This is a genomic window from Neobacillus sp. Soil_C_43, assembly GCF_057656715.1.
In genome coordinates this window covers 1-57,671 of record NZ_JBDGJV010000024.1, presented here as the reverse complement: position 1 = coordinate 57,671, position 57,671 = coordinate 1, and the positions used below count along the sequence as shown (strand labels likewise).

The window sequence follows — 57,671 nt, the reverse complement described above, 5'->3', positions numbered from 1 at the left end:
CTACAGCTTCAGCTCATTGCTGAAATTGACGGAGTAAAAGTAATTTTACCAGAGAAGAAAAAAGAACATTTGGGTTTCCAGTGGATTTCACCTATACTAGGGAAATTCTTTTTTAATAAGACGGCAATGATTTTCTATGTTGGTTTATTCATTATTAATGTGTTCTTGTTAATAAACAATCCAAATCTTTTCCCACACTACAGGGATATCTTCATATTTGATTACATGGTATTAAATATCATAACGTGGCTTGTGGTGACATTTTGTACCGTGCTTATCCATGAATTTGGTCATATTCTAGCAATGAGGGCAAATAATCTCACTACTAGATTAGAAGTTGGCCACAGGTTAATATTGGTCGTCCTTGAGACAGATATGTCTTCAGTTTGGAAACTGCCATCTAAAGATCGAAATGTTTTATATCTGGCTGGTCTTTGTTTTGATATGGTTATTCTCTTCGCTGCCTTACTTAGTCAGGTGATTTTTACAAATGGATCAGGGATTTTCCTGAGTATCATGTCGCTCGTAGTATTAGATACCTTTATTCGTCTCGTATATCAATGCTGTATTTACATGAAAACCGATTTATATTACTTCTTTGAAAATGTAACTGGCTGTTATAACTTGATGGAAAATGCCCAACAGATGATTAAAAGATGGTATCCTTTTCTTAAATCCCAGAAAACGGAAGAAGTTGTTTTCGAAGGGGAAAGAAGGATGATCTTCACCTACTCCATTTTTTATTTCATTGGCGTAGTTCTAACGCTCAGCTTATATGTTGTTTTTTATGTTCCACAATTATTGTTTGCCGTGAAAAGGGTTATGCCAGGCTACTTGGAAGGGCCGACCTCTCTTCCATTTTGGGATGCAACTTTATTCACAGTGCAAATGTTATTTGGATTGATCTTGTTAATTTATTCTTGGAGGAAAAAATATCTTCTTCGAGAGCGATAATTCTTCTTTGTGACAGACTTTTGTCTAAAATTGAATAACTAGGGGTTTTTTCCCCCCATGATAGGGGAGTTCCCCTATATAGATAACACTGCTGTTTTTCTTACAATTAGAGTAAGAAAACGGAAGTGTTATTTTTTTTATAGGAGGAACTCCAAATGCAAGCGAATATCTCAACGACTAAAAACCAAGGACGTTCGGTCAATGATGCATTTGCATCACATTTTGCTAAATCAATGTTTTTAACGGTTGTCGGACTTGTGATTTTAACCTTTATCGGCACAAGAATGTTTACACATGTCGACTTAAATCTATATGGATATATGATTGGAACGATCGTATTTATCGGCGGTTTCTTCTACCGATTTATTGCTTGGGGCGAAAGACCACCAACTAAAATCTTTATTAAAAAGGGTTTGAAGCTCATTTTTAGAAAAAGCACACCTAAAACGGCTGTTAGCCATTTAGCGATTTATGATTTCATCCGCAACCGGGGAATTTACCGCTGGGTTCAGCATATTTTAATTGGATGGGGCTGTGTGCTTGCTTGCCTTGTCACTTTCCCACTCGTCTTTAGCTGGATGTACTTCACAATGGAAGACAATGGCTACTATACAATTGTGTTATTCGGAATGAATATTATGCAGGTTAAGGCAGATGGAATCATCGGCTGGTTATCCTATAATGCGTTAAATATTGCAGCGATTATGGTTACGGCCGGTGTTTGTATGGCTCTTTACCGCCGTATGAGAAATATGCAAGCAAGAGCGGAACAAAAGTTTATGTATGATTTCTTGCCCCTGTATCTATTATTGTTTATTTCCATTACTGGACTTTTATTAACAGTCCAAAACGTATTTCTACATGGCTGGATGCAGCCACAGATGTCAATCATTCACCAATTCTCAGTCATAGTTACTTTAATCTACCTGCCATTTGGAAAGCTTGCTCATATTCCTTTCCGTCCAATGAGCGTGTTTGCAAGAAACTACCGTGAACATTATGGAGAACAACATATGAAAGAATGTAAGGTATGCGGAGAGAAGTTTGTATCAGTTGAACAATCAAACGATGTAATCCAAGTATTGGGAGTCAATGAGATGGAATTCGATATGAAGGATGGCTTCAATCTTGCAGAATTATGTCTTCCATGTCGTAGAAAATATCGTATTTCAAGATTCTCAGGATTCGCAACGCACCAAGTGAAGGTCAAGGAGGCAAATCAGAATGCAAAGGGATAAGTTTTTTAAAGAAATAGAAAATGTACGTCATCCAAATGAAACGCTCGTAAAAACACACTGCAGCTATTGTGGAATGCAATGCGGGATGAATTTACGTGTAAATACAAAAACAAACAAGATTATTGGGGTTGAACCACGTTATGATTGGCCGGTAACGGTTGGAAAGATGTGTCCTAAAGGGGTAACGGCTTACCAACAAACAAATCATGATGATCGGATCTTAAAACCATTAATTAGAGACGATGCGTCTTTAAAGGGTACAAAAGAAGGTTTCCGGGAAGCAACTTGGGATGAAGCTTATGATTTAATTGCGAAAAAGTTCGGCGAGCTACAAGAAAACTACGGGAAAGATACATTATCTGTTTTCAGTGGTGTATCCATGACCAATGAAAAATGTTATTTAACCGGAAAATTTGCTCGTGTTGCTATGCAAACACGTTATATTGACTACAATGGCCGATTCTGTATGTCTAGTGCGGCAGGTGGCTTCCTTCGTTCTTTCGGAGTGGATCGTGGTTCGACACTACCATGGACAGATATCCACGAAACAGATTGCTTGTTTATTGCGGGAAGTAACACGGCTGAATGCCATCCGACTTCGATGTTCCGTGTTTGGCATGTACAAGAGAGAGGTGGTTACTTAATTGTAGCTGATCCTCGTGAAACACCAATTGCGAGAAGAGCAGATGTTCATTTGGACTTAAGACCAGGAACAGACTTAGCACTTGCGAACGGAATCTTAAATTTATTAATACAAAATGGTTTTGCAGATGAAGAATTTGTTAACAAACATACAAATGGTTTTGAAGAAACAAAAGAATTAGTGAAAGAATTCACTCCTGAATATACAAGTCAGATTACTGGTGTTGCTCCAGAGAAGATTATTCGTGCAGCTGAAATTTACGGTAAGGCACCAAATGCTGTTGTCATGTTTGCTCGTGGAATCGAGCAGCAGCATAAGGGTGTGGATAATGTATCAGCCTACACAAACATGGCGCTTGTCACTGGGAAAATTGGCCGTCCAAAATCAGGTGTCGCGACATTTACAGGTCAGGGGAATGGTCAAGGTGGACGTGAGCATGGACAGAAGTCAGATTTACTTCCTGGCTATCGTAAACTTACTAATCCAAAACACGTTGAAGAAGTGTGCCAGGTTTGGGGAATCACACCGGATGAAATGCCAAAACCAGGTGTTTCAGCATATGAAATGTTTGAATTAATGGAGCAAAAAACAATCCGAGGGTTGTATCTACTTTGTTCAAACCCAGCTGTATCTGCACCAAACTTAAACTTTGTTCGTAAAGCGATGAAAGGCTTGGACTTTATGGTTTGTGCAGATTTCTACCTTTCAGAATCAGCTGAATTCGCCGATGTTATTCTCCCAAGTGTGACTTGGTCTGAGGACGAAGGGACAGTAACAAATATTGAAGGCCGTATTATCAAGATTAATAAAGCACAAGAGCCAATTGGTGAATCAAAGCCAGACTGGCAGATGCAGGTAGAACTTGCGGAGCGCCTTGGAAGAGGAAAGTATTTCTCTCATTTAAAAACAGCAAGAGATGTAGCCGATGAGTTCCGCTTAGCATCAAAAGGTGGCTATGCAGATTATTATGGTGCCACATGGGATAAGATTGAAAAGCAAGATGGTGTATTTTGGCCTTGTAAAGATGAAAATGACAAAGGAACTCCACATATGTTCTTAGATAAGAAATTCTATCATCCAGATGGGAAAGCAAAAATTTGTGCCCTACCTTACCGTCCACCTGCTGAAGAGCCATGTGAAGAATATCCGCTTCGCTTAACAACAGGCCGTGTGGTGTATCATTATCTATCTGGAAATCAAACACGCCGAATTCAATTTTTACGTGATATGTGTCCAGAGCCATATGTAGAAGTACATCCAGAAACAGCAGCTAAATACAAGATCGAGCATGAAGAATATGTTCTTCTTTTTACTCGTAGAGGCAAAGCAGAATATAAAGTGAAAATTACGGAAGCCATTAGAAAAGATACGGTATTTGTTCCATACCATTTCGGTCACGATAAATCTATTAATCTCTTAACCATTGCGGCTCTTGATCCAATTTCTCGGATGCCGGAATTCAAAGCGTGTGCCGCACAGATTGAAAAACTAGAAATGAAGAAGGTGCAGTAAATGAAAAAGAGGCTATATTTAGAACTTGAAAACTGTATAGGATGCCGCTCCTGTTTGGCGGCTTGTACACAGTGCGGAGGACATGAGGAACGTAACCGTAACTATGTTTACGATGTGAACCCGCTTGTTAACCGTCAAACGATGCCTCTTATGTGCCTTCACTGTGTGAATCCAGCATGTGCAAGAAGCTGCCCGGCACAAGCCATTCAAATTCACGAAACAGGTGCCGTACTATCGGCTCTTGTGGAAAAGTGTATTGGCTGTCAAAACTGTACGATTGCCTGCCCATACGGTATACCGAAGTTTGATACCGAGCAGAATTTAATGTATAAGTGCGATCTATGTATTGACCGTACAAAGGATGGCATCCCGCCAATGTGTGCGAGTGTGTGTCCATCTAATACTCTTCAATGGTTAACCGATGAAGAAATTGAAGCAAAACAAAAGCAGTTTAATTTAGATAATGGTAAGTGGGTAACAAGCATGCCTTATTTAGAAGGCGAAACAAACGTAAAAGTGAATCTTCCTGGTATTTTACAGGGCGTCACTAAATTGTTTTAGGAGGGATTAACATGACTGATAAGAATAATAAAATCCCGTTCGAAGAAGATAACTATACTCATAATATAAACCGCAATAACGAAAGAAAATTAGACCGTCGTGGATTTATGAAAACATTGGTTGGAGCTGCAGGAGTATTTGCCGTTTCCTCTCTTCCATGGGGAGTGTTAGCAGCAAAAGAATTGAATGGGCTAGGAGACAAAAAATATCCAAAGCAGAAAATTGTTGATGTAAAGGCTTTACCAATTGGAGATGCGGTTGACTTTGCATTCCCAGGTGAACATGACAGCGCGATTTTAATCAGACTGTCTGAAAAAAAATACGTTGCCTACCAAAATGCTTGTACACATCTACGTTGTCCTGTGTTTTGGAAAAAGGATGAAGGCGAAATGCTATGTCCGTGCCACCATGGTAAATTTGACGTAGAAACGGGGGCGCCAATTGCCGGTCCGCCTAGACGTCCGCTTCCTGAAATTTATGTAAAAGTAGAAAACGGTGCCGTTTATGCCGTGGGGGTGAAGCGTTATGAAGCGTAGTTATATCCCTGTGGCATTTCTACTAGCCGTATTGATGCTCAATATTATTTTTACACAATATATGGTTCATCAATATTTCTACGAAAATTATACAAATACGATTATTGCTGCTGTCATTAACGTGGTCTTATTTCCAGTCGCAATCCTCATTTATAAAAAAGGTGTGAAGGTCAATGACTAGTGAAACATATATAGATTTTTGTTTCGTCCGTCCGGAAGCAGGCGATTTTATTACAGAAATTGATGAGTTATTGAAGAGTACCTTTGCAAAAAAACGGTTGAATTGGTTTTTGGAAGAAAAAAAGATAGATGGAGCAGAAATGGTTGTGGCTGAAATTAAAGGGATGAGTGATTGGTCATCCGAGGAGGAAACCATTCAGTACATCGAGGAAAATGCTGGCGAGAAATTTTGGGAGTATCTTCAGGGCTATAAGATGTTCATCTATCCTGTATTGAGAGGGTGTAATAGCTGTGGAACTCATTAAGTTAGAGGATGTAGAACGATTTGTGGGTGTACCTGTTGAAATTGCCATTCAAGACTCCGAGGGTGGAGATCAAGCTCCAACGGTCAAAAAAACAGTGAAAAAAGTGCAATACTGTCCAGATGGCACTCATATTCGTTACTATTTTGACGATTTCTATTTTCTCGCGGTGCCGTTAGCAAGTGAGGTAAGTCAGTCAGAGAATCAATGGTCTGCATTTGACCAGGAAAGCGGCTTAACATATACAGTAAAAAAGGTTCAGGTCTTTTAAAAAGAACCTGCCTTTTTTTATAAGGAAAAGTAGGAGGTGCAAAATGGATCAATTGAGATCAAAACAGCAGCAGATCAGCTCATATATTATTCAGTCACAAGAAGAAGAAATTAAACGAATCGCTTTGGAACTGCACGAAGGCGTCGGACAAAATCTGTATAGTATATTAACCGGGTTACAGTTTATTGAAACAGGTGCAAACGAACCGTTCATGAAAAATTATGTCCGCGAAATGTCGCAGTTGATAGAGAAGACAATCCAGGAAATAAGGCTGCTGTCTGTGGAATTGCATCCGCCTACCCTAACCACTCTCGGTTTACTTTCCGCAATGAAGAGCTATATTAAGTTATATACTTCCACCTTTGGAATTCTTGTAGACCTAGAATCCACAGGTGAAGAGAAAGACATTCCAGAGAAAACGAGTATTACAGTATTCCGTGTATGCCAAGAGGCGCTTGCGAATATTGCTAAATATGCAGATACCAGCAATGTGAAAATGAATTTTATTTGGTTTGAAAATATGTTAAAAATTACCATTAATGATTATGGCAAAGGATTTCGACCAGAGGAACAAGACGAAAATCATCCATCATCAGGGCTTGAAGCTATGAAAGAAAGAATGCTTCTAACTGGCGGACAGTGTAACATTTCCTCTAAAATAGGAGAAGGAACATGTATAGAACTATCTCTTCCGTTATTAAATAGGGAATAAAGGGGAGCTAAGAGTGATAAAAATCCTGCTGGTTGATGACCATGCCGTAGTTCGAATGGGCTTAAAAATGCTACTAAACACAAATCCAGAAATGGAAGTGATTGGTGAAGCATCGGAAGGCAATGAAGGGATCAAAAAAGCCTTGAAGCTTAATCCAGATGTGGTAGTCATGGATTTAAGTATGCCTCATGGAAAAGATGGGCTGTCGGCAACGACAGAATTAAAAAAGCAAAAGCCAGAGATCAACATTTTAATCTTAACGATGCACGATGATGAAGAGTACCTATTTCGTGCCATTCAAGGGGGAGCATCGGGCTGTATTCTAAAAAGCGCCCCACATGATGAGCTCATGTCAGCCATCGAATCTGTTGCAAAAGGGGATGCGTATCTTCATCCTTCTGCAACAAAGCGATTAATGGAAGAATATCTAAGTAGTATGAAACAAGATGGTAACGATACGTATAATCTTTTATCTGAGCGTGAGAAAGAAGTCTTAACCTTGACAGCAAAAGGGTACGCCAATAAAGAAATTGCGGAACAACTTGTCATCAGCGTGAAAACAGTGGAGACCCATAAAGGCAAATTAATGGAAAAACTTCAGATGAAAACGAGACCTGAACTGGTGGAATATGCAGTTAGAAAAGGGTTGTTAGGCTATGGCATATAAGGAGAATAACGTGAGATGAATGAGATAAAAGAAATTCCCGCGGTGATTGAGGTATGTAATCAGCTATTGACTGAGGTTAATTGCGATTTTGTTTCCTTGGCCCTACAAAATGAAGTGGGTCCTGATGTAAGATGGCATTATGCATCGGGCAATCTAAATGAGAAATACAAAAGAATAACCGTTCGTTTTGGAAAGGGTATCGCTGGAAAAATTATCTCAAGTGGCAGTCCAATGATGATGACTGATTTTCCAAACGGCATCCTTGGAAAAGTGACCGATCATCCCATTATGCTTGCTGAAAAACTTGTATCCGCCTACGCGGTCCCTTTATTTTTTAATTCTGTTCCAAAAGGGGTATTGCTGATCGGAAATAGAGAATCAACCGTATTTACTGAAGTTGAACAGCAAAAGGTATATGATTCCGCAATAACCTTGGAACAGATATTAAAGGACCAAATCCTATTATAGATGCAGGAGGTAGTTATGGAAAAAGAAATGGACCAGCCTGCAGACAAGCTAGCAGACCTTGAATTAGAGTTAAAAAAATCCATGCAGGAATTGGTAGATATAAAGTTTGCTCTTGATGAATCTTCGATCGTAGCCATCACGGATTCTCGGGGGACTATTACATATATAAACGATAAATTCTGCCATATCTCTAAATACTCTAGAGAAGAGTTAATGGGCAATGACCATCGAATCCTAAATTCTGGATATCATTCTAAGGAATTTTTCAGAGAGATGTGGAGAACTATCGGAAACGGAAACGTTTGGAAGGGTGAAATCTATAATAAGGCAAAAAATGGTGAGTATTATTGGGTAGATACGACCATCGTTCCTTTTTTAAACGAGCAGGGTAAGCCTTATCAATATTTAGCTATTCGCTATGAAGTAACGGCAAGGAAAAGGATAGAACAGGAACTTCAAAAGATGATGACAACGATTATTGATGTGCAGGAGGAAGAGAGAAAGCGGTTCTCCAGAAACTTGCACGATGGCATTGGACAAAACCTATACAGTCATCTAATTACAATTAATCGTTTAATGGCTGAACTCGACCATCCATTGCTTCAGCAAATGCAAAAAGAAGCGACCCAATTAATTGAAGAGATTCGTGAAATCTCGTGGGAGCTTCGGCCATCAGTCCTTGATGACCTTGGATTAGTGCCGGCGATTCGTTCTTTCCTTTCTCGGTTTTCTGATCATTACAATATCGATGTGTATTTTGATTGTGTCTTAAATCGCCGCCTCCATATTAATATTGAGCTGACGATTTATCGGATTATTCAGGAGGCATTAACAAATATCAGAAAGTATGCTGAAGTTTCAGAGGCAAAGGTGACAATTAGAGAAATGGATGACCATATCAGGGTGATGATTGAAGATCAAGGTGTAGGCTTTGATAGGAATAACCAGTCCTCTGGTGTGGGACATTTTAGTATGGATGAGCGCGCCCGGTCGGTAAACGGTGAGCTAACCATCGTTTCATCAATTGGAAAGGGAACAAAGATTATTTTAGAAGTTCCAATTTTAATAAGCAAATAGAAAAGGCTGACTCCTTACATCTTGGAGTCAGCCTTTATATTATATTTTAAATGAACTCTTCAACGAAACAATTCTGTTAAACACAAGCTTATCTACTGTCGTATGTTTCGGATCCACGTTAAAGTAACCATGTCTAAAGAATTGGAACTTTTCCTGTGGTCGGCTTTCCTTCATGTTTGGCTCAACGAAGCCTTGTAACACCTCAAGGGAATTTGGATTGACATGATCTAGGAAAGTTTTTCCTTCATCACTTTCATCCTTATCTGCATCTAAAATGAGTGGCTCATACAGGCGGAATTCAGCAGGAACAGCATGAGTAGATTCTACCCAATGAATCGTTCCTTTTACCTTTCTTCCAGTAAATCCTGTTCCACTCTTTGTTTCAGGATCGTACGTGCATCGTAGTTCGACTACTTCACCATTCTCATCCTTAATGACTTCCTGACAGGTAATAAAATATGCATTTTTGAGGCGGACCTCATTGCCAGGGAACAGACGGAAGTATTTCTTTGGAGGCTCCTCCATAAAATCGTCTTTTTCAATATAAATTTCACGAGAGAATGGGATTTTCCGCATACCCATTTCAGGATTCTCAGGGTTAATTTCCGCATCCAGCAATTCAATTTGACCTTCTGGATAATTGGTGATAACCACCTTCAACGGATTAATGACACCCATCGTACGTGGTACCTTTAATTTTAAATCCTCACGAACAAAATGCTCGAGCATTTGCGAATCAACCGCACCAGAACCCTTATGAACGCCAGTTTCACGAACAAACGCACGAATCGATTCAGGTGTGAAACCTTTGCGTCTCATCCCAGAAATAGTTGGCATACGTGGGTCATCCCAGCCATCAACAAACCCTTCCTCGACCAATTGCTTCAGTTTACGTTTACTCATAACTGTATTCGTTACATTCAAACGGCCAAACTCAATTTGCTGTGGTGTGCTTTCCATTTCGCATTGTTCAACCACCCAGTTATAAAGAGGGCGTTGATCCTCAAATTCGATCGTACAAATGGAGTGAGTAACCCCTTCAATCGCATCTTCAAGTGGGTGAGCAAATGCGTACATCGGGTAAATACACCACTTATCACCTGTGTTATGATGGGTCGCATGCGCAATACGGTAAATAACAGGGTCACGTAAATTGATATTTGGTGATGACATATCAATTTTCGCACGAAGAACCTTTTGACCATTATCATATTCACCCGCACGCATCTTTTCAAATAACTCCAGGTTTTCCTCAATAGTACGGGTACGGTAAGGACTGTCTTTCCCTGGCTCTGTCAATGTTCCACGGTATTCACGAATTTCATCTGCAGACAAGTCATCCACATAGGCTAGTCCTTTTTTAATTAAAAGAACGGCACGATTATACATCTCTTCGAAATAATTGGATGCAAATAATAAGTTATCCCATTCGAATCCAAGCCATTTAACATCTTCCTTAATGGAGTTTACATATTCGATATCCTCTTTTAACGGATTGGTATCGTCAAAACGTAAATTAGTCAGCCCGTTAAACTCATCAGCCAAGCTAAAGTTAATGAATATAGATTTAGCATGGCCAATATGTAAATAACCGTTCGGTTCTGGCGGGAAACGAGTGACGATTTTATTGTGCTTTCCGGATTCTAAATCTTTTATCATGATATCCTTAATAAAATTTGATGTGTGATTGTCCACCCTTTTCAACCTCTTTCATCTTATCTATTATCTATTATCTATAAATACCATAAATACTGATATTTTTCCATTGTTCCCAACTATTCTTGCACAAAACTAATTGGTAATAAAAAAATATTTTCTTAAAATTAGTAAGCAGGTCTTTAATGCGTTAAAATGATAAGTTGAAAAGTACATAATTGAAAGAGGTAATAAGATGATTAACTTTGCTACAGTTGGTACAGGATGGATTACGGACTCTTTTATCCAAGCAGCAAAACTCAGTGGGGAGTTCCTGTTAGTAGGGGTTCATTCACGCACAGAAGAGAAAGCGAAGCAGATGGCCGACAAGCATCAGGCTGCTTATTTTTATACAAATCTAGAGGAGATGGCCAAAAGTGAAGAAATTCAAGCAGTCTATATTGCCTCTCCTAATTCACTTCACTACGAACAAGCACTAACTTTCTTAAAAAATAAAAAGCATGTTATCTGTGAAAAACCTATTTTTTCAAATTCGGCTGAATTGGAAATGGCGTACAAGACGGCAGAGGAAAATGGCGTTTACTTAGTAGAAGCTATCCGTAATATTCATACACCTAATTTCCATATCCTTAAGGAAAAATTGGCAATGGCGGGGCCACTGCGAAGTGCGATGTTACCATATATCAGTTATTCATCTCGTTATGATTTACTCTTACAAGGAGAAGAACCGAATATTTTCTCAGCTGCCTATTCTGGAGGAGCACTTGTTGATTTAGGTGTGTACCCACTTTATTTAGCAGTCTGCTTATTTGGTGAGCCTAAGAACGTCACCTATCAAGCCGTGTTACTCAGAACTGGAGTGGATGGCAGCGGGACACTTGTATTAGAATATGAAGGTTTTGTATGTACCATCCTTTGCTCTAAAATATCCCATTCAGAGCTTCCATGTGAAATTCATGGCGAAAAGGGAAGCTTCTTACTCGAAGATGCGGCACCGATTTCAGAAATTAAATTTATCGATAGCCATTCGAAGGACAGTCAGATTTTGAGTGTGGACCAAGAAGAACAAAACATGGTTTATGAATGTTTAAGTTTTGCCAAGATCATTGAAACGAAGAATGATGAGGAATATACTCGGTTGAAAAATTGGAGTCAGATGGTCCTTAGTATCACTGAAGAAGCACGTAAACAGAATAATATTATTTTTTCTACAGAAAAGTAAAAAATGCCAGTGGAGCTGTTAAATCCACTGGCATTTTCTTATGCAGCTTTCCCTAAATCACGTGCTTTGCTAGGTGATGAAGTGCGATGAATCTTTTCCCAAACCAATCCAGCTAATGCGCCGACGAGCGCAGGAACAACCCAGCTTAAGCCCACAGAAGCAAATGGTAAACTGCTCATAAATGTTTCTAAAAAACTCATCTTTACTCCAAACATTTTTAAACCATCATACAAACTAACCAATCCAGTAAAAAGCATGGACAGGGCATACACCTTTTGTGAACCGCCGAAGAAACGATGAAAAAAGGCAAGTGTAACTAGAACAATGGTTAACGGATAAGCCATAACTAAGAATGGAACAGAGATCGTAATGATCTGGTTTAATCCAAGATTGGCAATTAAAAAGCTTGCTACTGTAACTAAGGTAACCACTAATCGATAACTAAGCTTCGGTGCCACCTTTGAAAAATACTGACCACATGCAATAGTTAAGCCGACACAGGTGGTAAAGCAAGCAAGTGTAAAAATGACCCCAAGAAGGACTTTTCCGCTGTTGCCTAACAATAGGGTGGATGCGGAGGAAAGAATAGCCGTTCCATTATCAAATGTACCGTAACCCGCCATTTTTGCACCCAATAAACCAATGGCGACATAAACAAGAGCAAGAGCTGTACCGGCAACCAAGCCAGCTTTAACTGTATAAGAAGTTAGTTCTTTTTTGCTAGATACACCTTTTTGTTTAAGTGTAGTTAAAACAACAATCCCAAAGGCAAGGGCGGCTAAGGCGTCCATTGTTGAATAGCCATCGATAAAGCCTTTGAAAAGGGATGCAGATTGATAATTTTCTACCGGTGCTTGAAATGGTTTATCTAACTTTAAAAAACCAGTGACACACAGGACAACAATGGATAATAACAGGGTTGGTGTAATAAAGCGGCCCATGTAATCAACGACTTTAGATGGATTTAAGCTTAGTAAGTAAACCAGCAAGAAGAAAACTGCTGTAAAACCTAATAATAGCATGGATTGACTAGCAGAAACATGACCGAGAAAAGGTTTGAATCCCATTTCAAATGCAACATTCGCATTTCTAGGTACACCGAAGAACGGTCCGATGGATAAATAAACGACAACGGTAAAAATAGGACCAAACCATGGGTGCACCCGGCTGCCTAGTGTGTTTACGCCGTCTTTTACTAGTGCAATAGCCATTAGAACTAACAGTGGAAGTCCCACAGCGGTAATAATAAATCCAGTGATGGCCGGCCAGAAAGATGTTCCAGAGCCCATTCCTAAAAAGGGTGGGAAGATTAAGTTCCCTGCACCAAAAAACATTGAAAATAGCATTAAACCAACAAATAACGTATCCTTCTTCTTCATCTTTCTCTCTCCTTTTTCTGAAACAATTTTTATCCAAAACAAAAAGCCCGCCCCTATGGATAGGGACGAGCTAGCTCGCGTTACCACCCTACTTCCGCAATAAATAAAAGCAATTGCGGCTCTCGATCAACGTACCATCATACGTGTCCCATGTTAACGGCGGGCAGGTCGGCAAAGGCTTACTACAATTTTGGGCCTTGCATCTCGGAGATGATTTTCACTTAGTTCCTGACACCGGCTTCCACCAACCGCCGGCTCTCTGAGGTACAAGAAATTTAAGCTACTCTTCTCGTCATCGATTTTAATAATTTTAAAAGATTCTAATAAATATGAATAAAGCAATTATATTATTTTTAAATAATTTTGCAACCCTTTTTTTAAAAAAAATAAAGGTAATCGTTTACATAGTGAAAATCATTTTTGACAGAATTAAGTTGCTAATGTGACATCTTTATGAAATGAAACAGTTCGATGATTAATATCACATACCCTGTTTTTACCGTTCTTTATAGTAAAAGTAATGGAAGAATGGAGGAAATGTGATGAAATCAAAAGCATGGTATAAAAAACAGTTGAAGCGAAAGCCCATTACCATCACAAGATATGTGGTTCAGTCTGTTTTTTTATTATTTTTACTATATGTAGGTGTGCAGTTCTACCGCTTTTATATGTACTTTGAAACGCTTGGAGAAACCACCTTTGTTGAAAGACCTGCTGCGGTTGAAGGCTTTTTGCCAATCAGTGCACTAGTTGCATTAAAGGTTTGGATTAATAATGGGGAATTCGATCAGATTCACCCGGCAGGTCTAGTCCTATTTACCTTTTTTGTAGGAGCAGGAATCATCTTCCGTAAATCCTTTTGTAGCTGGTTCTGTCCTGTTGGGACGATTAGTGAGTGGACGGCAAGGCTAGGAAAAAAGATATTTAAAAGGAATTTTGAAATTCCCACGTGGCTAGCATGGCTTTTATCACCTATCAAATATTTATTGCTCTTGTTCTTCTTGAGTATGGTCATACAAATGTCCACCTATAGTGCAAAAGCTTTCCTAGAGTTGGATTATAATAAAGTTTCTGATGTAAAGATGTTGCAATTCTTTTTAACTATTGGCGGAACAGGTTTAACCGTTATTGCAGTGATTTTTATTCTGTCGTTATTCTTTAAAAACTTCTGGTGTCGTTTCCTTTGCCCGTATGGAGCATTAATTGGTCTTGGTTCCATATTTAGAATTACAAAGATTCGTAGAAATGAAGAGACCTGCACGAATTGCGAAATGTGTACAAAGGTATGCCCGCAGAGGTTAAAGGTCCACAAGGTGGAAGTAGTTAATTCACTTAACTGCACGGCGTGTATGTCCTGCGTGGAAGCTTGTCCTGTTAAGGATACGTTAAATATGACGGTTGTAAATAAAAAGGTCAACAAATGGTTTATTCCTGTCGCTTTCCTAGTGATGTTTATTTTAGTCGTAGGTATTGCAAAACTTACCGGTCATTGGGATACCATTATTTCTTATGAAGAGTGGAAGCAACTGATTCCCGATGCTAATTATGTAGGCCATTAAACTTAAAGAAATGAGCAACCTGTTATGGGTTGCTTATTTTTATGGTTAATAAGTCTGAAAATTTAGAAATAAAGGTTGCGGAATGGAAGTAGCTACCATTATTATGAAACTATATTTGAAAATTAAGGAGGGGCTTAAACAAGCTATGGCCAAAGCAATTGAGGGGTATTCTTTGCCTGAATTAATGAAGCTGATTGAAACAGTGTTAAATGAAAATCCGACTCCGATTGAGGGCGTCTCAGCAAGCTATCAATTTACGATTGAAGGTGAAGAAGAGGGAGCTTATCAGCTGCAAATCGATTCTGGAAAGGCACTTGTAAAAGAACAGAGCGAACCACCAGCTGATTGTACCTTATTGATGTCATTAGCTGATTTTCAGAAATTTTTGTTGGGGAAATTAAATGGTACCATGGCATTTATGACGGGAAAATTAAAAATCAAAGGGGATCTTAGTAAGGCAATCAAAATCGAAAGCCTTCTCCGACAATATGACCTAAAAGAGCATTTATAAAGTCTCTAGATAAACACCCAGTTTACTTTTTTCATATACATATAGAAAAGTAAACTGGGTGTGTTGTTATGTTTGAAAGTAATCTTCAACTAGTGAAATGGATTCAATCCTGCCTTCCCACTGGATCAGAATTACAGAATGTCCTTCGATCTGATGATTTGGATGGTGATGGAATAAATGAAGTGTTTGGAATGTACCGTTACCATCAACAGCTTTATTTATATGTATTAAAAAACTATGCGGGCCAGTATTGGTTCTATTATCCGCTATCAAATGAGATAGTTACTAAAGCCATCCGAGCACTCTCTAATCCTCAAGAAGAAAGGGCTGTCTACCTCTTTCCTGCGCCAATTAAAGAGGTTGGAGGCACCAAGTGGGGCTATATTAATGCGAAAGGGAAATTCGTTCTTCCTCCGGCTTATGAAGAAGCCCAGGATTTTCATGACAATGGTTTAGCCATCATAAGGTTATTGGACAAAGCAGGGGTTATCGATTCAAAGGGATATATTATCGTAAAACCCAAATACGATACGATTCAGCCGTTTTCAGAAGGCCGAGCCATTGTTAATGACCGTCAAGGAACTAAGGTTATTGATGAAAGCGGCAAGGAAATTACAGAAAGAGCCTATTCCGTAATTATGCCCGAGTATAAGGAAGGGCGCGTTGCAGCGGCGATAGAGGATGAACATGGTCAGTATGTTTATGGGTACTTGAACAAAAGAGGTAAGGAAGTCATTCCGCTACTCTATGTTTCTACAAGTGAATTTAAGGATGGAAAAGCAATTGTAAAAACGAAGGAAGGGACCTTTCAGTTAATTGATTTAACTGGAAAGGTGCTGAAGTCCTTTCCATATGCATTTGTCGGTAACTATGGTCAAGGTTTACTATCGTTCAAGAAAACGGAAGATGGCAAATTTGGATTTATTGATGAAGAAGGTAGGATCGTCATAGAACCCCGTTTCACTGATGCAGAACCATTTATAGAAGGGCGTGCCATCGTTGCTTTGTCTGAGGGTAACGAAGCACGCTATGGATTAATCAATCAAAAAGGGCATTTTGTTATTAAACCAAACTACAATAATCTAATCAATCTAGGGGAAAATCGGTTTGCGGTTGGTAAGGAAAGGCAGCAAGAACAGCCCTGCATCAAGTCTATTTATGCGCTGGGAGATTCTGATGGACATATTTTAACCGGTTATATTTTTAATGAAATCACTACTTTTGAAGAAGGGGTGGCTTCTGTATCTGATGACCAACATACTTTCTTTATTGATAAAAGTGGAAGGCGAGTGAAGCACCTGCCATTGGTTAACGGGAGTGGAACATTGCAAGTTGAGAAAACAATGATTAAGAGTGAAGTCGATATGCGGTTGCAATATTTTAGTCTTAACGGTGATTTAATATGGAAGCAAAACACTGTGATCCCCCTAACCAAGCAGTACTTCATTTTAGAACAAAAATATCGGCCCAATAAAGATTATTTAGTTTACTATCCACAACTAAGAGGGATTCCTAATCAGGCAGCCGTGAATGCAGCCTTAGCAAAGCTTGCTGGTGTAAAGCCAGTACCGTCCCATACACAGTTGGAATCCAGCTATGATGGTGATTTTGAGCTTCCTTTTTATCAAAAGGATTTACTAGTAATAGAAATTACCGGGTATGATTATGTATCTTGTGCGGCTCATGGTATGCCCATTTCTAAATACGCGCATATCAATCTTAAAACCGGTACTATGTATCAGTTAAAAGATTTGTTCAAGAAGGCGAGCCCGTTCGTAAAAATTATTGGTGACTTCATTGGGAACAAAATCAAAACTGATGCTCAATATTCCTACATCACACCTGATGATTATCATGGAATTAATGAAGACCAGCCCTTTTTTATTAATGAGAAAGGTTTGAATATTTACTTTAAGCCTTATGAAATTGCAGCCTTTGCTGCGGGATTCCCCACTTTTACAATTCCTTTTGAGGAATTGAAGAGCATCATTAATCAAGCTGGAGGATTTTGGAGATCGTTTCATTGATTGGAAGGCGGGAGGATTATTCCTGCCTTTTTCTTTTCAAAGATGTTGAAAATAACAATAGAAAAACGTTGGTGCTATATGAAATAATGTGAATAAATATCATTGGAAATTGAAGGAGTGAATTTCATGAGGATTTACGATATTTCTAGGAAGTTGGAAAAGGGGATGCCGGTTTGGCCTGGGGATACTTCTTTTCAATATGAGGTATCCTGGCCAATGGAGGAAAGCGGATCCGTTAATGTGGGCAGACTTGAATTAAGTACCCATACTGGCACACATGTCGATGCTCCGTTTCATTTTGATAACAATGGAAAAAGAATCATAGAATTGGATCTAAATCTATACATAGGGCCTGCAAGAGTTGTTGACATGACAGGGAAAGATAGCATTGGAGCAGCCGATGTAAAAGACATTAATCTTGATGGAGTCACGAGAATCATATTTAAAACTCTTGCCTGGAAAAATTCCAACCTATTCCCAGAGAAGATTCCCCATATTGAGCAGGATTTGGCTTCATTTTTAGCGGAGAAAGGGATTAGGCTTATTGGTTTGGATGTCCCGTCAGTCGATCCCATCGACAGCAAAGAGCTGCTTGCCCATCATAGTTTAAATCAACACGGAATTCACATCCTGGAATCACTCCTCCTCGATGAAATTGAACCAGGAGATTATGAACTTATCGCTTTGCCATTGCCATTAGTAGAGGGAGACGGAAGTCCAGTCCGTGCAATCCTTCGTAAAAACTAGATAATGAAAAAGAAGAAGCATGCTCATGCTAACGGATTCCGTTCCCTATCGCAAAACTCAAAATTGAATAGAAAAATGTATAACTAATTGCACCGTATTTTGCGGTGTCTTTTTATTTTTTCTCTGTTAATTTATTTTGGCAGGTGTTCTCGTTTAATCGGAGGAATTCCGCTTATTTTGAAAAAGTAGTGGTTTGAAAGTGAAATAGGCGGAGATTTTCCGCCTAAGTAACCTAAAAAGCCTTAAAATCATGGAAATGCATAGTATAGCAGGAAAAAATCCGCCTATTTATAGGGAAATATGTGAATTTCCTGATTTAGCCGGAATCTTTCCGCCTATTTTTCAATGCCATCAATAGCTCAGCTTAAACTGGAGCTATTTGTATGCAAAAATGTAGGGCAATTTGTAGGGGTACACTGGCTATTGTACCCTACATTTTCATATACAAGTTGTACTACAAATTCACTAAAAATTATAACCCAAATCCCTTCATATCAACCAAAAATGACCTGCAAATTGGGATACAATTTGCAGGTCATTTTGCATTACACTTTTAATGTTTGCGATAGCAAACGGAACCCGTTATGCTCATGCTTCGTCTTTTTATCTGGCTATGTTCAAGTTCATTGTTTATTTTATACTTAACATCAATGCTACATAAGCCGTGAAAATAAATAAGACGCTCATCAAAATGGTTAGACTCTTTGGAGCTCTTTTTACAAAAATAATGAACATTAATATGAGAAAAAAGATGGCTACTAGTAACAAACTTACGGATCCGAGACCAAGTGTTACGTGTAATGGAAAAACAACCTCACTCGAATGAAAAAAGCTAAAAAGCGACGAGACACCCTCTGTTTTGAGTGTAATGAATAGATCATGCGGTGGTGATTGCTGTCCTAGTGCCCCAGTAACAGCAAAAAGTAGTAATACAATTACACTCTCAAGCTTGGCCCATGAAAGGGGGTTAAAGGTTGAATCACTGGCCATCTTTTTCCGAACAAGTACACTGTTAATAAAAGCAAATACGAGTAACGGTACGATCGTTAAATGTTTAACCAAGAGGGCTTGCCCGTATGATAATGGCCATGTGTTAGCATAGTCCTTTACATCCATCACAAAGGTCATTAAGGAAATCCCAGTAATGATTGTAATAAGAAAGCAAATCGCAGCCAGCGGAGTAAACCATGTTAAAAACTTTAGCCAATTGTCATGATTTTTTGAGAACCAGCTGACCATCATCAAAACGCCAATCCAAGTGCTAACAGCTAAGAAGTGAGCGGTGTGAGTATAGAAACCAGGCCATTTAGATAGTGAACTGGCGTGACTAGATAAGCCGATGGTTCCAATCAATGCAAGTGTCAGGATTAAACCAGTGATAGACAGGTAAGGTTTTCGCTCCACCTTAATCGGGAGAAGAAATATAAACAATATGATCGAAAGAATTCCTGTTTTAATCCAGGATTTACCTGATTCAAAGTTAGTTAATACCGATTGCAGTGTACTACCTAAACCCAACCCGCCATCAGATAAATATAGAATAATTCTTAGCACAGGCACAAAGGAAAATAGGGCAATTCCAAGAACTGCCCCCAGGATAACCGCTTTTGAGACCTTTATCTCAGGACGGTAGTTTTCGGGTACAAGATTGATAATAAAACTTCCGAGCAACAAGGAAAAACATAAATATAGCAATGCTTCGCTAAGTACATTCAAAATTAACATTTATGCATGCTTCCTTCTAAAAATTAACCAATAGCTCCCTAAGCCAACAATAATAATGAAGGCAACAGAAAACGGGATGACATAATCCTTGAAAGATGGCTCAGCAGGACTAGCTGTTGTCGGTACAGAAGCAGCCTGTTCTTTCCCATCAGTCGACTTAGATGAGGATGCGGTGTCTGTAAGTTTAGCCTCTTCAGTTGATGTTTGCTCATCTTTTTCAGTTGCTGAATCCGCACTACTAACTTGGGCTGTTGAGCTACTTGTCTCAGGCAATTGTACAGTAAAAGAAAGGTCTCCTTCAAGTGGATGTCCATCTGTCCCAATAATCTTCCAGTGAATAGAATAAGATCCGTTTGCAAGATCCTCAGGCAAAACACCCACTAACTGGTCGCCTTTAATTTCAACTGGTAGAGCAATAGTAGCACGGTTTGCATCCGCCAATGTTAATGTACTTGTCGGTTCCAAATTTGTTTCAAACGTAAGCGTAATTTCTTTCAATGATTCCGTAAGCACTGCGCCATCTTTAGGAGAGGAATCTTCTAAATGGGAATGGGCAAACACATTCGTTCCTAATAGAAAAAACAACAGAGCAGTTATTAAAGATATCTTATTAAACATCATTTTCAACTCCGTTATATTATTTAACTGTTGTCATTCTATCACCATTTTCATATTCTTATATCAATTTGCTCGTAAAGTTCACAAACCTGTCGAAATTAGAGTCGGTTTTGCTTGATGTAAATCAATTATTTTCGCAAATAGAGGTGATAAACTTAACCCAATAGTTAATAAAGGGGAGTAGAAAAATATGTTTCAAATCGTAGATAAAAAAGCAGTCATGGATGTTCGGGAAAGAATTGCAAAGGGGGAGCATCCACGACGAGAAATATTAAATTTTATTAAATCAGCACCTGTTGGTACGATCTTTGAAATTCATTTGCCACATCGAGGCGAGCCGTTAATTGGTAGCATTCAATCGTTAGGAATGAATGTGATCGTTAATGAACTTGAACCCATGCATTTCCGGCTCATGGCAGTTAAATTATCTGAGCTTTAGTCCATTCCAGCAATCATTTTTAGTTGGTCCAACTCTAGAAGCTGTATCTGTCTGCGTCCATTCATATTGATCCATTTTTTTGACACGAATGATAAAAGCTTTCTGCTTACTGATTCTGGAGTTGTTCCTATATAGCTGGCTAAGTCCTTTTTTGAAATAGGCAGGGTAAAGGCATCATGACCTGCGTTCATTTTTTCATGAAAAAGAATAAGAACCCTTGCGAGCCGTTGCTCTACTTCCATCAAGCTTAATAATCCAACCGATTCATCTGCTTGATACAAACGATCACTTAAAGCTAATAAGAATCGATAGGTTAAATCAGCGTTCGTCTCCATCGTCTTTAAAAAATCCTTCTTCTCAATCGAGCATATAACCGTATTTCCTACCGCTTCAGCATTTACATTATGTCTATCCTTTCGGAGTAAGGAAGATAAACCAAAGAAGTCTCCAGGAAATAACAACCTAACAATTTGCTCTTTTCCTTCAGCGGACATTTTCGTTAGTTTAATTAACCCTTCATTGATGACAAATAATGTTTCTGAACTCTCCCCTTCATGAAAGATAAACTCTCCTTTTACAAACTGACGGCTCTTGGTGACTTTTTGTAATAGTATAAGATCCTCTTCCTTCAATCCCTTAAAAACAGGAACAGTTGTAAGACACGAAGAATCATGTGTGCAGCAATGTTCACAGCCCATCCTTCATTCAACTCCTATATGACCGTTTTCATTCTATAGGTTCATCATAGCTACTTTTTAGAGAAGATGTAGTGATTTGTATCAATCAATCTTAGTAGGAGCTTAACCTAATTTTGCAAAATGATTGTTTCTTGATTTAGGTCAATGTTATTGAGAATTATTATCAATATAATAAAAGAAAAACAAGAGGTGAGTAGTTCATGCAAGCTTGTTTAATGGTTTATGCCAGTATGACAGGCAATACAGAAGAATTAGCGGAATGGATTGCGGAGGGTATTCGAAAGGCCGGAGGATCAGTGGAAATAAAGGATATTTTAGAGGCAGATGTGACAGATCTTCACAAATATGACGGTATCCTTTTAGGTGCATATACTTGGGGGAATGGAGAGTTACCAGACGAATTTCTAGATTTTTATGATGAAATGGATCTAATAAATATAGCAGGAAAAAAAGCCGCTGCATTCGGTTCCTGTGACTCCTCTTATGAGCATCGAGGTGGGGCTGTAGATTTGTTAATTGCTAAGCTAAAGGAACTCGGCGCAGACGTCGTACAGGATGGTTTGAAAATCGATTTAGCTCCAAATGACTCAGAAAAACAACAATGTATTATGTTTGGTCAGTCGTTTATGGAATCTATTTCACAGATGAGAGGGGCTTGAAAAATGAGTATGATTGAATTAGCTTTAAATGATGTTGCGTGTACAGGGTGTATGGGGAAAATAAAAAGGAGAATCGAAAAGACCACCGGTGTGGAACAAGTAAAGATCCTGTCAGGAACCGGAAAAGTCCAAATAAAATTTAATGAAAATCATATCCAAATAGATGAAATCAACCAGACCATTCATAAATTAACATTACGTTCATTTGATTAAAGGAACTGTTCATTGAAAACAGTTTCTTTTTTTATGGCTGTGTTAAAGAACATTGTTGATACTATACACTGTTGATTGGAGTGGAAGGCGCGAAGACTCCTGTGGGAGTACGGTTCAGGGGAGACCCCGCAGGCGCAAGCGTCGAGGAGGCTCGCCGAAACGCCCACGAACCGCTCGCGCCTGGAGCAGAAATCAACAGAAAAGTTCCAAAAAACATTTTTTATAACGAACAAAAAGTGCGTTATGATATATAATTAGAAGGGAATGACATTAAAAAAATAGATACCGTAATAATTTTTCCTCCCAGATTAATACTAGGCAAAAAGGGAGGAATACATTTGGAAATCGAAAAAGATAGTAAATTTGAGAAAACGTTTCTACCGATGTCATCCATTGGCAATGGCGTGGGTATAGCTGTTCTCCCAGATGTCTTTAGTTATACGGACCAGATTGTCAATCTGATTCTGGTGGGAAACCCAAATAAGACAAATGAATTTGTACTGGTTGATGCAGGTATGCCTAATTCAGCAGAAGAAATAAAGGGAATGGTCCAAGAAAGATTTGGTGAGCATGCAATTCCCAAAGCGATTATCTTAACACATGGCCATTTTGATCATGTTGGTTCGATTGCTGCCTTATTAGAAGACTGGAATGTCCCTGTTTATGCCCACGAAGAGGAACTTCCGTATTTAACTGGACAGAAGGATTATCCTCCTGGAGATCCAAGTGTGGACAGTGGTTTGGTAGCCAAGTTATCACCCATGTTCCCTAATCATGGGATCAATATTAGTTCACTCGTAAACGCACTTCCATCAGATGGATCTGTGCCATTTATGCCTAATTGGCAATGGATACATACACCTGGCCATACACCTGGCCATGTTTCACTATTCCGTGAACAAGATCGGACGCTAATTGCCGGTGATGCGTTTGTTACGGTCAAACAGGAGTCACTTTATAAGGTAATGACACAGACAAAAGAAATTAGTGGACCGCCCAAATACTATACGACCGATTGGGATGCTGCTTATGAATCGGTAAAGAAGCTAGAGGCGCTAAAGCCTCAGGTTGCTGTAACCGGACATGGTTTGCCAATGAGTGGTGAAGAATTGGAAGAAAGTCTTCATTACTTAGTTGAACATTTTAGTGAGATTGGCAGGCCTGAAAGTGGACGATATGTCAATTGATTTTAATTCTCGAGATTGGGGTTGCTATAGGAGCAGCCCTATTATTCCGTTTGACTGTTCGTTAATAAGAACATTTGATTATGAATGTATTAGCATAAGTATAAGTAGATAAACTGGTTACTAATCTAATTTTGATTTAAAGGGGGAGCCAATGAGATTTTGTATATTCCTGCTGATCGCTGGGCTGCTAGATGCTGTTTTAACTCATTTTGGGATTGTTTCTGGATTTGTTACGGAAGGAAATCCAGTGATGAAGGTTGTTATTCATAAAAGCTGGTCTTATTTTTATTTGATTAAAATATCTCTTCCACTGCTATTGCTGGGTTTGTTCTATTTACGGCCATTAAAGGGCTGGACGAAGACTCTCTTGATATCTACCTGTATTTTATATTTTTCCGTCCTAGTGGTTCATGCTGCATGGATGATCCTCTATATTAATACTTCATTTTAATCTATATCTTTGAATCTAGACACTCCACGGTAATTACGATAGTATCAATAAGATATACAAATACTAATAATAAGAAAAATGATTTTTTTATAAAGGAGTACAATATGTTAAATACGTTAAAGCCTTTTTTACAGGAAGCATGGGAAAAATCAGGGTTTCAAACTCCGACTTCGATCCAAGAAACGGCAATCCCACTGATTTTGGAAGGCAAAGATTTAATCGCTGAGTCACCAACAGGAACAGGTAAAACACTTGCTTATTTACTTCCACTGTTAGATAAAATTGATACTGACGTGCAAGGTCTACAAGCTGTTGTACTAGCCTCTTCACAAGAACTAGTCATGCAGGTATATCAGGAATTTCAAAAATGGTCAGAGGGAAGCGGAATCAGGGGCACATCCATTATTGGCGGGGCAAACGTGAAACGACAGCTTGAAAAATTAAAAAAGCGCCCCCAAGTCATTTTTGCTACACCTGGCCGTCTGCATGAATTAATTAAACAGAAAAAGGTGAAAATGCACGAAGTGAAATTGGTTGTCCTTGACGAAGGCGATCAGTTGCTCATTCCAGAACATTTAAACACAGTCCAAAACATTGTTAAATCAACGATGAATGACCGTCAAGTGGTTCTATTCTCTGCGACAATGAAAGCAGCAACAGAAAAATTAGCAAAGGATCTTACAAATGATCAAGAGGTTCTTCGCATTGAAAAGGATGAAATAGCTTCTTCTGGAGAAGTAGAACATATTTATTTTCTATGTGAACCAAGAGATAAAATCAAGCTACTTGAAAAGATTGTCCGCTTGGAGAACAGCAAATCCCTTGCGTTTATTAATGATATTGGTGAGATTCAAGTGTTTAAAGAAAAATTACTTTTTAAAGATCTTTCCATCGGCATTCTTCATAGTGACATGAAGAAACTGGAGCGTCAGGCGGCTTTAAAATCGTTCCGTGATGGTAAAATGAAGATGCTTATTGCGACGGATGTGGCAGCAAGAGGACTTGATATTCAGGGAGTAACCCATGTTGTTCAGATTGATTCACCAAAAAACATTGCTCAATATGTACATAGAGCAGGTAGAACAGGAAGAATGGGTGCAAATGGAACGGTCATTTCTCTTGTTACAGAAAGAGAAGAAAGAGAATTAAAACGCTATTGTCGTGAGCTAAATGTTTCGCTTCAAAAGAGAGTATTTTATCAAGGCCAAATTTCTGAAGAAAATCAACGAGTTCAAAAACAAAAAAGATAAACAAAATGGGGACAGTCCCCCACTGCGCTAAAGCGCCGGGGGACTGTCCCCAAAAAAGCAGTGGAGGATTCCACTGCTTTTTTTGCCTCAGAAAAAGGATTTAGACTATTTATCTTGAATTGTAAAAGAATTGGAGGGAAGACAATGGAAAACGTAAAATTAAAACAAATGCATGATGAGTGGCTTGAGGAAGTAACCATCTCTGATATCCAAGAGAAATTGGATAGCGGTGAGCTTACATCAAAAGAACTGGTACTCATGTACTTACATAGAATTTCGCTTTATGATCAAAAGCTTCATTCTATCCTTGAAATTAATCCGGATGCCTTACATATTGCAGAAGCGTTAGATGCGGAGAGAAGGGAAAAAGGCCCTCGCAGCCAATTGCATGGAATCCCAATTTTAATAAAAGATAATATTGATACTCACGACAAAATGCATACAAGTGCGGGATCTCATGCTTTAAAGGATTCGATTGCTTTAAAGGATTCCTTTGTCGCAGAGCAGTTACGAAAAGCAGGAGCAGTCATTCTTGGAAAAACTAATATGACCGAGTGGGCTAATTTCATGGCAAATGGAATGACAAGCGGCTATAGTTCTCGAGGCGGTCAGGTACTCAATCCATATGGACCTGGGACCTTTGATGTCGGTGGCTCGAGTGCTGGTTCAGGAGCTGCAATAGCGGCCAATTTTGCAGCTGCTGCAGTAGGTACAGAGACCTCCGGTTCAATCTTGAACCCATCCTGTCAAAACTCTCTTGTAGGAATCAAGCCAACGGTAGGATTAATTAGCAGAAGAGGGATTATTCCGATTGCGCATACACAGGACACCGCTGGACCGATGGCTAGGACGGTGCATGATGCAGCTATTCTGCTAAATGCTTTGTGTGGAAAGGATGAACAGGATCCTATTACGATAACAAATCCGTTCAATCACTTTGACTTTACGGAATTTCTTTTAAAAGAAGGACTTAAAGGTAAAAGAATCGGTATTGCACTCGATGGATTCATGGAGCTTTTAAGTAAAGAGAAGCAAGCGATTGTGGCTTCAGCTGTAGAAGCGTTGAAAGCATCAGGAGCAGACATTGTTGATAATATTGAAATTCCTTCTGTAAAAGAGAAGTGGAAGTATGATGTGTTAACCTATGAGTTTAAGCCAGATTTAAATGCATATTTAAATCAGTTGCACCCTTCTGTTGGTATTCGATCGCTAGCCGATCTGATTGAATTTAATCAGAAGGATGAGGAAAAAATGCTTAAGTTTGGGCAAGAGGTATTGCTTGAATCAGAAAGCACGAGTGGTACGCTGACAGAGGCTGCTTATTTCGAAGCATTGGAATTTGATCTTTATCATTCGACGAAGCAAGGGATTGATTATGCTTTAGAAAAATATGAGCTGGATGTCATCATTTTCCCTGGTGAAGAAGGGTCACATATTAGTGCAAAAGCGGGATACCCATCTATCGCTGTTCCTGCAGGATTTACAGCTGCAGGAGAACCTGTAGGCATTACGTTTGCAGGAACGGCGTATAGTGAGCCACTGTTAATTGAAGTAGCTTATGCTTATGAACAGATGACAAAATGTAGAAAAGCCCCTGTCCTTAAATAAGAATAAGCTGATTTGTTTTCACCCATACTATCATTGTATTTCTTATTTCTCGAAAAGGAGCTGGTAAGTGTGGGTAGACAGAAACTGGGAAATCAGAATGCACAACGTAATAATAATCGCAAAAAGCCAATGGTCATGAGCGAGGAGCTTGTTGAATTTACAACCGGCGAAGCGATCAAACACAACCGTCCGAATAGTAAATAAAAAGGATTTATTATGCACACATGATTTCATCTTTCGTGAAATCATGTGTGCATTTTTTGTTTTACTCCCTTAAGGCCCTGGGGAGGAGCCATGGATATGAAGGACAAGACCAGTCACGGACACATGAAAAATGTCTTTCATCAAGGGGATGAAGGACAAAACCAGGCACGGACACATGAAAAATGTCTTTCATCAAGGGGATGAAGGACAAAACCAAGAGCGGACACATGAAAAATGTCTTTCATCAAGGGGATGAAGGACAAAACTAAGCACGGACACATGAAAAATGTCTTTCATCAAGGGGATGAAGGACAAAACTAAGCACGGACACATGGAAAATGTCTTTCATCAAGGGGATGAAGGACAAAAACTGGCACGGACACATGAAAAATGTCTTTCATCAAGCTCATGAAAGACAAAACCAAGCGCGAGCACAATGATAATGTCCTTCATCCAAACAAATAGCAACATACTCCACTCTATGGAGCCAACAAATCATCCTTTTTCAAGCAGATCCAATGATTTTCTTGCTGGGCCTTCGATTACATCGCCCGCATACGAGAACCGTGAACCATGGCATGGGCAATCCCATGATTTTTCAGCATGATTCCATTCACATTCACACCCTAAATGAGTACAAGTGGTATCCACAATATAAAGCTTACCGTTCTTATCCTTATAGGCGCCTGCTCTTTTTCCTTTATACATAACAACCGCGCCTTCACCATCTTGAAGATCATCCGTAACCTTCTCAACAATTTCAAGCTTACCCTTCAAGAGATGCTTGGCAACATCAGCATTCGTAGTCAGGGCACTCGATAAATCTGGATCCGCCTGAAAGCGGGAAGGGGAGTACAGCTCTTGGTAAGGATTGCCTCGTTGCATGACATAATCAGTTAATAAATGACCGGCAAGAATTCCCGTCGTCATACCCCACTTTTTATAACCAGTAGCTACTAATATATGTTCACGTCCAGATGTGATTTCCCCGATATATGGCAGCTTATCAAGCGTCACTAAATCCTGAGCAGACCATCGATATTCATATTCCTTCATCCCAAATACCTCTTCAGCGAATGCTTCCAGTGCTTCATAATGCTTTAATGTATCGACACCCTGCCCTGTTTTGTGGTTTTCCCCACCGATGATTAATAATTTCTCCCCGTTATAAGGTGTATACCGAATCGAACGGGTTGGACTGTCTGCACTGATATACATCCCACCAGGATATTCTTTGTCTGTCTTCAGGCCAATGGCATACGAACGGTCTGCATACATCCTAGCAAAATAAAGCCCAGGCTTATCATAAAAAGGAAAATGAGAGGCAATGATGACTTGTTTACAGCTTACTCTTTGCCCATCCTTCGTTACCACCTTAGGTTCGGCATAATCGTCCTCGATATCCTCAGCCGTTGTGTTCTCATATACCATGCAGCCTGCCGTTACCGCTTCTTCTAGCAAAGCTTTTAGAAATTTGAGTGGGTGATACTGGGCTTGATTGCTCATCATTAGGGCTGCTGTTGTTTGAATATTAAAGGGAATAGAGTCTTTTAAAGCACCATCAATGCCCAGACTTTTATAAGCTTCCCATTCAGTTTTCAGTTTTTCTGAATACTCGTCTGTCACTGAATAAATATAGGCATCTTCCTTGCTAAAATCACAGTCAATTCCTTTTTCCTGTACCGTACTTTCGACAAATTGAATGGCATCCATCTGTGATTCAAAATAAAGTCTAGCCTTTTCTTTACCAAAATGATTGATTAATTCATCATAAATCAGACCATGCTGCGCTGTTAATTTAGCGGTAGTGTGGCCGGTGGTTCCATTTAAGACACTACCTGCCTCGATAAGGGCAACTTTTACTCCTTCTTTGGATAATAAATAGGCTGCTGTAACACCGGTGATTCCGGCACCTACAATTGCTACATCTACTGAGAGGTCTTCAGTTAGTTTTGGATACGAGGAAAAATCTATTTCGCGCCAAAAGGTTTTCGGGAACTTTGGTGTATTTTCAGATGAACTCATATGTATTCCTCCAGGTCGTAATAATCACATGTATAATTTTTCCTAAACTAAAAAAATCATGTAGTAAACGCAAAATTTATTTTTCTAGAACGTAAAAAGAACCCTGAGAGTTACTCAGGGTCCGAAAAACAGTGTATGAGTTCAAATGATTATAAAGAATTCCTTAATACATAGCTGAATACAGGTCAAATCTAAAGGGGCTCCTCATCGGAGTTAATTTTATCGATTCGGGTAGAATCCTCTGAATCAAGCGCTCCTCGTAGGAAATGAAAGAGTGTACCACCTACAAAACCAAGACACAGGACTAAACCGATGGTTGTGACCCACCAAATAGCCATTGAAAATCCCCCTTTTTTATTGAAGCTGTCTTAGGTGCAAAGGAATCGTAATCCTTTTAAGTCAGCCACTTTTCTAAAATATATGCTAAGGGGGGATTAATTTTACCAATGTTTCAAAGCTTTTATTTAGTCCTTGTCCTTTAAGTGTGAATAGTAATCAACCTTTTTAATATTAACACCGACGAAAGTTTCAATAATAGACTGACCGCCGGCAATAGAAAAGATTAAAATAATCACAAAGGCCACTCTTGGAAAAAGCAAATAGGCGCCGGCAAGTAAAATGGCACTCCAAACGCCCGCACACCAATAACATTTCAATAGATAACCAAACATAGAAGTGGGAACTTCCTTTGTTTCCGTACCATCCTGCGTTTCTACCTTCACCTTTTTGACAAACGGTCTGCGAATAAATTCGGTAATCTTATCAAAGACAATTAAATGTGTTAAGCGGTAGCTCGCTAAAATTAACATAATATAGGTCATCCATGAAATTTCCCTCAAATCTCCATCCTCCAAAAATCAATTTGTAACAGGCAAAAAGATATTTTTTCAGTTCCTTGTATATTTTGAGCCTGAAATCAAAAATATATATTCGGAGGAGGCGAAAAAATGAAAAAATCTTTTTGGATTAGTTTGTTGTTCTTACTATCTCTTTTCTGTATTCCTAGCGTTTCATTTGCTCAGCAATATTACACTGTTCAGCCAGGAGACTCGCTGTGGAAAATCGCTGTTAGGTATCAGGTTGGAATCTCAGAGTTAATTGCGGCCAACCCGCAGTTTAAAAATCCTAACCTAATCTATCCCGGTCAAAAGGTGACCATCCCTAACTTTGATGCGATTAAGAGTGTAGAAAATCAAGTCATTCAATTAACCAATCAAGAGCGTGCCAAAAATGGAAAGCCGGCAATGACAGCAGATTGGGAGCTATCAAGGGTTGCTCGCTATAAGGCAAACGATATGCGCGATAAAAACTATTTCAGCCATACGAGCCCAACCTATGGAAGCCCATTTGATATGATGAAGAACTTTGGTATTTCCTATCGTTCGGCTGCTGAAAATATTGCTGCCGGTCAAACGACACCTGCATCAGTGGTCCAGTCTTGGATGAACAGTTCAGGACACCGTGCTAACATCCTGAGCTCAAACACCCGTATCGGCGTAGGCTATGCTAAAGGCGGCTCCTACGGCTACTATTGGGTGCAAATGTTTATCTCAAAATAAGTTTCAAAATATCAAAAAAAGGGTCAGTTTTTTAAGCATTTTGCTTAAGGGGCTGACCCTTTCTACATCTTGAGACTGATATAAAAATCAAGCTCAGGCGCAATTATGAGAACAAAAGAAAAAAGGTAAGATGAAATCAAGAAAAGAAAAGGAGTGAAACAAAATGAAGAAATTCGGTTTACTGGTAGCTGGAGGGATAGCAGCTATCATCTTACTTTCAACAATCGGTCCAATGGTGGGGTTACTTGTTAGCTTGGTGCTTCTCTACTTCATATTCAAACAATTTTTAAAGGCTGAATCCACTGGAGGGAAAATTGGACTTGGAATCATCGGTCTCATCGTCCTAGTGGCTTCCCTTCACAATGCACCTGCCATCATTGGAGTAGGCGCAGCCTATGTCCTTTACCTCGTTTATAAAAAATGGAACGAGAAAAAGCACAGTATGAAAAAAGAAGAAGCAGATCCATTCGTCAATTTTGAAAAACAGTGGAACGAATTAAAAAATTATTAATATTTAAAGGAGAGAATAACAATGACAAACTTATTCACAAGAATTAAAAACACGATTACTGCTGATTTACACGAGGCTTTAGACAAAAAGGAAAATCAAAACCCAATTGCCTTACTGAATCAATACCTTCGCCAATCCGAGCAAGAAACAGAAAAGGTAAGAAAACTGTTAGAACGCCAAAATACTCTGAAGGATGAATTTACAAGAGAATATCATCAAGCGTTGGAATTAGCAGAAAAAAGAAAGCACCAAGCAGAAGTTGCTTCAAAAGCGGGAGAATCGGAGCTGTATCAATTCGCTGCTGCAGAACATCAACAATATGCTGAACGGGCCAGCCGTCTAAGCGCCTCACTCGAACAGGTAAATGGCCAGCTTGGGGAGTTAGAAAGAAAGTATGAAGAAATGAAGCACAAGCTTAAAGATATGCACCTTCGCAGAATGGAATTGATGGGACGTGAAAACGTCACTCGCGCCAATCTCCAAATCAACAAAGTGCTTGATTCAAATACGTATTCCGATGCGGCTTTTTCAAAATTCAAAGACATCGAGAACTATCTCGATCGGTTAGAGCATCAAGTCAACAGCTCTTACTACCGCAATACCATTGATGCAAGAATTGCTCAACTAGAAAAAGAAATGAAATTAGAAGAAAGCAAGTCCATATAATAACAAATATGGTATTCTAAAGAAGGCGTAGGTTTCTACGCCTTTTATCCCATGAACAATTAATAAATACATAAGGTAAAAAGGGAGGGTGAGCCGATGATTAAAAATAAAAAAAATGATTACTTAGGATGGCTTGTATTCATCGGTATAGTCATTTTGCTATTGGAGATTTTATTTTTCAATAAAGGGCTCATTTTCTCCCTTATTATCGCAGGTGGACTGATTTATATTAGCAGGAAAAAGGCTGGCCGTAAGTCTGGTAAGATCCTTTTCATTGCTGGAATTATTATCTTTGTTATAAGTGTCTTTAATATGATGACCTTTCGCTTCTTATTATTAGCGATATTACTACACTTTTTTATCCAATACTTACAATCAAAGAAGAATCCAAAGAAGATTCCATTAGATATTCAGACTCAAGAAACAACTGCCCAGGAAGAGACGGTTATTAAAGTTGAGCCGTTGTTTGAAAATGTGTTGTTGGGTCAGCAAAAGACACCAGTAGGCGTGTACGAATGGAAGGATGTTAACATCCAGACCGGAATAGGGGATACCGTTATTGACCTCAGTTACACGATGCTGCCAAAAGGGGAAACAGTAATTTTCATCCGAAACGTTATCGGTAATATTCACATCCATGTTCCATATGAAATAGATGTATGTATTAACCACTCCTGTGTGGTAGGTTCAACAGCAGTGTTTGGAAACCATGAACCTAAGATTTTTAATCAAGTTTTTCAATTGAAAACTCCTGGTTATGAGGAGTCAGAGCAAAAGGTGAAAATCTTTACCTCACTTATTGTTGGGAATTTAGAGGTGAGCCGGATATGAGTACAACCCAGCGCCAGATCGTCTGGAGTGTCGCTTGCTCGTTCCTCATGGCCCTTATTGTTGCAGCAATTTTCACCATTGTGTTTCCATTAAACAGCTGGTCTGAATTGTGGAAACGGCATTTCATGGATATTCCATTTGTTATTTTTATTCCTGCTTTCAGCATTGTCATTGGGATTCTCTTGGGTGGGGTTTCTGGTTTATTTTGGCGGAAACAGTTTCTTGCTATTGATCATTCCCTTCATCAATTGGAGCAGGGAAGAGCAGCGGAGGCAGAAGGTAAGCCTGCCATTGCAGAAATGCAAACCATTGCCGAGCGGATTGATAAAATTGGTAAACAAATGTCAGAGCAAGTGAAGTTGTCCCAACGTTTAGCTACTGAAAAAGTAGAAGATCAGGAAGCAAGGATTCAAGAAATTATTGAGCAGGAACGAAACCGTCTTGCACGTGAATTACATGATTCAGTCAGTCAGCAACTTTTTGCCGCATCAATGATGATGTCCGCCATTAATGAAACAAAACAAGAGTCTGAAAATGAGCGCGAAGCAAAGCAGTTGAAATTGGTGGAAGAGATGATTCATCAATCCCAGCTTGAAATGCGTGCGCTCCTTCTTCATTTGCGTCCCGTTGCCTTAAAGAATAAAACGCTGCAGGAAGGAATGGAAGAGCTGTTAGTCGAATTATCTCAAAAGGTAACAATGGATATTAATTGGAAAGTAGAAGATTTTCCATTAGATAAAGGTGTCGAAGATCATCTCTTCCGGATTCTGCAGGAATCAATCTCAAACACCTTGAGACACTCGAAAGCAAGCAGCTTAGAGGTGCTGATGGTCAAACGAGATGATTTTGCTATTCTTAGGATTGTTGATGATGGAATTGGTTTTGAAGTAAACGAGATGAAAGCCGGTTCTTACGGGATGCAAAATATGCATGAACGGGCACTAGAGGTTGGCGGTACCTTAAAAGTCATTAGTGTCAAAAATAAAGGAACAAGGCTGGAAGTGAAAATTCCAGTGATGATAAATGGAGATGGTGCGAATGATTAGAGTCGTGTTTGTTGATGATCATGAAATGGTGAGAATCGGGGTTTCCTCTTATTTATCCGCGCAACCTGACATTGAAGTGGTAGGTGAAGCAGATGATGGGAAAAAAGGGGTCGAGCTTGCTCTCGAACTGCGACCGGATATCATTTTAATGGATTTGGTTATGAAGGAAATGGATGGGATTGAGGCAACAAGGCAAATCGTCGAACAATGGCCGGAAGCAAAGGTTATTATTGTTACAAGCTTCTTAGATGATGAGAAGGTGTACCCAGCCCTGGAGGCAGGAGCAACCAGCTATATGCTGAAGACTTCTAAAGCTGGTGAAATTGCCAATGCTGTTCGTGCTACATACCATGGTCAATCCGTACTTGAGCCGGAAGTGACGGGAAAAATGATGGTGAAGATGCGCCAGAAACATAATCATCTGCCACACGAAGATCTGACCAGCCGGGAATTAGAAATCCTGCTACTAATGGCAGAGGGAAAAGCCAACCAGGATATTGCAGATGAATTGTTCATCGCATTAAAGACCGTCAAAACCCATGTCAGCAACATCCTAAGTAAGCTAAATGTACAAGACCGAACCCAAGCAGTAATCTATGCGTTTAAGCATTCTTTAATCAAATAAAACCGAGAAACTATCCATAAAACAGGATAGTTTTTTTTATTTAATTGACTGTGTTACAGAACAGTGTTGATATTTTACACCCTGTTGATTGGAGCGGAAGGCACGAAGACTCCTGTGGGAGTATGGTTCAGGGGAGACCCCGCAGGCGCAAGCGCCGAGGAGGCTCGCCGAAACACCCACGGAAAGCGAAGTGCCTGGTGCGGAAATCAACAGGCAAGTTAACAGCGCTAAATTAATTAAAAAAGTAATTGAAAATTCTTCTCAATTACTGTTATTATATTAATAATGAAAATCATTATCATTTACCAGGAGGGTTTTTACATATGAAACTACTAAAAATATCAGGAACGTTATTATTATCTAGCAGTCTTCTATTCGGATGCTCAAATACAGAGAAGACTTCAACAACGGAAAAAGTCAAAGAAACAAAGACTCAAGCTTCGGCGGCTCTTGAAGGGGTATCAAAAGAGTACCGTGAATACGCGATCGGTGAAATTGAGGAGTTTGTTAAGGCAACAGAAACTTTTACAACTGCTGTTAAAAATGGAGAAGTGGAGAAAGCGAAACAACTTTATGCACCAGCGCGGATGCACTACGAACGGGCAGAACCAATCGCAGAGGTATTCGGTGATCTCGATCCTAAAATTGATGCACGTGAAGGGGACGTACCGGAAGCGGAATGGGGCGGCTACCATAAACTTGAAAAAGGTCTATGGATCGACAACACTACAAAAGGGTATGAGCAAATCGCCGATCAACTAATGAAAGACGTTAATCTATTACGTGCGAAGGTAGATACCGTAGAGGTGACACCTGACCTGTTAATTACCGGAGCGGTCGATTTATTAAACGAGGTATCGACTTCAAAAGTAACTGGAGAAGAAGACCGTTACTCTCATACGGATCTATATGATTTTGCTGCGAACGTAGAGGGAGCAGAAAAAATTTACAAGCTTCTTCAACCAGTCTTAAAGGAAAAAAATGAGGAAGTCTCTAAAGAAATTCAAGCTCGATTTGATGATGTATATGCTTTACTGAGTCAGCATAAAAACGGTGAAGGCTATAAACTTTATACGGAATTAACAGAGGCGCAAGTGAAGGAACTGAGTCAAGCCATCGATGCACTTGCAGAACCGCTATCTCAAATAGGAATGGTAACGGAGGCGTCTTAATTGACAACGAATACGACTAACAGCTTAGAGACATTAAATGGAAAAAAGGTTTCGCGACGCGATATCCTTAAAACAGCTGGAATCGGCGGGGTAGGAGTGATTCTCGGTGCTTCTGGTCTTGGCGGGATTCTTTCCATCCAAGAAAGCAAGGCATCAACTGCAGGAACAGATAAAGAGATTGTACCGTTTTATGGTAAACACCAAGCTGGGATCACCACAAAAACACAAAATCATGTGTATTTTGTTTCCTTAGATGTAACAACTTCGAAAAAAGAGGAATTAGTTAAGCTGTTTAAAGAATGGACAAATGCAGCTGCCTTAATGACAGAAGGCAAGGCCATCGGCGAACTCACAGGGAATGAATTTCTCCCGCCACAAGATACTGGGGAGGCAGCGGGGTTATCAGCCTCAAACTTAACTATTACCTTCGGCGTCGGACCTTCTCTTTTTCAAAAAGAAAATCAAGACCGGTTTGGGCTGAAACATAAGCAGCCGAAAGAATTAGTCGATCTCCCAAAATTTCCGCTAGATGCCTTAGAAGAAGAATGGACTGGCGGGGATTTGTGTATTCAAGCTTGTGCGGATGATTTGCAGGTAGCATTCCATGCGGTAAGAAACCTCATTCGCATTGCGAGAGGAAAAGCAACCTTACGATGGGCACAAACAGGGTTCCAACGTACGAAACAAGCAGATGCCAATAATGAAACACCGAGAAATTTATTTGGCTTCAAGGATGGCACCATTAATCCTGATGTAAATGATGAAACGGTCATGAACGAGCAGTTGTGGGTTCAGCCGGGTGATGGCCCTGATTGGCTTGTGGATGGAAGCTACCTTGTTGTCAGACGAATTCAGATGTTTATCGAGGTTTGGGACCGAACCAACTTAAAGGAACAGGAAAATACATTTGGAAGACATCGTGTGAGTGGCGCCCCATTTGGTAAAAAAGATGAATTTGATAAAGTCGATCTAAAATCCATACCGGCCGATTCACATGTACGGTTATCGCATGGAGATGGGTCACAGCAAATTCTTCGCAGAGCTTATTCGTATTCCGATGGAATGGATAAGAAAACAGGCAGCTTTGATGCAGGATTATTGTTTTTAGGTTTTCAGCGCTGGCCAAGTAAACAATTTATCCCGATTCAAAATAGACTAGCGAAAATGGATAAATTAAATGAATATACATCCCACCGTGGCAGTGCAATTTTCGCCTGTTTACCAGGAGTCAAAAAGGGAAGTTTCATTGGAGAGACACTATTTAACTAGTGTTTTTCCTTTTAAGGAGAGAGACTAATGCAGAGACTTACTATTAAGCCATTATTATTACTAACGGTACTTTTCATCCTATTCCAAACCTACCAACCCGTATCAGCGGCAGAAAATCATGATGAACTGTTTGTCCTGATTGGAGACAGTTTAATGAAGGCAAAGGATGGGGATCTAGCTGTTGTTTCTAGTAATATGGAACAATTTGCGGCTGATTGGAAGGAAATGAAGAAAGCAGATAGTAAGCAGGCTAAAAAGGTTGACCAAGAGCTTAAAGAGGTTCAAAGCTTACTAGCTAAAGGAAATGTGAAAAAAGAGACACTTGCCAAAAGCCTTTCGTCTCTTTCACGTGCAGTGGTTTTGTATGATGAGGAACAAAATCCACAGGATAAAGAAAAAGCAAACGAACAGGTCAAACAATTACTTCCACTCATTAGCACGATGGAGAGTTCAATTGAAAATGGAGAGACTGTTAGTTTAAAAGGTCAATATCAGAAAATATTGAACCAGTGGACTGCCTCGGAAAAACTTGTTCATGATCAAAGCATTGCGGCATATGGAAATATCGAAAAATATATGGCTCTCATACGAATTGCGATTACACAAGAGCCAGCTGACCTGGAAAAAGCAAAAGAAAACCTTGAACAGTTAACGATAGAAGTGGATAACTTTTTAACTGGAAAGGCTTCAAAGCAACTCCAGGGTGAGGCTTCACTTTCTGATATAGCGGCTTTGTTGGAAAAAGCAGAAAAGCAAATGGCTGAAAAGGACTATAAGGCAGCAAGTGACAAACTTAATGAAATTCTTACTGTATGGCCAATGGTAGAAGGCGATGTTCAGACGAGGGACAGTGGGTTGTATAGTGATATCGAGACGAAAGTCCCTACGGCAATTAGTCTGTTAAATTCTGAAAAAGTGAAGGCTCAAAAAGCTACTGATATCATTAAGGAAATCAGTGACCGCCTTGCCCCATTATTAAGCAAAACGAATTACACATTATGGGATGCAGCCCTCATCCTTTTACGTGAAGGATTAGAGGGATTACTAGTTGTCGCCACACTAATTGCCTTTTTGAAAAAGATGGGCCAGTCTTCAAAACAAAAGTGGATATGGTCTGGGGTTGTTGCAGGGATTTTAGCTAGTGCGGTTTTAGCGATTATCATCAACATCGTCTTTTCACAAATCGTCGCTGCATCAAGCAGGGAGTATATTGAGGGATTAACCGGTGTGGTTGCAGTTGTGATGATGCTGACAGTAGGGGCTTGGCTCCATAATAAATCGAGTATTGGAAATTGGAACAAGTACATCAATCAACAAATGCATCAGGCAATCGCCAAGGGTAGCCTTCTCTCGTTTTCCTTCATTAGTTTTCTATCCGTCTTTCGTGAAGGAGCAGAGACGATTATCTTCTATACAGGAATTACTCCCTATATAAGTTTAATGCAGCTCATTAGCGGTGTCTTGTTAGCGATAGTTATTTTAGTCATTGTCGGCTTTGTGATTATCAAGTACAGTGTGAAGATTCCTATTCGACTTTTCTTTAAAACGGCCACGATTCTAATATACTTTTTGGCATTTAAAATTCTTGGCATCAGTATTCATGCATTGCAAATATCTAATGTGATCCCGACCAGTACGGTTGAAGGATTCCCATTTGTGGATTGGATTGGACTTTATCCAACTTGGGAAACCACCTTATCTCAAGTGTTTTTACTTATAGTCATTATGTTTATTGTGTTTTTTATGAAAAAAAGAGAAGGAAAACAGATGGTTTCTGCAGAAGTTTAAAAGGGCGCTCATACGCCCTTTTTTTCGTCATTCGAAAAAAATTCCCCTACTAATCTTACAACTTGTCTCATAGGTTATTAAAAGTAAGATTGGGTCAAAGGGGAGTCGATGTATGGCTATTTACTATAGAGGAATCTTATTTTTAGCAGCTTCCGCCTTTTTAGGGGAAGGGATTGAAGTGCTGGTGAATATGATTCTTGCACGAGAGCTGGGATCACACGGATTAGGGCTTTATATGTCCATCCTGCCTTCTATCTTTTTAATCGTTTTACTATCAAGTTTTGAACTTCAGGTATCCATTTCTAAGTTTATTGCTGAAAGAGAAGAGCGCTACCATCGGAATATTTTGCATCATGCGATTACCATAACAGTTGTATTTACCAGTATTCTTTTTTTGTTAACAGCGGCTGTGCTTCCATTTATTCCAGTCTTTAATGCCTATCATCCTTATATTCGATGGCTGGTGATGATTCTTATTCCTGTTATTGCGTTTACTAGCGTTGCCAGAGGATATTTTATGGGTAAACAGCAGATGGGGAGAATCGCCATCTCTAACTTTATAAGAAAAATCATCCAACTTGGTGGATTGTTTATCCTCTTCCGTTTGTTTGAATTTGATTCACAGGAATCACTGTTAATTGCTATTGGTACTTTGATTGGCAGTGAAATTGTCGTTTTTCTTTACTTAGTCTACTTGTTTATTATTCAATTCCAACAATTGAAGCGCCAGCCTTTTTCCAACATCAATCGCAAAGTGGTACGGAAGAATCTAATGGCCGTTTCCGTCCCTACGACAGGCCTTCGCTTGTTTTCTGCTTTCACTGGCGCGATTCAACCATTTATCATCAAGGCCGCATTGGTACACTCAGGAATGTCTAATGTAGTGGCAACCGAACAATTTGGAATGTTAATGGGCGTAGCTGTATCAATCGGATTTTTTCCGGCCTTTATTGCCCATTCTTTAATGATTGTCCTGATTCCGGCCGTATCAAAAACCCATTCGCAAAAGGATTATCCTACTCTACAAAAAATGCTGCAACAGGTGATGAAGCTTACTTTTATCTATGGAGTCGCAGCAGTAACCATTTTTTATTTTTTTGCTCCTGAATTAACATCGCTATTTTTTAAATCAGATACATCGGCTGTATTTTTGCAATTACTGTGGCCATATTTCTTATTTCACTTTTTTATCATGCCAATGCAGGCCTTTATGATCGGTCTTGATTTGATTAAGGATGCCTTTATACACATCGTTTGGTCAATTGTCATCTCCTTTGGGCTCGTCTTATGGCTTGGTTCCTCGCCGGATTGGCGAATGAACGGAGTGATTATAGGAATGAATACAGGGTCCATTCTACTAGCACTGATGCATTATCTAACCATCTGTAAAAAAATTGGCGTGTCTGTCTTTATGAAGGGCGTGAAAATTGGGGACAGTCCCCCGTTGCGCTAAAGCGCCGGGGGACTGTCCCCAAAAAGGAAAGTGTAGGGGTTCGGTCTGTCCATTCCGTCTATTAAGATAGAAAGTTTTTTTGTGTGGAGGGAATGGTAGAAATGAAACAGCAATTAGTGAATTCGTTTGAAGAATTAGTCAATGAATATGGGAAAACCATCTATAAATATATTTATTCGTTAGTCAAACATAAGGAACTTGCGGAGGATCTATATCAGGAGGTATTACTCTCTGCTTATTTAGCATATCCTTCAATTAAGGAGCAGGGTAAATACAAAAGCTGGTTATATACGATCGCCATCAATAAATGCCGTGATTATTGGCGGAAGGAAAATAAATCAAAGCATTTTTGGAAGGAAGAGGTGTATTCGTATTCTGTCTCAGTCGAATCTCCCTACATTCCAGAAGAGGAAGTCCTACATAATTTTTCTGCTCAGCAAATGGCGGAAAAGATAAACCTATTACCCGAAATTTATCGATATCCTATTTATCTTTATTATTATAAAGATCTGTCTCTAGTAGAAATTGCGAAAAAAAGTAATCTTCCTATGTCTACTGTTAAAACAAGAATGAAAAGGGCGAAGGAACGGCTCCGACCAAAAATGCTATCACTAGCTTAAATGCTCCATATGTAATTATTCTTTGAAAAGGGGAGTTTAAGATGACTGGAAAAGGAACAAAAAATATTCCTGCCAATTTACTGCCATACATCTCAAAGCAACATTACCATCGTTATACGCCAATTGAGCATGCAGTTTGGCGTTTTGTTATGAAGCAAAATCATTATTTCCTAAAGGAAATTGCCCATCCTGCATATGTGAATGGATTAAGGGATTCAGGGATCAAGACGGAATCCATTCCAAAAGTCGAGGATATGAATACGAGTCTTTCGAAGGTTGGCTGGGGGGCGGTGACCATTGATGGACTTATTCCGGGCTCTGCTTTTTATGGCTTTTTAGCTAACCGTCTCTTACCGATTGCGACAGAGATTCGAAACGTACAAAACATTGCTTATACGCCGGCACCGGATATGCTTCATGAAGCGGCAGGGCATGCTCCTATTTTATTAGATGAAGCCTACCGCGAATTTGTAAGGAAAATCGGGGAAATGGGTGCAAAGGCTCTTTCAAGTAAAGAAAAAGCACAGGTGTTTATGGCGGTTCGTCATTTAACAATTGTGGCAGAAGACCCCAATTCGACTCCGGAGCAAGTAAAAGAAGCGGAGTTGAAGGTAACGGAGGCACGCAGTAAATTGCAAGGTTTAACGGAAGCAGATAAGGTTTCACGGCTGTTTTGGTGGACGGTCGAATATGGGTTAATAGGTGAACTCGATAATCCCAAAATATATGGCGCTGGCTTACTATCATCGGTAGGCGAGAGCCAAAGCTGTTTGAAGGATGACGTCCGAAAAATTCCTTTTTCGGTTGAAGAATGTATCAAAACACCATATGATGTGACGAAACCACAGCCACAGTTATTTGTTTGTAAAAGCTTTGATGACTTAGTCGCAGCTATCGATGACTTTGCCTCGACTATGGCCTTTAGAAAAGGTGGAACGGAGAGTCTCGTTCAAGCGCTGCAGACAGACAATACGGCAACGATTTGTTTTTCCTCTGGGTTGCAGGTTACAGGAACCCTAGCTGATATCTTAATTAATGATAAGAGAGAAGCTGTTTATTTCAAGACAAAGGGACCAACAGCGTTGGCCTACAACAATCAACAATTGGATGGGCATGGGAAGGAAACACACCGGAAGGGTTTTGGTACACCAATTGGACGCTTAGAGGGAAATGTAGTCTTAGAACATTGCTCGATGGCTCAATTGAAGGATTTGGGGATTGAGATTGATAAGAAGGTTCAATTATCATTTGAAAGCGGAGTGCTTGTTGAGGGAACGGTAAAAGATATACTTCTTAGAGATTCCAAACCTGTTATTATCTCCTTTAAAGACTGCCAAGTAACCTATAAGGACCAGGTTTTGTTTGATCCAGCATGGGGGACATTCGATATGGCCGTGGGTGCAAGCATTGATTCGGTCTTTGCTGGTGCTGCAGATCCAAATGCTTATTTTGAATGGACAGAGATAGAAGATACAGAGGAAGTTGTTGATAAGCAAGAATGGAATGAACTGGAAAATTTATATGAAGAGATTCGCCACATACGTGAAGGCTCGATTTGGGATGAACAAAGTGCGGCCCTTGTAGGGGAAGTTTTAGCCATCTTAGATGACCGATATCCCAAAGAGTGGTTGCTGCGCTTAGAGATTCTCGAACTTTATAAACGGAATGATGCCATTCATCAAAATGTAAACGTTGTTATGGATAAACTACAAAATGCTGCTTGGGACTTATCTGTTAAACAAATGATTAACCGGGGATTAACCTTAATCAATAATTAGTTGCAAAAAAGGAGCTTGGAATGTGATCCAAGCTCCTTTTACTATTAATCTTTACTTGAGAGAATACCCAAGATACGAAGAATGCTGATAAATAGGTTAATAAAATCAAGGTATAAGTTTAAGGCCATCAATGGAACTTCTTCTGCTCTTACACCGTAATGCTTCATTCGGCTGATATCAAAAAGTACATACCCGCTAAATACGACTACACCAATAAAGGAGTAAGCCAGCATTCCTGTTGAGCTTAACGGGAAGAAAATATTAAAGATGGAGATGGCTACTAAAGCAAGCAGGGCAGCAAGTAAAAATCCACCTAAAAACGAGAAATTACGTTTTGATTTTGCGGCATAAATAGAAATACCCGTAAAGACAACGGTAGTACTTGCAAAGGCCATAACTACTACGTTGGCTCCTGCTGTCGCTAGATAATGAGCGACGATTGGATATAGTGTGATTCCTGAAATAAAGGTAAAGACATAAAGGAATGAGTACGAGATGGCTTTTTTTCGTCTAAAAAAGAATGCAGCCATAAGCATCACAAATTCTACAATCATTAATGGGATAAAGAGTGCCGGTGGTACTACAAACGCACCAGCCATCGTGCCTAAGAAAGCGATAGCAAGCGATAGAGCAAATGTCCGTAATACGGATGGCATAAACTCAGTAGATGTTTGAGTATACAAGTTTTTCACCTCTAAATTTATTTGTTATTAGAATATACGTACAAGAGGTCAAGATGTTTCATTTTTTCTTAAAATATCTCGATCTTCCTTTAATAAGTCGCGAATTTCAGCTAAAAGTTCTTCTTGGCGGTCAATTTTTGCTACAACCACAGCGGGTTCCTCTTTCTTTTTAAAGCGATTAATGAATTTGACAAATAGGAAAATGGAGAAGGCAATAATGAAGAAATCCACCACATTTTGGATGAATTGTCCATACTTTAGTTGGGCTCCCCCTATTTTTACCATAAGTTTTGTAAATTCTACGCCTCCTAAGAGTAGACCTACTAATGGCATAATAACATCGGCAACTAGTGAAGAAACAATTTTTCCAAATGCCCCCCCAATAATAACCCCGACTGCTAAATCAATCACATTGCCCTTCATGGCAAATTGTTTAAATTCTTTCCACATGGCATACTACCTCCTTCATTATATTTAGTATTATTGTACCTTTATACTCTATCCTTCTCAAGGTTTCCAATAAAATGCTGATTGACAGTGGACGCAAAATTAACTATAGTTACTATGAAATTAATTACATGGATACCCGAATACTTGGGAGAGGTTCATAGCAGACACCCTCTATAAAAAACTATGGAAATGGAGAATTCAACCATATCCTTAGGATATGGTTTTTTATTTCTTTCTTATAGTTATAACCGGGTTATATAAGGAGGACTAACAATGGCAGAAGGAAGAACAGAAGCTGAATTAGAAGGTGTAACATTACTAGGAAATCAAGGAACAAAGTATTTATTTGAATACACGCCAGAGGTTCTAGAGGCGTTTGATAATAAACACCCGAACCGTGATTACTTCGTGAAATTCAATTTTCCTGAGTTTACAAGTCTTTGTCCAAAAACAGGGCAACCTGACTTTGCTACAATTTATATCAGCTATATACCGGATCAAAAGATGGTGGAAAGCAAATCGCTTAAGCTTTATCTTTTCAGCTTCCGTAATCATGGAGATTTCCATGAAGACTGCATGAATATTATCATGAATGATTTAATTAAGTTAATGGACCCTCGCTATATTGAAGTATGGGGCAAATTCACGCCAAGAGGCGGAATCTCCATTGACCCTTACTGCAACTACGGCAGACCAGGGACAAAATACGAGCAAATGGCTGATCATCGTATGATGAACCATGATCTATACCCTGAAAAAATTGATAACCGCTAAATTTGGGGACAGTCCCCCGATGCGTTAATGCGTAAAAGGAGCAGCTGCTAGCAGTTGCTCCTTTTATGAAATGAGTTTCATTTTTATGGCTTTAACAGCGGCATCCGTCCGATTTTTAGCTTCTAGTTTCTGAATGATAACGGATATATAATCTCGTACGGTATAACTGCTCAGATGGAGTTTTTCAGCGGCTTCATTGATAGATGCACCCCCGGCGATCAGTTGTAATACCTCTTTTTCACGCATGGTTAAGACAGAGTGCGTCCCGCCAAACTGGTGAAGGGTTTCATCCCATATAGAATATAACAATTCCCCGGCATAATGCCCAAATTTGATGAGCGTCGATAAGGTTTGCATGCTGATATCAAAATGCGAATTTTCACCTTGGTCTAATAGAGCAATACCAAGCAGTTTGCTTTTTGTAGGAACAAAGATGGGTAACACCACTAATGAGCGAAGTTGAAATTCATTTACATATTTTTTTGGTAACACATCTAAGGCATTAGAAAAGTAAAGCGGCTGCGAATGGGTTAACGAGTTTAAATATTTTTCTATTAAAGAGAGCCCTAATATTTCTTCTTGGATTTGCTGCACAGAAGGAATGCTGACATTATAGCCCGAAACACCAATCCCTTTATCTTCGTAATGATTATACAAAAACAACCCACAGCGATTAAATGGCATATAGTCGACTAATCCCTTTGTAATCGCCTTTACGGCATCATCCACGCTCCGTGCACGTAACAAATGCTGTAAGAAGAGAAGAGAACCATCCTTCCATTCCATCCTGCTCTCAAGCTGTTGGAGCTTTAACTGTCGAAGATACATGCCTCTAATAAAATCACATTGATGTTCTGTAATCGTCGTTCCAGGCTCCCGTACACAAACAAGTAACACATCATTCAGACAAGGTACCTGAACAATGTCACTTTCCTCCTCGCCTGTGCCGATTAGTTTATTAATCGCTGATGAAAGATGGCCGATTTGGCTGGCTTTTAAATTGGAACACATGTCGATTAAGTGGGTGTCTACTGCATAATCGTCTGAACAGACAATACTTTCAATTTGATAATTCTCCAGTTCCTTTTTAACCACAGCCGCCCACTTCATGGGAATGATATTTGTGACGATCATATTTTTAATCCACTTTTTATTTTGTTCTTCCCAGCTTTGTGTTAACAATGCCTGATCCATCATTCGTGAAAAAAATGATTGAATGGCCTGGTGGTCAAGAAAAGTAGCTGCCGATTTTTCTGCTAGAAGCTTATGAAATATATTTTCAATCGTTGAGACGAGAGAAATAGAATCGGATTCATTGTATTCGGTAGAAAATCGATTTTGCCATTCTGTGAGGATCGAATGGATGAAGGTGTCTGCATTTGGAGCTTTTCCGGATGAAATCTTCTTTAATGCAATTTTAATCATCGTATCTATTTCATCTACTAAATGATCATTTTGAATCATTATAGTAGGTTGAAGTTTCCTCCATTCCATCAAGAAGGGCTCTTTCAGTTCAAGTAAGAGGGTCAGTCCCTTTTGTACAAGCTGTTCGATTTTATGCTTCATTGTCATCCACCTCCGAAAAGAGTGTTTTTTTACATGTATGTTTATTTCCGCTCCAGGCGCGAGCGGTGCGCGGGCGTTCCGGGAGCCTCCTCGTCGTTCCTCCTGCGGGGTCTCCCGAGACCGCTACTCCCGCAGGAGTCTTCGCGCCTTCCGCTCCAATCAACAGTGTCCCAAAATCACCAATGAGCATGAACATATCTTTTTTTAAATAATACGAAGAAAAAATTTCCAATATGTCCGTAGTGAAAAAACTGTACCCGTCATTTGTCGGGGGGCTCTTTTTTTTACGATATTTTCCGTGATTGTAGGAGGATACCTTAGGTTGTATTGTAAAGGAAAGGTTGTTTATTGAAAATTGGGAAAATAGGAGGGGTTTCATGGAAAGCACGATTCAGCTTGTTGAGGGTACCACAAGTAAAAAGGTTTTTTGGTCAGCATTAGGAACAGGAATCATAGCTCTAGCCCTACTTTTAGTGTCATTTGGAATATCTGGGGTAGCCTATGCGGTACCTATTGCCGGTGTAGGAGACTTTTATGTAGAGTTTGATAAATTAGAAGGAAATGGCTATGTCTTCTACCCGAAAATGGGAGAAACAAGCTCTTCTGATTCAGCACCACAAGGGACTAATTTAATCGAAACCTTAACGATCGACAATCTACAGCTATACAAGGACTTCCAAGTTGGTGGAGAATGGATCCGGGTTAAAATAACTGCCTCCAAACCGGTACAGATTACTGGTTTGCAGCATGATGCCGGACTTATTGAAGCCAACGCCAAATTTCAGAATTTAGTACTCCAGGAAAAGCATAGCGATGACTGGCAAAAACAATTCCAGCAAACCTCTTCTAAAATTACCTTAGAGCACGCAAAATTAAAAACTCATTACTTATTTCAAAAGACGATAAATATGAACGGGATGAGATTAACAGTTGAGAAGATTAATAAGAAATAAAGAGGAGGGACTTTGATGGCATTTAAAAAGTGGCGAAAAAAGCGGCCGCTAGGGGGAGCAGTAACTACCATTCTTAGTGGTCTGATGATCTCGTGGGTCCCATTGAACCTTTATCTCAGTACATTTCTTCCTGGCTCCATAGCCATCATCGGTTTATTGTTTGGCGGAGTCATTACTTTGTTAGGTATCGTTGCCCTATTTTTTCCGAATGCATCTAAAATACTAGGAATCTTTACTATTTTTCTATCCATTCTCTCGGTGATTGGGGCATTGGGAGGCTTCCTGTTTGGAACCCTTTTTGGAATTATCGGAGGGGCGTTATTAATGGCATGGCGTCTTGCTCCCGTTCAAGTGAAGGCAGCACCTCCAAACAGAGTTGATGAGACGGTTCATACTGTCTAAAGGGGAGCGAACTATGTGGTGGAAAAGCAAGTACTTCGTTATAAACATTTGTATCCAGCTATTGTTTTTATCATTCTTCCCTTTCAACTCTGCTGTAAAGGCCGAAAGTACAGCAAATGAAGGCTTTGTTATTGAAGCGGACCGTGTTGTTGGATCGGGTATGACGGCGTCCATTGTAAAGCGGGAAACATCTGAGAGTGATCAGAAGCCCATGCTGCGATTCCACTATAAATCTGCAGTAATCTATGGAATGAGATTAACCAAGCAATTAGAATCTTCCAATGGCCCAGTTACGATATCTTTAAAAGCAAAAGGTCCCGTTACTGTAAAAGATATGACAGTGGATACATCGGCCATTTCCTTTAAAGGTGCTTGTGTCAATGCATCAGAGACGATTCCGGAGATGGGAATGGAAAATGTGGTTATGAATGCACATTATATGGAATCTGAAAACAGTATTATTGACCAATTAGTCCTCGACACAGTGGCTGGTAAGCGGGGGGCTCCTCATCCTGATCAGAGTAAACTTTTACAAGATTTAAGTAGGTTACCTATCAATCAGATAGATAAAGAAATTGAAAAAATATCAAATGGACATTTGCCGCTAACGTGTGAGGATGGTGGAAAGGGAGATGAGTCTTCTGGTAGTATCGGAGTTGTCACAGACCCGCTTCCGGATGTGGTTGGCGTAGTGACAAAGCCACTGGAGCCGGTGTTGGAGCCACTTGAACCAGTGTTGAAACCGCTAGAACCAGTGTTGAAACCACTAGAGCCAGTCCTAAAACCACTAGAACCGGTGTTAAAACCGTTAGAGCCTGTTATGAAACCGCTTGAACCAGTCTTAAAACCAGTGGAGCCAATTGTAACAGGTACAAAAGAAAAGGTTGATCAAGTCGTTCAAACGACGTGCGAGCAGTTAAAGAATGCCAATGGAGTCATCACAAAGGAATTGGCATTGGACCTGATTGATGAAGCCATTTCGAAAAAGTTACCTTTGAATTCTATCTGTCAGAATGACTCAACACTAACGAAAGAACTTCAAAGCTGGGAAAAGAGTCTATTAAGCTCACTAGGACTACTAGATTTATTAGGAAAGGTATTAAATGAGGACCCGGTTCAGCAACTTAAGAAAATGCGTGAAAAAATAGCTAAAGAAAAGGACGGAGCAGTTGTGTATTCTCAATAAAAAGGAGGATGACCATTATGGTCATCCTCTCTCTGTGTTATTTTAGAAAGCCCAATTTCCTGCTCTGAAGATTGGCTCAGATTTTCCATCGGCTGTAATCCCATCGATATCCATTTCAGGAGATCCAATCATGAAGTCTACGTGAGTAAGACTTTCATTCAGACCATTCTCAGCTAATTCCTCAGATGACATTTTCTTACCACCCTCGATACAGAAAGCATAGGCACTTCCAATCGCTAAATGGTTCGAAGCATTCTCATCAAACAAGGTATTAAAGAAAAGAACATTAGATTGGGAGATTGGCGAATTATAAGGGACTAGCGCCACCTCACCAAGATAATGTGAACCTTCGTCCGTTTCTACAAGACGCTTCAAAATTTCTTCGCCTTGTTCTGCTTGGTAACCAACAATTCGTCCGTTCTCAAATGTAATCGAGAAACGGTCAATGATGTTTCCTGCATAGCTTAACGGCTTAGTGCTTGCAACCGTACCATTAACACCCGTTCTTAATGGAACAGTGAAAACTTCTTCAGTCGGCATATTGGCCATGAATTCGAAGCCCTTTTCATTGATGCTTCCGGCACCAACCCAGATATGCTTCTCAGGAAGTTCAACCGTTAAATCTGTACCTGGAGCTGTGTAGTGAAGCTTTTGGTAGCGTTTGTCATTTAGGTATTTTACCTTTTCATGAAGCGTTTCGTCATGCTTTTTCCAAGCTTCTACTGGATTTTCTACATCCACGCGTGTAGCTTTGAAAATGGCATCCCAAAGCTTGTTTACTTGGTTTTCAGCTGGCTCATCAGGGAAAACCATAGCTGCCCAAGCTGGAGATGGAGCGGCAATAACAGTCCAGCTCACCTTATCCGATTGTGCGGCTTTACGATAATTCGCCAAAGCTTTTCCAGCCGCTTTGTTAAAGTTGGAAATACGTTCTGGATTAACGCCACTTAGCAAGTCTGGGCTTTGGGAAACAACAGACATAAAGGCAGCACCTTTTTCTGCAAGTTCATCCATTTCCTTTGCACGCCAAACAGGGTACTCAAGAAAAGCCTCATCTGGAGCTAAATCGTATTTTGTTCTTGTAACCGTATCATCGTTCCAGTTCACAATGACATTGTGAGCACCTGTTTCGTAGGCTTTTTTCACAACTAACCGAATAAATTCTGCCGCATCAAGAGTGGCATTGACGACCAACGTTTGGCCAGGCTGAATATTTACACCGACTTTAACAGCAAGCTCAGCATATTTCTCAAGATTTTTTTGAAAATCACTCATATGTATGTCTCCTTTTTCAGAATCTTCCTATATTGTATCGTTTTTCTTTAGAAAAAGAAACCGATAACAAAATGTAACTGGAATCTATTTACAACAAAAAAACAGTAGAGACATTTCATCTCTACTGCAGCTTGCTACCGTATACTTTTATATTAAAATAAACACCTGCTGAAAATAACACTAGAAAAGTAATGATTCCTGATACTGAGGTTGGAGACATGAATTGTGACAATTCCATACATTCCACCATCCTTATATATTAACCGTTTACAAGTTAATTATAATATTAAAAGAGGTGAATGTGAACATTTTAGTACAATTTTTCGAAACTTATTTGAACATAAATAAAAAATGGGACCGTGTTTACGATCCCATAGAGGTAGCTTTTTTTTCAAAATGAACAAACATAATCCAATACAGTACCGCACTTGCGAGGGCAAGAATGCAAAGGACGAAAAAGGTCCAGTCATAGCCAATCCACACGGTCATTGGAATAGCAAGCGGTGCAATGGTTCGGCTGATCGTAAACCGCAAGCTGGCTGCCGCAAAATACTGACCCCTCATATGCTCAGGTGCTAGCTTTGAAACGAAACTTTGCTGCAGTCCTGCCCCCATTAATTCAGCAAACGTGAAAACCGCCATTGCCAAGATTAATCCCCATATCCAATGTGTTTGACTGAAAATAACAATGGAGATGGCGTACACAATGGAGGAGAGAACGAATACATTTCTTTCATAATATTGATTCATCCACTTTGTCACAAACACCGTTAATAAGGCAACGAGCAAGCCATTTTCAGCGAGGACGATTCCAAATACCTGTTCAGCCTTAATCGTAAACGACCAATCTCCGACAGAAAAGAGTGTTTGATTTTTCACGAAATCCTTAATATAAACAGGGATTAGCAGGTCCAGTTGCATAAACGTCTGCCCAGCCAAGACTCCTGCGAGGATAAATAACAGGAAGGTCTTATCCTTAATGATGAGGGAATAATCTCTCAGTTGATTTAGTAAAAAGTAATACCACTTTCCGTCGCTAGAGAGAGCAGCATTCTGTTGAAGCGGTGCCGTTTCTCTGATCATTTTGGCAAGAATCAATCCAAATAAAATACAAACAAATCCAGCTACAAGTAACAGCTGAAAGCGGTAGTGGACATAAAAAATGGATCCTAATATAGGCCCGACCACAACTGCAATATTAATAGAGGTATAAAAAATGGCAAATACACTGCTTCTATGTTTTTCTTCCACGACATCTGCAATCATTGCCTGACTAGCAGGCCAGTAAAAGGAACCAAAAACCCCTGCAACCGCGAACGAAATAAATCCAATCCAAGGGGAATGGAGCCACGGAGAGCTGGCTGCAGCAAAAGCTAAGAAGGAAAGCCCTTGACCAATGGCGGAAAGAACCATCATTCTTTTTCGCCCGAAACGGTCTGCGCAATATCCACCCATTAAATTAGCAGCGACTGAAAAAAGCTGCGAAAAAACTAAGAGTAATCCTGCTTTATTTTTACCGAACTCGTCTGCAAAATAGATGGTTAAGAACGGGAAAAACATCCAAAAGGTAATATTCATCATAGCTTCACTATATAAGCGAACCTTTAAGTTTGGGTCCCAATCTCTAATTCTCATGTTGAATCCCCATTTCTCTATTTCATGTCAATCCATCATACTATTCTCATGGAAGGAAATTCAAGAAAAATGTAGGTAAACAAATGTGTATCTACAAAGAACCTAAGAAAGACTTAAGCGGGAAAGTGGACAGTGACTGTTGGCCACAGTAAAAAAGCTTATATGTAACTGTGAGGAGTGGACAGTGCCCGAGGCCCCACTGAAAAGGGGTGCATGGGAATTGTGAGGAGTGGACAGTGCCCGGCGCACCAGCAAAAAGGCCTGCATGTGAATTGTGAAGAGTTCACAATTCCCGAGACCCCACCAAAAATGCTTGCATGGGAACTGTGAGGAGTGGACAGTGCCCGACGCACCACTAAAAAGGCTTGCATGGGAACTGTGAAGGGTTCACAACTCCCGAGACCCCACCAAAAATGCTTGCATGGCAATTGTGAGGAGTGGACAGTGCCCGATACCCCACTAAAAAGGTTTGTATGGGAATTGTGAGGAGCGCACAGTGCCCGATGCTCCACTTAAAATGCTTGCATGGGAATTGTGAAGAGTTCACAACCCTCGATGCCCCACTAAAAAGGGTTGCATGGGAACTGTGAGGAGCTGACAGTGCCCGATACCCCACTAAAAAGGTTTGTTGGGAACTGTGAGGAGTGAACAGTGCCAGTATCCCTTAAAAAGAGTTAGAGTGGGAACTGTGAGATAAGACTATCAACTCTATTAATAGAGGTTGAATTACTGAATCCAGTTGGGACGTATGCTATAGTTAACATACGAAAACTTGAAAGGATGTTTTAAATTTGGTTAAAAGTGTAGTAATTGCTGAAAAACCTTCTGTCGCACGTGATATTGCACGTGTGCTTAATTGTCATAAAAAAGGAAATGGGTTTCTTGAAGGTGATAAATATATCGTTACATGGGCGCTAGGGCATCTAGTCACCCTTGCTGATCCAGAAAATTACGATGTGAAGTATAAAACATGGAATTTAGAAGATCTGCCTATGCTACCTGAGCGTTTGAAATTGACAGTCATTAAGCAGACTGGAAAACAGTTTCAAGCTGTTAAAAGTCAACTGACTAGAAGTGATGTTAATGGAATAATCGTGGCTACAGACGCAGGGAGAGAGGGGGAATTAGTTGCACGTTGGATTATTGATAAAGTAAAAGTCAATAAACCGATCAAACGTCTATGGATCTCCTCTGTTACGGATAAAGCGATTAAAGACGGCTTTGCCAACCTAAAGCCTGGTAAAGCATATGACAATTTATATGCTTCAGCTGTTGCACGTTCAGAAGCCGACTGGTATATCGGTCTGAATGCAACACGTGCATTAACCACCAGGTTCAATGCCCAACTAAACTGTGGTCGTGTACAAACCCCTACTGTTGCGATCATTTCAGCACGTGAGGAAGAAATTAAAAACTTCAAAGCACAAACCTATTACGGGATTGAAGCCCAAACTACAGATCAATTAAAGCTGACTTGGCAAGATGCAAAAGGGAATAGCCGTAGTTTTAATAAGGAAAGCATTGATACCATTGTTAAAAAATTGGGCAACCAAAATGCAAAAGTAACCGAAATTGAGAAAAAGCCGAAGAAGTCATTCTCTCCTGGCCTTTACGACCTAACAGAATTACAGCGTGATGCCAATAAAATATTCGGCTACTCAGCTAAAGAGACACTAAATATTATGCAAAAGTTGTACGAGCAGCATAAAGTTTTAACGTATCCCCGTACAGATTCACGCTTTATTTCGTCAGATATCGTTCCAACGATTCCAGAACGTCTGAAAGCATGTGGAATAGGCGAATATCGTTCACTAACAACTAAAATCTTAAAAAATCCAATAAAGCCTTCAAAGTCGTTTGTGGATGATAGCAAGGTATCCGATCACCATGCGATTATTCCAACGGAAGGATACGTGAATTTTTCAGCATTTACGGATAAAGAACGTAAAATTTATGACTTAGTGGTTAAGCGGTTTTTAGCAGTATTATTCCCTGCATTTGAGTACGAGCAATTAACTCTTCGTGCGAAAATCGGTGAAGAAAACTTCGTTGCTAGAGGAAAAACCATTCTATCGTTGGGTTGGAAAGAAGTGTACAATAATCGACTTGATGATGACGATAATTCAGATGATCTGAAAGAGCAACTATTACCTCGTATCGAAAAAGGTGATACATTAAACGTAAAATTAATCGCACAAACTTCAGGTCAAACTAAGCCACCGGCAAGATTTACTGAGGCGACATTACTTTCAGCGATGGAAAATCCTACGAAGTATATGGATACACAAAATAAACAACTTGCAGACACCTTAAAATCGACGGGTGGACTAGGTACTGTTGCGACACGTGCTGATATTATTGACAAGCTATTCAATTCATTTTTAATTGAAAAGCGTGGTAATGACATTTATATTACTTCTAAAGGTCGTCAATTGCTGGATTTAGTTCCTGAAGAGCTAAAATCCCCTACTTTAACTGCAGAATGGGAACAAAAGCTAGACCAAATTGCGCATGGCAAGTTAAAAAAAGAAGTATTTATCAGCGAAATGAAAAACTACACAAAGGAAATCGTTGCTGAAATTAAAGCAACGGATAAGAAATATAAGCACGATAATATTTCCACCAAATCTTGTCCAGACTGTGGGAAACCAATGCTTGAAGTGAATGGCAAAAAGGGTAAAATGCTCGTGTGCCAAGATCGTGAATGTGGACATCGTAAAAATGTCGCACGCGTCACCAATGCACGTTGCCCACAATGCCATAAAAAGCTAGAGCTACGTGGCGAAGGCGCTGGCCAAATCTTCGCATGTAAATGTGGATACCGTGAAAAGTTATCTGCTTTCGAAGCACGCCGTAAAAAAGAATCTGGTGGCAAAGTAGATAAACGTACGGTACAAAATTATTTGAAAAACCAGCAAAAAGAAGAAGAACCTATAAATAATGCATTGGCAGAAGCATTAAAAGGATTAAAGTTTGATTAATACCATATTTATTAAGGCGCTATTCCGTAAAAAGGAGTAGCGTTTTTTACATTTAATTGGAACCGTAAAGCCCTTTCGTTCATTATTCTGCTAAAGTGTTATCGTGCTAAAATTCAGAAAATTTAGTTGACAGGTTGAGTTTCCCTCTCATACAATAGTTATAATTATAATAATAAATTTGAATGGAATGATTTTTATGAGGCATCATCAAATAACAATTCCATATTTACAATCAATTATAAAAGAGGCTGAACTCCAAATCTAAGGTGATAAGGAGTCCAGCCTCTTTCTTTATTATACTAAAGTGGTAGAGGAGCGAGAAAAATGATTACATTAACAGGTGAAAGTTTAACTCTAGAACAAATGAAGGAAGTATTATACCGCGGTCAAAAGGTTCGAGCATCAGAGAAGAGTATGGAAGCAGTTAAAAAGAGCAGAGAAGCTGTCGATCGAATTGTTTCAGAATCGAGAGTAGTATATGGGATTACGACTGGGTTTGGAAAGTTCAGCGATGTGTTAATAGACAAAAATCATGTCCAGGACCTTCAACTAAATTTAATTCGCTCACATGCATGTGGTGTCGGAGAACCATTTCCTGAAATTGTTTCTAAAGCAATGGTCCTTCTTCGTGCCAATGCACTACTTAAAGGCTTTTCTGGGGTTAGACCGATTATTATTGAAAAACTCTTAGAGCTGGTTAACCTGGAGATTATTCCTGTTATTCCACAGCAGGGCTCTTTAGGCGCAAGTGGTGACTTAGCGCCATTATCCCACCTTGCCTTAGTATTAATTGGGGAAGGGGAAGTTTTTTATAAAGGAAATCAGATGGAAGCAATAAGTGCGCTTCAACAAGAAGGGATCCTCCCAGTCACATTAGAGGCGAAAGAAGGTCTGGCACTTATTAATGGGACACAAGCAATGACCGCCATGGGAGTGATTGGTTATCTAGAAGCAGAGCAGCTGGCGTTTGAAAGCGAACTGATCGCCTCAATGACTATAGAAGGATTAAATGGTATTATTGATGCCTTTGCGGAAGAAGTTCATGTAGCAAGGGGCTATAAACAGCAAATTGATACAGCCCGAAGGATTCGTGGTTATTTAAGTGATAGTTTATTAACAACGCAGCAAGGTGAATTAAGGGTACAGGATGCCTATTCCTTACGCTGTATTCCACAAGTCCATGGTGCATCATGGCAGGTCTTGGATTATGTAAAAGAAAAATTAGAAATAGAAATGAATGCAGCAACCGATAATCCGTTAATTTTTGACGATGGTGAAAAGGTCATTTCGGGAGGAAACTTCCATGGGCAGCCCATTGCTTTTGCGATGGATTTTATGAAAATTGCGGTTGCAGAATTGGCTAATATTTCAGAGCGCAGAATTGAACGCTTAGTGAATCCACAATTAAATGATTTACCGGCATTCTTAAGCCCGCAACCTGGTTTGCAATCAGGCGCCATGATTATGCAGTATGCAGCGGCGGCACTAGTATCAGAAAATAAAACTCTAGCACACCCAGCTAGTGTGGATTCGATTCCATCCTCAGCAAACCAAGAGGACCATGTGAGTATGGGAACGATTGCCTCTAGGCATGCGTATCAAATCATTCAAAACGTTAGAAGAGTTTTAGCAATTGAATTGATTTGTGCCATGCAGGCGGTTGAGATTCGTGGTGTTGAAAAAATGGCCACTCAAACGAAAAGGTTCTTTGAAAAGGGACGCGAGCAAGTAGCTTCCCTTAAACAGGACCGCGTGTTCTCAAAGGATATCGAAAAAGCAGCTAAATGGTTAAAAGAAATTGAGATTTCTCATTTTATAAAAGAATTTACTGTGGAAAAAGAACAATATTAATGGGCAACGAAAAAGGCGTGAAAACTCACGCCTTTTACTCTGTCTGATCCTGTTCAGATAGCAAGCGGGCAGTATCGCCGCGATTTTCTTCTTCATTCTCGACTCTATTTTTAAATGCTTCTCTTACTACCAGGAATTCTTCATCCCCAACTGCTTCTTTTCCTTTTTTCTCCGTTAAGCTATCTTGTGGAAAATTACCAGGATGACTCTTGTTCTTATGGTTAAAATGTTCTCCGCGTGACAAAATCAACACTCCTTTCATCTACGCATGTAGCATTCCCAAAACTTCGAAAAATAATTACGGATGGGACTGGGTTGCCATTTTAATTATTAGATGTGGCTTGATATACTTAACATAGGGAAAATGGTAATAATAAGGAGGTCTAAAGCATGGATCTGTTTCACATTGTCTCAGAAGATCGCATCAAAAAAGCTTATCAAGATGGTGAATTTGACAATCTACCAGGATTGGGTAAACCATTGCAGTTAGAAGATTTGTCAGGAATTCCTGAGGAGCTCCGTATGGCTTATAAATTGCTTAAAAATGCAGGATATACTCAGGAGGAAGGTCAGCTACGGCAAGAAATGATGACAATCGAGGGATTATTGAAGAAATGTGATGACTCCACTGAGAAGGAAAGCCTCCAAAAGAAATTGAATGAAAAACTCCTTCGGTTTAACCAACTAATGTCCAAACGAGGAGTAAAGACAAATTCAGCCATTTTTAAAAATTATGAGCAAAAGGTGCAGAAGAAAATAAAATATTAATATAAGAGGTCTTTATGAGCCCCAAGTGGATGTGGAAAAGGCAAATCGGTCGCGTAGACCCCGTCTAAGCGACCAAAATCCTTCTCCAGAAGTCAATACGGTTGCATAGACCCCGTCTAAGCGGCCAAAATCCTTCTCCAGAAGGCAATACGGTCGCATAGACCCCGTCTAAGCGACCAAAATCATTCTCCAGAAGGCAATACGGTCGCATAGACCCCGTCTAAGCGACCAAAATCATTCTCCAACAGGCAATACGGTCGCGTAGACCCGTCTAAGCGACCAAAATCATTCTCCAGAAGGCAATACGGTTGCATAGACCCCGTCTAAGCGACCAAAATCATTCTCCAGAAGGCAATATGGTGGCATAGACCCCGTCTAAGCGACCAAAATCAATCTCCAGAAGGCAATACGGTCGCATAGACCCCGTCTAAGCGACCAAAATCAATCCCCAGAAGTCAAGTCCATTTAATTGTGTAAAAGTGTCAACAATGTTTTCGCTTGTAAAAAAAGAATGAGTATAGTGAACTACA

At 39.7% G+C, this 57,671-nt stretch carries 58 protein-coding genes, 1 riboswitch and 1 other annotated feature (1 of these 60 running past the window's edge); of the genes, 44 read left to right on the top strand and 14 right to left on the bottom strand.

What is annotated here, in order from left to right; all coding sequences use genetic code 11:
- The 12 genes from AC3A54_RS23085 to AC3A54_RS23030 all read left to right on the top strand — a co-directional run.
- A protein-coding gene (locus tag AC3A54_RS23085) for a hypothetical protein (protein WP_487656356.1) crosses the window boundary here: on the top strand, positions 1-954 show its 3' portion. Its footprint begins 234 nt before the window's first position; only the last 954 of its 1,188 coding nucleotides appear in the window; its start codon lies off the left edge, out of view; it ends in the stop codon at positions 952-954.
- A gap of 155 nt (positions 955-1,109) precedes the next feature.
- On the top strand, positions 1,110-2,192 hold the full coding sequence (locus AC3A54_RS23080; protein ID WP_487656355.1) for a hypothetical protein: 1,083 nt from the start codon (positions 1,110-1,112) through the stop codon (positions 2,190-2,192).
- Positions 2,179-4,347, top strand: a complete 2,169-nt coding sequence (locus AC3A54_RS23075; RefSeq protein WP_487656354.1) for a molybdopterin oxidoreductase family protein — start codon at positions 2,179-2,181, stop codon at positions 4,345-4,347. Before AC3A54_RS23080 ends, AC3A54_RS23075 begins: the two co-directional genes overlap by 14 nt.
- Complete coding sequence (locus AC3A54_RS23070) at positions 4,348-4,908, top strand: 4Fe-4S dicluster domain-containing protein (protein WP_007086371.1); 561 nt, start codon at positions 4,348-4,350, stop codon at positions 4,906-4,908.
- A gap of 11 nt (positions 4,909-4,919) precedes the next feature.
- Positions 4,920-5,444 (top strand): Rieske 2Fe-2S domain-containing protein, encoded by a 525-nt coding sequence (locus AC3A54_RS23065; protein ID WP_335548630.1) that lies wholly within the window; start codon positions 4,920-4,922, stop codon positions 5,442-5,444.
- Positions 5,434-5,625 (top strand): hypothetical protein, encoded by a 192-nt coding sequence (locus tag AC3A54_RS23060; protein WP_335548629.1) that lies wholly within the window; start codon positions 5,434-5,436, stop codon positions 5,623-5,625. Before AC3A54_RS23065 ends, AC3A54_RS23060 begins: the two co-directional genes overlap by 11 nt.
- A complete protein-coding gene (locus tag AC3A54_RS23055) occupies positions 5,618-5,929 on the top strand; it encodes a hypothetical protein (RefSeq protein WP_487656353.1) in 312 nt (103 codons plus the stop codon). Before AC3A54_RS23060 ends, AC3A54_RS23055 begins: the two co-directional genes overlap by 8 nt.
- The gene (locus tag AC3A54_RS23050) at positions 5,916-6,197 is read left to right on the top strand and encodes a hypothetical protein (protein WP_309866731.1); all 282 of its coding nucleotides are present in this window, start codon (positions 5,916-5,918) and stop codon (positions 6,195-6,197) included. The genes AC3A54_RS23055 and AC3A54_RS23050 overlap by 14 nt, the downstream gene beginning before the upstream one ends.
- A gap of 43 nt (positions 6,198-6,240) precedes the next feature.
- Complete coding sequence (locus tag AC3A54_RS23045) at positions 6,241-6,909, top strand: sensor histidine kinase (RefSeq protein WP_487656352.1); 669 nt, start codon at positions 6,241-6,243, stop codon at positions 6,907-6,909.
- A 13-nt stretch (positions 6,910-6,922) separates the two neighbouring features.
- Positions 6,923-7,576 (top strand): response regulator, encoded by a 654-nt coding sequence (locus AC3A54_RS23040; protein ID WP_335548626.1) that lies wholly within the window; start codon positions 6,923-6,925, stop codon positions 7,574-7,576.
- Between the two features lie 15 nt (positions 7,577-7,591).
- Positions 7,592-8,044 carry a GAF domain-containing protein gene (locus AC3A54_RS23035; RefSeq protein ID WP_487656351.1) on the top strand — a complete coding sequence of 151 codons (453 nt, stop codon included), beginning with the start codon at positions 7,592-7,594 and terminating at the stop codon, positions 8,042-8,044.
- Between the two features lie 15 nt (positions 8,045-8,059).
- Positions 8,060-9,121: a PAS domain-containing sensor histidine kinase gene (locus tag AC3A54_RS23030; RefSeq protein ID WP_487656350.1), complete on the top strand. Its 1,062-nt coding sequence runs from the start codon at positions 8,060-8,062 to the stop codon at positions 9,119-9,121.
- 39 nt (positions 9,122-9,160) lie between these two features.
- On the opposite strand, the gene AC3A54_RS23025 is transcribed toward AC3A54_RS23030, so the two are convergent.
- Positions 9,161-10,816 carry a glutamine--tRNA ligase/YqeY domain fusion protein gene (locus AC3A54_RS23025; protein WP_487656349.1) on the bottom strand — a complete coding sequence of 552 codons (1,656 nt, stop codon included), beginning with the start codon at positions 10,814-10,816 and terminating at the stop codon, positions 9,161-9,163.
- A gap of 199 nt (positions 10,817-11,015) precedes the next feature.
- Here AC3A54_RS23025 and AC3A54_RS23020 point away from each other — a divergent pair, with 199 nt between their 5' ends.
- The gene (locus AC3A54_RS23020) at positions 11,016-11,999 is read left to right on the top strand and encodes a Gfo/Idh/MocA family protein (RefSeq protein ID WP_487656362.1); all 984 of its coding nucleotides are present in this window, start codon (positions 11,016-11,018) and stop codon (positions 11,997-11,999) included.
- 38 nt (positions 12,000-12,037) lie between these two features.
- Here AC3A54_RS23020 and brnQ read toward each other — a convergent pair whose 3' ends face one another.
- Positions 12,038-13,378, bottom strand: coding sequence for a branched-chain amino acid transport system II carrier protein (brnQ, locus tag AC3A54_RS23015; protein WP_487656348.1), 1,341 nt, complete (start codon positions 13,376-13,378; stop codon positions 12,038-12,040).
- Positions 13,379-13,436: 58 nt separating this feature from the next.
- Positions 13,437-13,683: a binding site (T-box leader), on the bottom strand.
- Between the two features lie 237 nt (positions 13,684-13,920).
- On the opposite strand from brnQ, the gene AC3A54_RS23010 reads away from it, so the two are divergent.
- From AC3A54_RS23010 to kynB, 4 genes are all read left to right on the top strand, one after another.
- Positions 13,921-14,937 carry a 4Fe-4S binding protein gene (locus tag AC3A54_RS23010; RefSeq protein WP_487656347.1) on the top strand — a complete coding sequence of 339 codons (1,017 nt, stop codon included), beginning with the start codon at positions 13,921-13,923 and terminating at the stop codon, positions 14,935-14,937.
- A 145-nt stretch (positions 14,938-15,082) separates the two neighbouring features.
- Positions 15,083-15,448, top strand: coding sequence for an SCP2 sterol-binding domain-containing protein (locus AC3A54_RS23005; protein ID WP_487656346.1), 366 nt, complete (start codon positions 15,083-15,085; stop codon positions 15,446-15,448).
- 68 nt (positions 15,449-15,516) lie between these two features.
- The gene (locus tag AC3A54_RS23000; protein ID WP_487656345.1) at positions 15,517-17,475 is read left to right on the top strand and encodes a WG repeat-containing protein; all 1,959 of its coding nucleotides are present in this window, start codon (positions 15,517-15,519) and stop codon (positions 17,473-17,475) included.
- A 126-nt stretch (positions 17,476-17,601) separates the two neighbouring features.
- Positions 17,602-18,222 carry an arylformamidase gene (kynB, locus tag AC3A54_RS22995; protein ID WP_487656344.1) on the top strand — a complete coding sequence of 207 codons (621 nt, stop codon included), beginning with the start codon at positions 17,602-17,604 and terminating at the stop codon, positions 18,220-18,222.
- A 630-nt stretch (positions 18,223-18,852) separates the two neighbouring features.
- Here the strand turns inward: kynB and AC3A54_RS22990 are convergent.
- Together AC3A54_RS22990 and AC3A54_RS22985 are read right to left on the bottom strand one after the other, a co-directional pair.
- Positions 18,853-19,947, bottom strand: a complete 1,095-nt coding sequence (locus tag AC3A54_RS22990) for a copper resistance D family protein (protein WP_487656343.1) — start codon at positions 19,945-19,947, stop codon at positions 18,853-18,855.
- A complete protein-coding gene (locus AC3A54_RS22985; RefSeq protein ID WP_487656342.1) occupies positions 19,948-20,568 on the bottom strand; it encodes a copper resistance CopC family protein in 621 nt (206 codons plus the stop codon).
- Between the two features lie 187 nt (positions 20,569-20,755).
- On the opposite strand from AC3A54_RS22985, the gene AC3A54_RS22980 reads away from it, so the two are divergent.
- Positions 20,756-21,004, top strand: a complete 249-nt coding sequence (locus tag AC3A54_RS22980; RefSeq protein ID WP_335530373.1) for an amino acid decarboxylase — start codon at positions 20,756-20,758, stop codon at positions 21,002-21,004.
- Here the strand turns inward: AC3A54_RS22980 and AC3A54_RS22975 are convergent.
- Positions 21,001-21,702: a Crp/Fnr family transcriptional regulator gene (locus tag AC3A54_RS22975; RefSeq protein ID WP_487656341.1), complete on the bottom strand. Its 702-nt coding sequence runs from the start codon at positions 21,700-21,702 to the stop codon at positions 21,001-21,003. The two genes, AC3A54_RS22980 and AC3A54_RS22975, sit on opposite strands and share 4 nt — an antisense overlap.
- Positions 21,703-21,902: 200 nt before the next feature.
- Between AC3A54_RS22975 and AC3A54_RS22970 the strand changes: the two genes are divergently transcribed.
- The 7 genes from AC3A54_RS22970 (at position 21,903) to AC3A54_RS22940 (ending at position 27,274) form a co-directional block, all read left to right on the top strand.
- The gene (locus tag AC3A54_RS22970) at positions 21,903-22,361 is read left to right on the top strand and encodes a flavodoxin (RefSeq protein ID WP_487656340.1); all 459 of its coding nucleotides are present in this window, start codon (positions 21,903-21,905) and stop codon (positions 22,359-22,361) included.
- Between the two features lie 3 nt (positions 22,362-22,364).
- Entirely contained in the window at positions 22,365-22,574 is a 210-nt protein-coding gene (locus AC3A54_RS22965) for a heavy-metal-associated domain-containing protein (protein WP_335530379.1), read from the top strand.
- 383 nt (positions 22,575-22,957) lie between these two features.
- On the top strand, positions 22,958-23,761 hold the full coding sequence (locus AC3A54_RS22960) for an MBL fold metallo-hydrolase (protein ID WP_487656361.1): 804 nt from the start codon (positions 22,958-22,960) through the stop codon (positions 23,759-23,761).
- 151 nt (positions 23,762-23,912) lie between these two features.
- Positions 23,913-24,212: a DUF5658 family protein gene (locus AC3A54_RS22955; RefSeq protein ID WP_487656339.1), complete on the top strand. Its 300-nt coding sequence runs from the start codon at positions 23,913-23,915 to the stop codon at positions 24,210-24,212.
- A gap of 104 nt (positions 24,213-24,316) precedes the next feature.
- Entirely contained in the window at positions 24,317-25,462 is a 1,146-nt protein-coding gene (locus AC3A54_RS22950) for a DEAD/DEAH box helicase (RefSeq protein WP_487656338.1), read from the top strand.
- Positions 25,463-25,606: 144 nt separating this feature from the next.
- Entirely contained in the window at positions 25,607-27,070 is a 1,464-nt protein-coding gene (locus AC3A54_RS22945) for an amidase family protein (RefSeq protein ID WP_487656337.1), read from the top strand.
- A gap of 69 nt (positions 27,071-27,139) precedes the next feature.
- Complete coding sequence (locus AC3A54_RS22940) at positions 27,140-27,274, top strand: hypothetical protein (protein ID WP_307289961.1); 135 nt, start codon at positions 27,140-27,142, stop codon at positions 27,272-27,274.
- A gap of 495 nt (positions 27,275-27,769) precedes the next feature.
- Here AC3A54_RS22940 and AC3A54_RS22935 read toward each other — a convergent pair whose 3' ends face one another.
- The 3 genes from AC3A54_RS22935 to AC3A54_RS22925 all read right to left on the bottom strand — a co-directional run bounded on the left by AC3A54_RS22935 (position 27,770) and on the right by AC3A54_RS22925 (position 30,138).
- A complete protein-coding gene (locus AC3A54_RS22935) occupies positions 27,770-29,299 on the bottom strand; it encodes an FAD-dependent oxidoreductase (protein ID WP_487656336.1) in 1,530 nt (509 codons plus the stop codon).
- Between the two features lie 191 nt (positions 29,300-29,490).
- Positions 29,491-29,637: a hypothetical protein gene (locus tag AC3A54_RS22930; protein WP_309866673.1), complete on the bottom strand. Its 147-nt coding sequence runs from the start codon at positions 29,635-29,637 to the stop codon at positions 29,491-29,493.
- A 126-nt stretch (positions 29,638-29,763) separates the two neighbouring features.
- Complete coding sequence (locus AC3A54_RS22925; RefSeq protein WP_308080903.1) at positions 29,764-30,138, bottom strand: DUF1360 domain-containing protein; 375 nt, start codon at positions 30,136-30,138, stop codon at positions 29,764-29,766.
- A 108-nt stretch (positions 30,139-30,246) separates the two neighbouring features.
- Between AC3A54_RS22925 and safA the strand changes: the two genes are divergently transcribed.
- From safA to AC3A54_RS22865, 12 genes are all read left to right on the top strand, one after another.
- On the top strand, positions 30,247-30,858 hold the full coding sequence (safA, locus tag AC3A54_RS22920; protein WP_335530391.1) for a SafA/ExsA family spore coat assembly protein: 612 nt from the start codon (positions 30,247-30,249) through the stop codon (positions 30,856-30,858).
- 163 nt (positions 30,859-31,021) lie between these two features.
- The gene (locus AC3A54_RS22915) at positions 31,022-31,369 is read left to right on the top strand and encodes a lmo0954 family membrane protein (RefSeq protein ID WP_487656335.1); all 348 of its coding nucleotides are present in this window, start codon (positions 31,022-31,024) and stop codon (positions 31,367-31,369) included.
- Positions 31,370-31,390: 21 nt separating this feature from the next.
- Complete coding sequence (locus tag AC3A54_RS22910; protein WP_487656334.1) at positions 31,391-32,035, top strand: PspA/IM30 family protein; 645 nt, start codon at positions 31,391-31,393, stop codon at positions 32,033-32,035.
- Positions 32,036-32,131: 96 nt separating this feature from the next.
- Complete coding sequence (liaF, locus tag AC3A54_RS22905) at positions 32,132-32,866, top strand: cell wall-active antibiotics response protein LiaF (RefSeq protein ID WP_335547287.1); 735 nt, start codon at positions 32,132-32,134, stop codon at positions 32,864-32,866.
- The gene (locus AC3A54_RS22900; protein ID WP_335547285.1) at positions 32,863-33,912 is read left to right on the top strand and encodes a sensor histidine kinase; all 1,050 of its coding nucleotides are present in this window, start codon (positions 32,863-32,865) and stop codon (positions 33,910-33,912) included. Before liaF ends, AC3A54_RS22900 begins: the two co-directional genes overlap by 4 nt.
- Positions 33,905-34,537 carry a response regulator transcription factor gene (locus AC3A54_RS22895; protein WP_487656333.1) on the top strand — a complete coding sequence of 211 codons (633 nt, stop codon included), beginning with the start codon at positions 33,905-33,907 and terminating at the stop codon, positions 34,535-34,537. The genes AC3A54_RS22900 and AC3A54_RS22895 overlap by 8 nt, the downstream gene beginning before the upstream one ends.
- Positions 34,538-34,860: 323 nt before the next feature.
- Entirely contained in the window at positions 34,861-35,709 is an 849-nt protein-coding gene (gene efeO / locus AC3A54_RS22890; protein ID WP_487656332.1) for an iron uptake system protein EfeO, read from the top strand.
- Positions 35,710-36,978, top strand: a complete 1,269-nt coding sequence (efeB, locus tag AC3A54_RS22885; protein WP_487656331.1) for an iron uptake transporter deferrochelatase/peroxidase subunit — start codon at positions 35,710-35,712, stop codon at positions 36,976-36,978.
- 27 nt (positions 36,979-37,005) lie between these two features.
- Positions 37,006-38,766, top strand: a complete 1,761-nt coding sequence (locus AC3A54_RS22880) for an FTR1 family protein (RefSeq protein ID WP_487656330.1) — start codon at positions 37,006-37,008, stop codon at positions 38,764-38,766.
- Positions 38,767-38,878: 112 nt separating this feature from the next.
- Positions 38,879-40,219 (top strand): polysaccharide biosynthesis protein, encoded by a 1,341-nt coding sequence (locus tag AC3A54_RS22875; RefSeq protein WP_487656329.1) that lies wholly within the window; start codon positions 38,879-38,881, stop codon positions 40,217-40,219.
- Positions 40,220-40,320: 101 nt separating this feature from the next.
- The gene (locus AC3A54_RS22870; RefSeq protein WP_487656328.1) at positions 40,321-40,839 is read left to right on the top strand and encodes an RNA polymerase sigma factor; all 519 of its coding nucleotides are present in this window, start codon (positions 40,321-40,323) and stop codon (positions 40,837-40,839) included.
- 41 nt (positions 40,840-40,880) lie between these two features.
- Entirely contained in the window at positions 40,881-42,617 is a 1,737-nt protein-coding gene (locus AC3A54_RS22865) for an aromatic amino acid hydroxylase (RefSeq protein ID WP_487656327.1), read from the top strand.
- Between the two features lie 44 nt (positions 42,618-42,661).
- Here AC3A54_RS22865 and AC3A54_RS22860 read toward each other — a convergent pair whose 3' ends face one another.
- Positions 42,662-43,300 (bottom strand): Bax inhibitor-1/YccA family protein, encoded by a 639-nt coding sequence (locus tag AC3A54_RS22860; protein WP_335547267.1) that lies wholly within the window; start codon positions 43,298-43,300, stop codon positions 42,662-42,664.
- Positions 43,301-43,348: 48 nt separating this feature from the next.
- Entirely contained in the window at positions 43,349-43,750 is a 402-nt protein-coding gene (mscL, locus tag AC3A54_RS22855; RefSeq protein WP_487656326.1) for a large conductance mechanosensitive channel protein MscL, read from the bottom strand.
- Between the two features lie 144 nt (positions 43,751-43,894).
- Positions 43,895-43,941, top strand: a riboswitch (PreQ1 riboswitch).
- An 82-nt stretch (positions 43,942-44,023) separates the two neighbouring features.
- On the opposite strand from mscL, the gene queF reads away from it, so the two are divergent.
- A complete protein-coding gene (gene queF / locus AC3A54_RS22850) occupies positions 44,024-44,524 on the top strand; it encodes a preQ(1) synthase (RefSeq protein WP_309866633.1) in 501 nt (166 codons plus the stop codon).
- A gap of 63 nt (positions 44,525-44,587) precedes the next feature.
- On the opposite strand, the gene AC3A54_RS22845 is transcribed toward queF, so the two are convergent.
- Positions 44,588-46,090, bottom strand: a complete 1,503-nt coding sequence (locus AC3A54_RS22845) for a LuxR C-terminal-related transcriptional regulator (protein ID WP_487656325.1) — start codon at positions 46,088-46,090, stop codon at positions 44,588-44,590.
- 377 nt (positions 46,091-46,467) lie between these two features.
- On the opposite strand from AC3A54_RS22845, the gene AC3A54_RS22840 reads away from it, so the two are divergent.
- From AC3A54_RS22840 to AC3A54_RS22830, 3 genes are read left to right on the top strand one after another with little or no spacing between them, the layout of a single operon-like run.
- Positions 46,468-47,043 carry a DUF6230 family protein gene (locus tag AC3A54_RS22840; protein WP_335530422.1) on the top strand — a complete coding sequence of 192 codons (576 nt, stop codon included), beginning with the start codon at positions 46,468-46,470 and terminating at the stop codon, positions 47,041-47,043.
- 15 nt (positions 47,044-47,058) lie between these two features.
- On the top strand, positions 47,059-47,445 hold the full coding sequence (locus AC3A54_RS22835; RefSeq protein WP_335530424.1) for a DUF6114 domain-containing protein: 387 nt from the start codon (positions 47,059-47,061) through the stop codon (positions 47,443-47,445).
- Between the two features lie 13 nt (positions 47,446-47,458).
- On the top strand, positions 47,459-48,631 hold the full coding sequence (locus AC3A54_RS22830) for a hypothetical protein (protein ID WP_487656324.1): 1,173 nt from the start codon (positions 47,459-47,461) through the stop codon (positions 48,629-48,631).
- A gap of 42 nt (positions 48,632-48,673) precedes the next feature.
- Here AC3A54_RS22830 and AC3A54_RS22825 read toward each other — a convergent pair whose 3' ends face one another.
- Positions 48,674-49,906, bottom strand: a complete 1,233-nt coding sequence (locus tag AC3A54_RS22825; RefSeq protein WP_335547258.1) for an aminopeptidase — start codon at positions 49,904-49,906, stop codon at positions 48,674-48,676.
- A gap of 363 nt (positions 49,907-50,269) precedes the next feature.
- Positions 50,270-51,541, bottom strand: a complete 1,272-nt coding sequence (locus AC3A54_RS22820) for an MDR family MFS transporter (protein ID WP_487656323.1) — start codon at positions 51,539-51,541, stop codon at positions 50,270-50,272.
- 791 nt (positions 51,542-52,332) lie between these two features.
- On the opposite strand from AC3A54_RS22820, the gene AC3A54_RS22815 reads away from it, so the two are divergent.
- Both AC3A54_RS22815 and hutH read left to right on the top strand, forming a co-directional pair.
- The gene (locus AC3A54_RS22815) at positions 52,333-54,522 is read left to right on the top strand and encodes a DNA topoisomerase III (RefSeq protein WP_487656322.1); all 2,190 of its coding nucleotides are present in this window, start codon (positions 52,333-52,335) and stop codon (positions 54,520-54,522) included.
- 324 nt (positions 54,523-54,846) lie between these two features.
- Positions 54,847-56,373: a histidine ammonia-lyase gene (hutH, locus tag AC3A54_RS22810; RefSeq protein WP_487656321.1), complete on the top strand. Its 1,527-nt coding sequence runs from the start codon at positions 54,847-54,849 to the stop codon at positions 56,371-56,373.
- A gap of 34 nt (positions 56,374-56,407) precedes the next feature.
- Here hutH and AC3A54_RS22805 read toward each other — a convergent pair whose 3' ends face one another.
- Positions 56,408-56,617: a hypothetical protein gene (locus AC3A54_RS22805; protein ID WP_335547249.1), complete on the bottom strand. Its 210-nt coding sequence runs from the start codon at positions 56,615-56,617 to the stop codon at positions 56,408-56,410.
- A gap of 146 nt (positions 56,618-56,763) precedes the next feature.
- Between AC3A54_RS22805 and AC3A54_RS22800 the strand changes: the two genes are divergently transcribed.
- Positions 56,764-57,141: a DnaJ family domain-containing protein gene (locus tag AC3A54_RS22800; protein ID WP_308080877.1), complete on the top strand. Its 378-nt coding sequence runs from the start codon at positions 56,764-56,766 to the stop codon at positions 57,139-57,141.
- Positions 57,142-57,671 lie beyond the last annotated feature (530 nt).

Coding starts and splice junctions, on each gene's coding strand:
- liaF (WP_335547287.1), top strand. CDS start 32,132: ATGATTAAAAATAAAAAAAATGATTACTTAGGATGGCTTGTATTCATC.
- mscL (WP_487656326.1), bottom strand. CDS start 43,750: ATGTGGAAAGAATTTAAACAATTTGCCATGAAGGGCAATGTGATTGAT.
- AC3A54_RS22915 (WP_487656335.1), top strand. CDS start 31,022: ATGAAGAAATTCGGTTTACTGGTAGCTGGAGGGATAGCAGCTATCATC.
- AC3A54_RS22990 (WP_487656343.1), bottom strand. CDS start 19,947: ATGTTAATTTTGAATGTACTTAGCGAAGCATTGCTATATTTATGTTTT.
- kynB (WP_487656344.1), top strand. CDS start 17,602: ATGAGGATTTACGATATTTCTAGGAAGTTGGAAAAGGGGATGCCGGTT.
- AC3A54_RS22800 (WP_308080877.1), top strand. CDS start 56,764: ATGGATCTGTTTCACATTGTCTCAGAAGATCGCATCAAAAAAGCTTAT.
- AC3A54_RS23030 (WP_487656350.1), top strand. CDS start 8,060: ATGGAAAAAGAAATGGACCAGCCTGCAGACAAGCTAGCAGACCTTGAA.
- AC3A54_RS22935 (WP_487656336.1), bottom strand. CDS start 29,299: ATGAGTTCATCTGAAAATACACCAAAGTTCCCGAAAACCTTTTGGCGC.
- AC3A54_RS22880 (WP_487656330.1), top strand. CDS start 37,006: ATGCAGAGACTTACTATTAAGCCATTATTATTACTAACGGTACTTTTC.
- AC3A54_RS23080 (WP_487656355.1), top strand. CDS start 1,110: ATGCAAGCGAATATCTCAACGACTAAAAACCAAGGACGTTCGGTCAAT.
- AC3A54_RS23035 (WP_487656351.1), top strand. CDS start 7,592: ATGAATGAGATAAAAGAAATTCCCGCGGTGATTGAGGTATGTAATCAG.
- AC3A54_RS23065 (WP_335548630.1), top strand. CDS start 4,920: ATGACTGATAAGAATAATAAAATCCCGTTCGAAGAAGATAACTATACT.
- efeO (WP_487656332.1), top strand. CDS start 34,861: ATGAAACTACTAAAAATATCAGGAACGTTATTATTATCTAGCAGTCTT.
- queF (WP_309866633.1), top strand. CDS start 44,024: ATGGCAGAAGGAAGAACAGAAGCTGAATTAGAAGGTGTAACATTACTA.
- AC3A54_RS23010 (WP_487656347.1), top strand. CDS start 13,921: ATGAAATCAAAAGCATGGTATAAAAAACAGTTGAAGCGAAAGCCCATT.
- AC3A54_RS23075 (WP_487656354.1), top strand. CDS start 2,179: ATGCAAAGGGATAAGTTTTTTAAAGAAATAGAAAATGTACGTCATCCA.
- AC3A54_RS22950 (WP_487656338.1), top strand. CDS start 24,317: ATGTTAAATACGTTAAAGCCTTTTTTACAGGAAGCATGGGAAAAATCA.
- AC3A54_RS22980 (WP_335530373.1), top strand. CDS start 20,756: ATGTTTCAAATCGTAGATAAAAAAGCAGTCATGGATGTTCGGGAAAGA.
- AC3A54_RS22955 (WP_487656339.1), top strand. CDS start 23,913: ATGAGATTTTGTATATTCCTGCTGATCGCTGGGCTGCTAGATGCTGTT.
- AC3A54_RS22970 (WP_487656340.1), top strand. CDS start 21,903: ATGCAAGCTTGTTTAATGGTTTATGCCAGTATGACAGGCAATACAGAA.
- AC3A54_RS22845 (WP_487656325.1), bottom strand. CDS start 46,090: ATGAAGCATAAAATCGAACAGCTTGTACAAAAGGGACTGACCCTCTTA.
- AC3A54_RS22910 (WP_487656334.1), top strand. CDS start 31,391: ATGACAAACTTATTCACAAGAATTAAAAACACGATTACTGCTGATTTA.
- AC3A54_RS22965 (WP_335530379.1), top strand. CDS start 22,365: ATGAGTATGATTGAATTAGCTTTAAATGATGTTGCGTGTACAGGGTGT.
- AC3A54_RS23055 (WP_487656353.1), top strand. CDS start 5,618: ATGACTAGTGAAACATATATAGATTTTTGTTTCGTCCGTCCGGAAGCA.
- AC3A54_RS22865 (WP_487656327.1), top strand. CDS start 40,881: ATGACTGGAAAAGGAACAAAAAATATTCCTGCCAATTTACTGCCATAC.
- AC3A54_RS22895 (WP_487656333.1), top strand. CDS start 33,905: ATGATTAGAGTCGTGTTTGTTGATGATCATGAAATGGTGAGAATCGGG.
- AC3A54_RS22840 (WP_335530422.1), top strand. CDS start 46,468: ATGGAAAGCACGATTCAGCTTGTTGAGGGTACCACAAGTAAAAAGGTT.
- AC3A54_RS23000 (WP_487656345.1), top strand. CDS start 15,517: ATGTTTGAAAGTAATCTTCAACTAGTGAAATGGATTCAATCCTGCCTT.
- hutH (WP_487656321.1), top strand. CDS start 54,847: ATGATTACATTAACAGGTGAAAGTTTAACTCTAGAACAAATGAAGGAA.
- AC3A54_RS22875 (WP_487656329.1), top strand. CDS start 38,879: ATGGCTATTTACTATAGAGGAATCTTATTTTTAGCAGCTTCCGCCTTT.
- AC3A54_RS22825 (WP_335547258.1), bottom strand. CDS start 49,906: ATGAGTGATTTTCAAAAAAATCTTGAGAAATATGCTGAGCTTGCTGTT.
- brnQ (WP_487656348.1), bottom strand. CDS start 13,378: ATGAAGAAGAAGGATACGTTATTTGTTGGTTTAATGCTATTTTCAATG.
- AC3A54_RS22985 (WP_487656342.1), bottom strand. CDS start 20,568: ATGATGTTTAATAAGATATCTTTAATAACTGCTCTGTTGTTTTTTCTA.
- AC3A54_RS22975 (WP_487656341.1), bottom strand. CDS start 21,702: ATGGGCTGTGAACATTGCTGCACACATGATTCTTCGTGTCTTACAACT.
- AC3A54_RS23005 (WP_487656346.1), top strand. CDS start 15,083: ATGGCCAAAGCAATTGAGGGGTATTCTTTGCCTGAATTAATGAAGCTG.
- safA (WP_335530391.1), top strand. CDS start 30,247: ATGAAAAAATCTTTTTGGATTAGTTTGTTGTTCTTACTATCTCTTTTC.
- AC3A54_RS22930 (WP_309866673.1), bottom strand. CDS start 29,637: ATGGCTATTTGGTGGGTCACAACCATCGGTTTAGTCCTGTGTCTTGGT.
- AC3A54_RS22945 (WP_487656337.1), top strand. CDS start 25,607: ATGGAAAACGTAAAATTAAAACAAATGCATGATGAGTGGCTTGAGGAA.
- AC3A54_RS22830 (WP_487656324.1), top strand. CDS start 47,459: ATGTGGTGGAAAAGCAAGTACTTCGTTATAAACATTTGTATCCAGCTA.
- AC3A54_RS22870 (WP_487656328.1), top strand. CDS start 40,321: ATGAAACAGCAATTAGTGAATTCGTTTGAAGAATTAGTCAATGAATAT.
- AC3A54_RS22835 (WP_335530424.1), top strand. CDS start 47,059: ATGGCATTTAAAAAGTGGCGAAAAAAGCGGCCGCTAGGGGGAGCAGTA.
- AC3A54_RS22900 (WP_335547285.1), top strand. CDS start 32,863: ATGAGTACAACCCAGCGCCAGATCGTCTGGAGTGTCGCTTGCTCGTTC.
- AC3A54_RS23045 (WP_487656352.1), top strand. CDS start 6,241: ATGGATCAATTGAGATCAAAACAGCAGCAGATCAGCTCATATATTATT.
- AC3A54_RS22960 (WP_487656361.1), top strand. CDS start 22,958: ATGTCATCCATTGGCAATGGCGTGGGTATAGCTGTTCTCCCAGATGTC.
- AC3A54_RS23060 (WP_335548629.1), top strand. CDS start 5,434: ATGAAGCGTAGTTATATCCCTGTGGCATTTCTACTAGCCGTATTGATG.
- AC3A54_RS23070 (WP_007086371.1), top strand. CDS start 4,348: ATGAAAAAGAGGCTATATTTAGAACTTGAAAACTGTATAGGATGCCGC.
- AC3A54_RS22820 (WP_487656323.1), bottom strand. CDS start 51,541: ATGAGAATTAGAGATTGGGACCCAAACTTAAAGGTTCGCTTATATAGT.